This window comes from Acetobacter lambici (genome assembly GCF_011516885.1).
GTDB classification, from domain to species: domain Bacteria; phylum Pseudomonadota; class Alphaproteobacteria; order Acetobacterales; family Acetobacteraceae; genus Acetobacter; species Acetobacter lambici.
On sequence record NZ_WOTD01000003.1, the window covers coordinates 57,672 to 115,342 of the forward strand.

The following is a 57,671-nucleotide window of genomic DNA, read 5'->3' on the forward strand; positions in this document are numbered from 1 at the left end:
ACGGCTTTTTCCACATCGGCATCGTCCAGAACAATAAAGGCGTCTGCCCCGCCAAGTTCCATGGTCGCTTTTTTAAGCGCCTTACCAGCCGTGCCAGCAATAATAACCCCAGCACCTTCGGACCCCGTCAGGGCCACACCGCATACGCGGGGGTCATTCAAAATCATGGCCGTATGGGGGCGGGCAGCATACAGGTTGCGGAACAGACCTTTGGGCAGGCCAGCTTCTTCCATCAGGGCCTGACAGGCGGCGGCACACTGCGGCAGGTTGGACGCATGCTTGAGTAGCACGGCATTCCCCGCGGAAAGCTGCGGCGCAATAATGCGGACAACCTGATAGAATGGGAAGTTCCAAGGTTCAATTGCCAGCACAATGCCCAGCGGTTCATGCACCAGAATTGCTTTGCCTTCCGACGGGTCGGCAACGGGCAGGGCTTCAGGCTTGAGCAGTTCTTCGGCGAACTTGGCGTAATATTCAAAAATTTCGGCTGAAAGAATGACTTCCTTTTTGGATTCTTCGAACAGCTTACCCATTTCCAGCGTGCCAAGCAGGGCGTATTTATCCACATCCCGGCGCAAAATGGCAGCAGCCGCGTTCATGATCCGCGCACGTTCGGCAAAGGATGTTTCGCGCCAGCTTTCATAAGCTGCGTGGGCCTGCGTCAGGGCAAGCTGAACTTCCGCATCGGTTGCATCGGGGAACGTGGCTAGAACTTCGCCCGTATAGGGGTTTGTTGTCGCGTAGGCCATTTTTTCCTCACAAGTATTAAAGGTATCCAAGGCAGACATATAGACAGCCTGCCCTGCATCCCGTTGCCAGACCAAACTGACATACGGGAGGACTGTAAAGTAGACCGGTCGACTTATATGCTCGCAAATAAGAAGGAGACATCCCGCCGCCGCTTCCATTTGCCTGCAACTCGCAACAAGAGTGCACGACCATAACTCTGCACAACAAACATGCCCGCCAAAACCGGACCCTGTTGGTCTGTGCTGTTCATGTTGTCTATATATGTATGGATATAGATGCGGTCAACGTAGAAAATAGACCGATCGTCTCATACCCGCCCTGCATGTCGCGCACAGGGCTGTAAATAAAGACTTTAAAAAAAGACCTCTGCGGTGCCGTTTACCACGCCACGCCGCCCGATCAGGGAAGAAGTAGCCGCTGGGATGCCTGCCACGTTTTTTCAAATGGCTGGGACCGATGAGTAATCTTGACCATCAGGGTGGCTCCCAGCCAGAGCTGGTACAAAGCGCCTGCCAGAGCCTGCGCCTCCATGCCACGCTGCACAGACCCCTCCTGCTGCCCTTCCGCAATAGTGCGGGCAATGCGGTCAATGGCTTTGGCCGTTCCGGAATCCAATATCCTGCGCATACGTTCGGACAGGTCCGAAACCTCGGCTGCAAGTTTAACAATCAGGCATTTATCGCCCGTTTTTCCGTCCACATGCGTTTCCTGCCAGAAACGGAAATACGCAAACAACTGATCTGCTGCGTTGCCCACGTCAGACGAGAACAGAGTGTCCATTTTTTGCAGATAATCATCCATGTAGATCCGCAAAAGTTCTTCACCAAAAGCTTCCTTGGAATCAAAATAATGGTAGAATGATCCTTTAGGAATACTCGCCACGTCCAGTATCTGGGAAATACCTACAGCAGAAAACCCACGCTCGCCAACAATAGACCGTGCGGCTTCTACAATACGCCTTTTGGCTGCATTATGCTTTTCTACAACACTCATGCATATTTGATAGAGTATCCATAAACAACAGTCAATACAACTAGACCGATCAGTCTATAAATTCTTTTTTTACACAGCTCAATTCTTTGCGACGCCCAACAGTCCTTCATACCACGTGCAGCAAACCCCCAATGCGGGCCTGCACCGGCCTCCCCACATTGCAGTCAACACGCTTACTTGCTGTGCAAACCTCCTAAAATCTGTTCCAATCGGGTCATGGTCATTGCACAGACATCAGACTCATCCCCGATCAGGAAGGTTCTTTCCGTCGTTCTGTTCAACCTGCTTGTCTATATTGTTATCGGCATGCCCAATGCGGTTCTGACCATTTTTGTGCACACTACACTTGGCTACAGCACAACACTGGCAGGTCTGACCTTTGCCTTACAATACGTAGCCACATTTGCCGCCCGCTCTTCCGCCGGGCGACTGGTGGACAAAATAGGCCCAAAACCCGTGGTGATCGGGGGACTACTGAGCTGCGTCTGCTCTGGCCTGCTTATGGGGTGGGCGGGAGCGTTACAGAACGTACCATCCGCATCGCTCGGCATTCTGCTGCTCAGCCGCCTTTTTTTAGGCTGGGCGGAAAGCTGGACAGCAACGGGCGTTATTATATGGAACATCCACCGCGCGGGAGCTGAAAACACCGCACTCGCCATATCGTGGAACGGCATCTGTTCTTACGGGGGCATTGCTCTTGGCGCACCGATTGGCGCGGTTCTGGCACTCCTGCCCGCACCTTATGGCGGTCTTGTCTCGGTTGGCGGCCTCTCTGCCGCTCTACCTCTGCTCGGGCTTGCTCTGATTGGTTTTTACCAAGGAGCCCAGCCACATCCATCGACGGAAACACCCGTTTCCTTCCGCAAGGCGCTGCGGCTGGTGCTCTGGCATGGATCGGCTCTTGCGGCTGGCTCCATCGGGTTTGCCGCCATTTCGTCTTTTCTGGCCCTGTATTATGCAGCACACCATTGGAGTGGCGCGGCAACCGCGCTGGCGGTCTTTGGTGGGGTGTTTGTCTGTATCCGATTTTTCTTTGCGGCACAGATCAAACGCCGTGGAGGCGTGTTTGTTGCCATCGTGTCCCTTCTGGTCGAAACCGTGGGGCTGGTCATTATTGGCATTTTTCCATCACACACCAGTGCGCTCCTTGGAGCCGCATTAACAGGTGCCGGTTTTTCGCTCCTGTTCCCCGCATTGGGGGTGCTGGCGGTTAACAAGGCAGGCCCCCATAACCGAGGTGCTGCATTAAGCGCCTATTCCATCTTTCTGGACCTGGCGATAGCCTGTTCGGGCTTTACACTTGGCCCGATTATTGAATTCTCGGGCTACCCCGCCATGTTCCTGACAAGTGCCGCCTGCTGCCTGAGCGGTGCGGTCATCAGCTACATGTTAAAGCGAGCGCCGGAGCATTCCTGAATTTTAAGCCAAAAACTGGACATAAAAAAAGCCGCCCCGAGAGGCGGCTTCAGACAGCATTTCTGCTAGTCTGGTCTTAAACTGCCTTGAGATTGACAGCAGACTTTTTGCCGTTACGGCCAGCTTCGATTTCGTAAGAAATCTGCTGCCCTTCGCTGAGCGAAGCCATGCCTGCACGTTCGAGAGCAGTAATGTGAACGAACACGTCCTGCGAACCATCCTCAGGCTGGATAAAACCGAAACCCTTGGTCGAATTAAACCATTTTACGGTGCCTGTTGTCATAACTAGGCTCCTTTTTAACGTAGTGGTCGCGCACAGAACACGTGCGCAATCGTAACTTCTAACAGGACAATACTGACACAACGCGCACCAGTTAGCCTCATAAGAGCATCCACTTTTTGTTTTTCACATAATGCCAACAAAAATGCAAGTTGTAATTTTTATAATGATCGGAATTTTATTTTATAAGACGCCTAAAATTATCCATAATATTGAAATTATAGGGTTATATTAATTTATAAACTCTTCCGATTTATTTTCTCATATTCCCATTTTTATAACTTTTTAACCTCATGATCGCGGCTTATAACTCGCCCCCTCACACCCCCAGACTGGCTGGAACCTGCTGTTCGGGTTATGGAACGGGCCACTTCATACACAATACCAAGGCCTGTTTGCATGCCCCACTCCCCCACCCCACAAAACCAGACAGCAGGCGCGGATGGTGTTGTCTGGAAAGATTTTCCTCAGGCGGCTATCCTCAATCTTGTTACAGCCGAGATCGTGCGCAACTTTCCGCGCCCTTTGCAAGATGACAACAGGCGTGTCCATGCGCCCACACTGTTTGCAGCACTGGGGAGTGTCTGCGGGTTTGCAACCCAGACCAGCCTGCTTGCATTAATCCAGTCAGGATTGCGGCCAGAGCAGGATATGATGGCCCACACACTTGCCGGGGGTCGCACATTCCTGTTTGGCGAACAGCTCAACCAACTCCTGATGCAGGGCGACACAGCTCTGCATAACCCCGGCCTCTGGCCCTGCCTGAGCAGCCCAGCCTTGCAAAAGGGCTATTCCCCTCAGGATTTTCCAGACCTGAATGCCCAGTTCGCATGTGTTGCCAGTCGGCTGGGCACAGCGGAGGAGGGCATACCCGATGTAGCCACCGCTTATCGTCCCCTGATCGCCACAGAAGACCTCCGTGAGGCCATGTGGGTCTATATGGAACCCATTTTTCTGCAAAATTATCCCGACAAACCGGGACCACATGGCCCACTGCCCAAAGAATTCTGGGGTGCCGCCATGAATGTTGCCGCAGGCATGCTGTTCAGCACCATGTTCAACGTCATGGATGCCCGCATCGCCATGACGATCATCTTACAATCTGCCATTTTTGGTTCAAAAATTATCGAAACCTGAGCCAGCAGACTGCAAAGCACCCCACAACTGAACAAATTAGCTGGCGAGTTGCCCCGCCTTGCCAGCCTTGTCTGCCTTACGGGCTTTACGGCGCGCCATGCGTTCCTTCATGGCCATCCGTTCATAACGGATTCTCTGCCTGACCCAATTCAGGATGCCAGAAGACATCAGCACAATAATGCCGACAAATGTCCAGCTATCCAGCGGTTGGCGGAACACAAGGTAACTCAGGGCTACCCCCCACACCATCTGGCTGTATTGCGGCAAAGCCACACGATTGGCCGGCGCCCGGGCTGTTGCCATCATCATCATCAACTGGCCTAACGCTGCCAGAAAACCATAACCGAACAGGTATATCCAAGCCGTTATGGTTGCTGGCCACTGCGCATGCCACCCCATAAGAATCCCGTTACCAAGCAGGGGACCAATCAGGCTTGACCCGAACAGGGACAGACGTGTGCGCTCCTTGTCCGCCAGACGGTAGGCGATCACACTCCCAGCATTGGCAATAGCGGCAATAAGCGCACATAAATGCCCCCAGTGCAGAGCCCTAAACCCGGGCCGAAGGACAATAAGAACCCCGACAAACCCCAGCACAACCGCCAGCCATGCCCAGAATGTCACCTTTTCCTTGAGCAGAACAACGGACAGGATCGTTACAAACAGCGGCATCAAAAACATAAGAGAAAAGGCTTCAGGCATGGGGAGCAGCATAAAGGCTTCCACGCTTGCGGCTGTCGCTGCAAAAACGCAGCCCGCCCGCAGAAGCCACATGCCCCATTCCTGCGGTCTGACGATATCCAGATAGGATTCACCGGGCCTGCGGATAAATGGCAGAATAAGAAAACCGAAAATCCCGCCTGAAAATGCAACTTCAAATGGGTCAAGCTGGCCAGCCAGCAATTTGGAAAATGCGTCACTAACAGAAAAAGACGCATAAGCGCCAAAAGCCAACGCCATGCCGGAAAAGAGAGTCTTGGTGTCCATTGAAGCCGCTATATCTGTGAGAAAAATCCTGCATTCAGGATAGTATTTGGTAGCAATAAGGGCAGACCAGCACAAAGTAAAACGCAATTTTTTGCACTGCATTTCTGGTATCAGTTTTTTTAATAAACCCTGACCGGATCAGGCATACGATCTGACAGAGCAGAATACAGAAAGATCCCCCATCCATGCCCCCAAACCGCAGAGCACTTCAGGACACGTGGGAGTCTGATGTTCCATCCGCAAGGTCATTCGCCAGAAACCACCATTTTTCACGCGTTTTTTTATTCTGTTTCGCATGATACATGGCCATGTCGGCACGCTTGAGCAGGTGTTCGATATCTCCACCATCCTGCGGATAAAGAGCCAGGCCCAAGGTCATACCCACCGTGGCCGATGCCTCTGGTGTAACCGCAAAAGGTTTTTCAACAGCGGTGTGCAAGGTGTTCAGAACAATTTCCACCTGCTCGGTTGCCTGAGTCGTTGTCAGCCCTTCAAAAACCACAACAAACTCATCCCCCCCAAGTCTGGCAACGTAATCCGTCTGGCGTAACAGGGCTTGCAGGCTTTGCCCAAGCTGTTGCAAAAGCCTGTCCCCGGCTTCATGCCCATACGTATCATTCACGTGTTTAAAACCGTCCAGATCAATCAGACCAACGGCCACACTGGTGCCGTGGCGCTGGGCGCGGGCAAGAGCCTGGGGAAGATATTCCGTAAGTGCTAGACGGTTGGGCAGGCCCGTCAGCACATCATGTCGAGCACGCTGGGCCTCCTGCTCCTGCAAACATTCAATCCGCTGCTTCACATCAAGCTTATCCAGAGCATGCCCCAGAAGGCTGGCCACACGCTTGCACAGGGCAATACTGTGTTCGTCAAACACCTGCGCCTGAGGGGAGACAAAGGTCATGATTGCCCATATCTGGCCATCCCGCCAAATGGGAGTACACAACACGGCACGTCAATTATTGGTCTGGATAAAAGCAAAGCATGGGCTACTGGCCTGTTCGGTCAGTTCATCATTGCTATAAGCAAGCTTTTTCTCCCGCCATGCACGCATGATGACTAATGGCTGGGACAAGGAGCAATACCCGTCCAGACAGTTGTTTATCTGTTCTATGCCCGCTGTACCTTCGCCCGCACGGGATAGAACTTCCAGTTGCCCGGTATCGCTCACACGACCAATCCAGACCGCATGGAACAACGTATCCCGCACCAGATCATGGCAGGCGCGGCTACACATCTCATTTTCATCCGTAGCCAGCAGCACGGCATCGGCAGCGTTGACCAGCGCGTGGTACAAACGCCGTGCCACATCGCGACTGGTAACATCCTCCAGCGTCCAGACAGAAATATCGTTTTGTAAATCAGACAACTGCACGCCAGAACAATCCGCGATCAGAATCTGACCATCGGCGCGGGCAAGACGCACCCCCGCAATCCGTACCGCGCGTTTTTGTGCAAGCTGCCCATAACATTCCGCTACACGGTTAAATTCATTTTGATCTGCGTAGATAATCTCGGTTGATTTTCCAACGAGTGCGTCAGATTCCATTCCCAGCATATGCGTGGCGTAGGAATTGGTCATCTGAACAATTCTATCTTTTACAAGAAGAATACCAACCACGGAATTATCTAGCAAGGCTGCCCTTAACTGCTGGCTATAAATTCTATCCAGCCCCATGGAAATGTTAATGCACACTTCCTTAAGCAGAATCTGGAGCTGATCATCAAAAATATCTGCTTTTTCGTGATAAACACTTAAAACAGCCTAGACTTTACCGTCCCTGTATATAGGCAATGCGGTGTTGGAGCGCAGGCCCAGTTTTAGTGCCCGTTCTTTCCACGGCGCTAATGTATCATTATTCAAAAACGATGCATTGAAAATAGGAAGTCCAGTCCGCCAGACCTGCCCAATGGTGCCTCGGCCTTCGGGGACATCCCCGCGAGCCGAAATAAAAACATTGTTCATATATGCCCGAGCACCACTTATTGCGAGCATCTGGAACTGCTGCGTCTCATCCGGTCGGGTTATCAGCGCAATTTTAAAATGGGCATAGCGTATGGCCATATCGCAGATTTCCTGCAAAAGACCTGCTTCACTGTCAGCCTGACTGGCACACTGGCTGGCCTGAGCCATAAACATGTTAAAGTCGGTCAACCTGCGCAAATGTACCATCTGCTCCCGGTCGCGCCGCCGAATTAAAAATTCCCCGGCAATAACAAGCAAAGCAAGGATCAGGGCTTCCGCACTCCAGCGCGCGGGGGCCTGCTGGCTATAATTACGCCATACGCGCGAAGACGAAACCAGCGTCTGCACAACAAATGGATAACCCGGAACCGGTGCCTGTGCGACCATTTCCGGCTTTATGGATAACAGGGGATGAACCTGCACCTGCATGTGCAGCAGATGGGTCAGGGATTGCCCATTACGGGTATCAATAACCGTAAAATCCCACTTCCGATAATCTGGTGACAGTTCCTGCTCATCCAGAAATCTGTTGAGACGGTAAGGAGACCCCAAAAAATACCCGGTGCTGCTATTATCCTTCTCACGCACACGCATGGGCAAGACGACCGTACCCAGATTTTCAGAATAATGCACAGGCCCCAGAAAATGATTAGGCATTTTGGGAACGGATGAAAAATCCCGCAAAGGTTCAGCCAACAGTCTTTTCTGGTCCGACGTGGACCATTGTATACTCTCCCCATCCGCCCCCAGCACACTGAACGTCGAGTATGATGGACGGGAAAGCAGATAATGGCGCAAAGACAGTTCGACCTGGGGGGATAAAGCCGGGGCAGGCCTGTCATCTGGGCCGCGCAGTGCCGCCAATGCCATATCCAGCTCTGTAAACCGCGTATCCAGCCGTTCCATAATCAGATTGGCATAGGCCTGACTATCCCGCCGCGCGGACTCATTCACCTCGGCAATGGCATGTCGGTATTCATTAAATTCAATCGCCGTGCCGCAGATAGCCACCACCAGAACTGGAAGGGCGTAGTTCATTACCACTCTTGTCTGTTTTTTTATATTTCTGAAAGACAGGCAAAAAGCAGCAAAGAAGGACGAAGATGTGCTCACGCGCATGACCATGTGTTGGATTTTACAACAGATTCATAGGCAATACATACTACAACCCACCGCGCCACTCCATGATTTTTAAATAATAAATACAAAATATTTTAGTATTTTTTTAATCATCCCGACCCAGAAATCAGGATTCCACTAAAGTCAAAACAAACAATAATTAAATTTTACGCGCAGCGGTCACTTGCTGTTTTCAGCACGCAATGCCGGCAAAAACCAGATATGTTCATATCCCGGTTCTTTCCCCTTAATGCCTCTGGCCACGGGTTGCCGATCAATACTCGTGATCGTATAAAACTGAGCATAATACCGCTCCAGGTCTTGCGCCATAATCGCAAACGGGGGACCAGACAGACGAGCCTGATCATATTCGACACAAATTAAAAACTGATTTGCATAACATGTCATTTCTGAAATATGCTGCGCATAGATTATACGGCTGCCTTCAGGCAGAGCCACCAGTGCGGCCCGGTCATAAATCATATCGACCGGACCAAGCATGGATGCTGTCAGTGCAAAAATATTTGCTACAAATATTTTAATATTATGCCCCTCGAACACAGTAACCTCTGCGGACAGGGTACAAATATCAGGCGCAATTCCCAACTCCATAAATAACTGCTCAACTGCCAGGCGGCTTAACTCCACACCAACAACCGTATAGCCTTTTTTTATGAGCCAATGAATATCAAGCGTTTTGCCACATAATGGCACAAAAATCCGACTTCCCTTAGGCAGACCAAGGGCAGGAAAATATTGCACAAACCCGCTATGAGGATGCGGGGTATGAAAACCAATTTCGTTTTGGCGCCATTTTGTAAGCCAGAACTCTTCATGCATTGGCAGGCATGCCTCCATTGTAACCAACCATCGTTACTGCGGATGCCGCGCAAGCAGGATAACGGCTGTGCCCAGCAAACATAAACCCACTCCAAGCAGATCCCACCGGTCTGGCTGCGTGCCCTCCGCAAACCACATCCACAACACAGCAACCATAATGTAAATACCCCCGTAGGCAGCGTAAGCCCGCCCCGCCACGGATGTATCGATCAGAGTCAACAGATAGGCAAACAGCAACAGTGACCCACACCCCGGCAAAAGCCAGAAAGGCGTTTTTCCCAGACGCAACCAGCTCCAGAATGCAAAACAGCCACCAATTTCGGCTATTGCGGCGGCCAAAAAAATTAATCCTGTTTTCATGCTCTCTTATCGCAAACAATCAGCCGATTGCTCACTGACCCCACAACCAGACCTGATAGACAATTATTCTGCATAGCATGCTTTCAGGCCTAAAACCGGTATTAAAATTCAGCCATTCAGACCGGATCAGACATTCAGCGGGACAAAGCCTGCCCCTATAAACGATCAAAAACCAAGGCACAAAATCAATACGAAAAATAAACATATGTGCCGGGAGTTCATCTGTCGATCTATGTGAGAACGTACCAACTTTTGCCTGATGCTGAAAAATAAGAGGGCTACCCCTCATTGTCACGTCAATGTGATAATGGTAGCGAGAAAATCACGATAAGCTTCATCATAGGGTCTTGCTACAAAAGCGTTTTCTGCAAATCTTATAAATATTTTTGACGCCTTGCGATAACAATAAAAAATATGTGTGTCATCACAAGGGAATATATGTGACATGGACTTGTCTATTTTTGACAATTACTTTGAATATAATGGTTTTAACCCATTCTTTTATTCTATTTTTTACGTTTTATTTTACATAACATGCTATTTTTTAAAAAATAATGATCAGATTTGTCTTTTTCCTACCAAATTTTATTTGACTTCACCTGCACCCATACAGTCAGAATTCAAAGGGCGTTGCATAACAGACCAGACCATAGCCTATGCATTCCCTTCATATGGCATGGCCGTCGTAAAGCCGACGCTCCTCTGGTCCAGCTTTATATTTAAAGATTGAGTCCATGCCAGCATTCACGCACCCGCTCCCAACCTCATATAATGCCGACACATTTTATGCGGCCATACTTAAGCAGGCGACTGACGGCGTCATTATCATTGATGACCAGAACAGAATTGTATTTTTCAACCCTGCCGCGGAACATCTGTGGGGTTGCTCGGCATCCACTGTTTTGGGCACCAATGTTGACCAACTGGTTCCATTGGAGCACCGCAAGCACCACGGGAGTTACATTGCGCACCATCGTAAAACGGGCATTCACCGACTGGTCAACACCTCGCGCGAAGTAACCTTTGTCCGGAGTAATGGAGATTATGTTGCTGCCGAACTTTCGTTATCCACCGCGCTGATCGGTCCGGATAACAAGCGCTATTACATGGCTTTCGTTAAAGGCGTAACGGAAGAAGTACACCGCCGTAAGCTACTGGAACTCCAGAGTCAGGTTTTTACCTCACTGGCCGAATACACAACCATACAGGATGTGGCGGATATGCTCTGCAACAAAGTGGAGCAGCTTGTCCCCAACAGTATAGCTGCACTCCTGCAGATTACCGCACAGGGTGGACTTTCCATCCTTTCGGGCAAAAGCCTGCCCGGCAGCAAGACCAACAAGCTGGTCAATCTGGTCCTTACACCCTCGGACATCAAAGACCTGTGCAAAAACCCCCAACATGCCTGCGCCCTGATCTGGACCCAAAAGCAGAGCCACGACCAACCCACGGATTTACATGACTGCTGGGCATCGGCCATCTGCAACGGAGCGGGAGAACTGATCGGTATTTTCGCGCTCTTTTCGCGTAACAAGGAAAAAATAACCGACTGCCCGCAAAAAATTGTCACAGGCTGCATTCCCTCCTGCGCATCTATTATAGAGCATGAAAAAACACTCTATAAAATAAGCCAGTTTAATAACATAGATTCTCTGACAGGACTTCTGAACCGGGCCGCTCTGGCAACCCGGCTCCGGCAGATGCTCGCACAGGCCGGACAGGCTCCCTTTGCCATTCTGATGCTTGATGTTGACCTGTTGCAGGATGTGAACAATGTGATGGGCTACCAGAGCGGCGATATCCTGCTACAGACCATTGCCCGCCGCATTGCATCCCTTTGCCGTGGGCACTATCTGGTCGCCCGATTGGGCGGGGATGATTTTGTGGTCGTCATGCCTGATGCGGATCGCACAAAAGCTTGCAAGCTGGCCCATGATCTGAACTGCATCTCTCGCGAGCCGATCGAGGTTAAAGGGCGTGACCTGGTTGCTTCCCTGAGCATAGGAATCAGCCTTTACCCCGATGATGGCACGGCAATAGAGGAAATACTTGGCGCATCGGAAATTGCCATGCGGCAGGCCAAAAAACAGGCACGAGGGGGATTCCGGTTTTTTGGCAAAGGCGGCAACAGTAACGTGCGTGAACGCCTTATTATTGGGTCCGCACTCCGCGAAGCTTTGCAAAAAAAACAGCTCCATCTGGTATACCAGCCTCAGATATGCGCATTGACCGGCACATTATGCGGGGTTGAGGCCCTCAGCCGGTGGCAGCATCCAACGCTTGGCCTTATTCCCCCCTCCACCTTTATTCCAATTGCCGAGGAAACCGGGCAGATTGAAGCCATAGGCCTGTGGTCGCTGGAAAAATCCTGCCAGCAGGTCATAGAATGGGAGCGGAGCAATGTTTATGTTCCCATTGTCAGCGTGAATATGTCTGCTGTTCATTTTTGCAGCATAGACCTGCCGGAACAGATTCTGGCCATGTTGGAAAAGTACAATCTGGCCCCACAACGCCTGACCATAGAAATTACCGAAAGCGTGGCCATGCGGCAGGATCCCGAGACAGCCGCCAACCTGACCGCCATCCGCAATCTTGGCGTTGGCCTGTCCATGGATGATTTTGGCACTGGTTTTTCCTCTCTGTCACGGCTGGCGCAGCTCCCACTAACCGAAATCAAGATCGACCGAAGTTTTATTGAGAATTTTGAAAACAACATCAGCTCGCTTATTGTAGCGGAGGCCGCAATCAACATTGGCAAACGGCTTGGCATTAAAGTTGTCACCGAAGGTGTTGAACACGCGGCGCAGGAAACAAAATTACAGGAACTGGGTTGCGATATTCTACAAGGTTATTTTTACAGTAAGCCACTTCCCGCACAGGAAATGTCTCTTTGGCTGGAGACCTTTCCCGCCAGACGGGCCACCTGTCCCCATGCCTGACCCTGTTGCGTTTGTCTGCCTGTAATTTTATAGCGTCTTTGCCCCACTGGACCAGAAGCACACCATACTGGCCAAGCCCATCATCCCGCGCGCATGATCCCCGCCCCATGTGAACGGATGAGGAGACACTTGCCAGACAAAGAGCGTTCATACACCTTGCCAGACATGATCAGTCATTTGGAAACCCCCATACCCATACATGCGCAACCGGTACTCTGTGAAACAGAACTGGTGGCTGTTCTGGTCAGCATAAGCAACAATACACCGCACATTCTTACGCTTGATCAGGGGAGCGCCTTTCCATCCGGTCCGCTTATGGTTGAACATCGTTCCTTGCAGAAAGGCATGCGCAACTGGGTTGAACAGCAGACGGGCCTCAAACTGGGTCATACGGAGCAGCTTTATACATTTGCGGACCCGCTGCATGGACGGGGCCACCAGATGGTACGCATTTCCTACATGGCGTTCATCCGCCAGAACTCCGAACACACTCTGGCCGAACGCTCCATTTATGACTACTTCCCGTGGGAGGACAGGCGCGATCGTGCCTCTGATCCACTCCTGCACATTATTGCCGAGCGACTAAGGCACTGGGCCGACAACAACTCAAACCGCTGGCAAAGATGCGCCACCGTTTTTGGCCTTGATAACCACGCATGGAACGACGAACTCAGTCTGCAACGTTATGAACTGCTGTGGGAGGCCGGGCTTGTACCAGAATCCACGTGGCAGAATGCGCCCGTTCTGCCGGGCCTGAGCATGCACCGCGACTACAGGCGTATTCTGGCCACGGCCCTATCGCGCATGCGGGCTAAAATTCGCTACACCCCTGCGGTGTTTGACCTTCTGCCCCGGCAGTTCACCCTGTTGCAACTCCAGCAGGCCATGGAAGCGCTGGCAGGTCGGGCCATGCACAAACAGAATTTCAGACGTCTTGTGCAGCAGCAAAAACTGGTCAGCCGCACAGCCGAATACGACTCTCCAACGCAAGGGCGACCAGCACAACTTTATCAATTCGCGCCCGAAACAGCTGAACACTGCTATCTGGCTGGTGCCAAACTGCCTTTACCTGCTATCTCCTGAAAAAGTGTTTGGTTCTACCCTTGCAATTCTTGGATCTCATATATACTCATTAAGAGCATATATAGCACGGGAAATGGAACACAACCATGTCTGCATCACTCATGGCCAACAGGGATGAACTCTACCGCCCTGTTGCCCACATTATGCTGCGGGAACAATGGGAAGCCAGTTATGCGGCGGACATTGAAGCCATTGTGCGTCTGAAGCAGGAAAAAAACGCCGTCATTCTGGCTCATAATTATCAAACACCGGAAATTTTCCATTGCGTTGCCGATATCCGGGGGGACAGTCTGGCTCTGGCCCGTGCCGCGCAAACCGTGGATGCTTCGGTCATGGTTATGGCTGGCGTACATTTTATGGCCGAAACCGCAAAGCTGCTTAACCCGGATAAAACTGTTCTGATCCCCGACGCCACGGCAGGCTGCTCACTGGCCGAAGGCATTACAGCAGACAACGTGAGAACACTCAAAAAACGTTACCCCGGTGTGCCGGTTGTCACCTACGTCAACAGCACGGCGGATGTTAAAGCGGAAAGTGATATCTGCTGCACATCGGGCAATGCCCGCCGGGTTGTGGAAAGTCTGGGTGTATCCCGTGTTATTATGATCCCTGACGAATTTCTGGCGCAGAATATACAGGCTGAAACCGGCATTGAAATGCTGACCTGGCCCGCCCACTGCGAAGTGCATGAACGCTTTACCCCGCAGGAAATCCGGCAGTACCGCCGCCTGCACCCCGGCGTAACCGTTATTGCCCACCCCGAATGCCCGCCAGATGTGCTGGCCGAAGCGGATTGCGCAGGCTCGACCGCACAGATGATCGAATTTATTGATCACAAAAAACCGCAAAAAGTGCTGCTGGTAACTGAATGTTCCATGAGCGATAATCTGGCGGCACTTTACCCGCAAACCCAGTTTGTACGCCCGTGCAACCTGTGCCCACACATGAAGCGGATTACACTGTCCAACATCCGTCAGGCACTGGAAACCATGCAGACGGAAGTCACCATACCCGAATCCCTCCAACACCCCGCCCGCTTGGCAGTCGAGCGGATGCTGGCGATCTGAGCCCCCCATACCGGAGCACACCATGACCACAGGCCTGCACCTCCCCCCCCTGTTATGGGAACCCATTGTCCGCATGGCTCTTATGGAGGACCTGGGCATTGGGGGAGATGTGACCACGCAGGCTCTGGCCCAACCGGGGCAACAGTTGCACGCGGTCTTCCGTAGCCGTCAGGATGGTGTTCTGTGCGGACTGGAAGGGGCACGGCAGGCATTTGCCATGCTGGATCCAACCGTGCGCTTCAGCTTAGTCAAGCACGATGGCAGCCAGATCGCACAGGGCGATGTTCTGGCCACTGTGGAGGGCAACGCCACAGCCCTGCTCGCAGGGGAGCGTACGGCACTCAACCTGCTGTCCCACCTGAGCGGCATTGCCACGCACACACACCAGATCGTGCAGGCCGTGGCAGGCACCAAAACCCGTATTGCCTGCACGCGCAAAACCCTGCCGGGGTTAAGAAGCTTGCAGAAATACGCCGTACGGGCGGGTGGCGGCAGCAGCCACCGGCTCCGGCTGGATGATGCCATTCTGATCAAGGACAACCACATTGCCCTGTGCGGCGGCAACATTCGCCAGACCCTGCAATCCGCCCGCCAGTATGCTGGTCACCTGATGAAGGTGGAACTGGAAGTAGATACACTCGAACAGTTGGATGAGGCCCTGTCCTGCACAGGGGCGGATGTTTACCTGCTGGACAATATGTCCCTGCCACAACTTGAACAGGCCGTTCGGATGATCGACGGACGTGCACTAGCCGAGGCCTCTGGCGGCATTACGCTCAAAACCGCCCGCCCTATTGCCCAGACCGGAGTGGACGTGCTCTCGCTCGGCTGGCTGACCCATAGCGTTCACGCACTCGATATTGGTCTGGATATTGTGCATAGCTAACCACAGACGGTCGCCCCTTATTGCCCCCCACACCGTGTAATCGGCGCTGCCAGTGCCTACCCCACCCGCTCAACGCAGACATGAACAGACCACAGAGCACCCAGACCTTGGGCTTTCTGCTTGAGATACGAGGGCCATCCTCCTAATATGCAGAATGTAGAAGCACTGGTATTTTGCCAGCCCGCCATGCAATGCTCAAAGGTGCCTGTTAATGGAGTGGTCCGAAGAAATAATCGCCCAGCTTAAGGACCTCTGGGCGGAAGGTCTTTCAACGGCTGAAATCGGCAGGCGTCTTTCCATTACCAAGAACGCAGTGGTCGGCAAGGCACACAGGCTGGGCCTGCCACCCCGTCCATCCCCTATCCGTCGTAACGGGAGCAAGCCCAAGGCGGCGGCTGACAAAACAGACACGCCCACGGCAACACCCACTGCGCCAGAAGCGTCCGTTGCTCGCTCAGCCACACCCACGCCACCTGCGGCACAGCCCGCACAGCCAGCGGTCACTGCAACGCCAGCCCCGGTTGTGGCACAGCCTGCGGCCCCCACGGCCACACCGGCGCTCAGCGTGGTTGACGACAAGACTGCCCGGAAGGAAAAAGCCGCACCCGTTGCGCGCACCGGCACCAAGCCCAAAACGCTCCTACGCAGCATCTCGGACCCCGAACCACAAAAGCGCCGTGGCCCAGCCTGCTGCTGGCCAATAGGCGACCCCGGCACACCGGGCTTTCATTTTTGTGGGGCAACACCCATTCCGGGCAAACCTTACTGCGAAGAGCATGCGCAAATCGCGTATGTACGCCTGCGCGACCGGCGCGATAGTGTAGCCTGAAAAGGCCCACTTAAGCCCTGTCACCTGATGGCGGCTAACACGCCACCATCAGGCTAACAGGCAGATAATCAGCCTTCAATTGCCTTAACTGGCTCAGCAGCACTATCCGCCGTTTTGGCAGAACCGCTGCCTTCGGCCAGCATTTCAAGCTGCCCGGTAATCTGACCGCCATCTTCCACCTTCAGGCGGTGGCAGGCAGCCTTGCCCAGCAGGCGGCCGCTGCCGCGCACGGTCAGGCCACCACGCGCGGTAAGCGCACCATCCACCGTGCCAGCAATTTCCGCATTTTCCACTTCCACACCACCACGGAACAGGCCACCGGGCATAACAACCAGTTCCTTGGCCGTGATCATGCTGGACTCGACCGTACCTTCGACCACCAGACGTTCTGCATCCTGCACCGTGCCCTGCACGCTAATGCCGCGCCCGACCACCAGAGTACGCTGCTCCGGCCCATCTTTTTTTGGCTGCATCTGTGAGGGCAGGCCACGGGCTGCGGCACCGGGCATGGGCGGAATACCAGCACCTGCGGGAAGAGAAGAACCGGACGGAAAAGGTGCACGACCCATGGGTGAAGTTTCCTTTGAATTATCAGAATGCGATACGGGAGTTCCAGCCGCAGAACTACCCTGAGCCGCCGCATTGGACGAAAGAACAGTGCCAGATGCCCCTGCCGGACGCGCAGAACCCTGCTGAACGGTAGAGGGTGCCTGAGTTTTTGGCTGACTATCTTCAGGCTTACGTCTTTTGAACAAGAAAATCCCCCGCCTTTCTGGCTACCTGTATTCAGGCAGCAGCCACATTAACAAACCGCCACAAGCACCAGTCCGGCTCCCCCAAAACATTCTCATGCAGGCGACCGTCTGGTAAGCAGCGCAAGTTGCTTACGCCTCACTGTTGCCCTTTTTGTGGCAGCGCGCTAGCCAAACAACCGCACAGATCATTTTTTCAGGAAAAAATTTTATCGCCATGACCGGTCAGGACACACAATACGACATTCTCGGTATTGGTAATGCCATCACCGATATTCTCGCCCGTACGGACGCCGCCTTCCTGCAGGGGCAGGGGCTTACACCCGGCAGCATGACGCTGATTGACGTGGACCGGGCCAACGCGCTTGAAGCGGCTCTGGCACCCGAACAGGTTATGGGTGGTGGTTCCGCAGCCAATACCTGCGTTGTCGCGGCCCAGTTTGGCGCACGCGTGGCGTACCTCGGTAAGGTCTCACGCGATGATGCGGGGCTTAAATTCACGCAGGACCTGCGCGATAACGGGGTACAGTTCCCGTCGGCTCCGCTGAACACGCAGGTGTTTGACAACCTGCCCACAGCACGTTGCGTGGTTATGGTCACACCCGACGGCCAGCGCACCATGGCGACCTATCTGGGAGCCTGCACCTGCTTTACCCCAGATGACGTACTGCCCGACATGATCGCCGCCTCCAGCATTATCTATCTGGAAGGCTATCTGTTCGATCCCCCCCATGCGCAGGAAGCCTTCCGCCGGGCCGCAGCCCTTGCCCACAAAAACGGACGTCAGGTTGCGCTCTCGCTGTCAGACCCGTTCTGCGTTGGCCGCCACCGCGATGCGTTCCTTGATCTGGTCAAAAACCATGTCGATATCCTGTTCGCCAACGAAGACGAAATCTGCGCGCTGTACGAAACAGAAAACTTTGACACAGCCGCCCGTCGCACAGTGCAGGATACAACCTTTGCTGCCCTGACCCGCTCCGGCCTTGGCAGTGTGGTTGTGCATGATGGACAGCTGACAACGGTCGCCCCGGTCCCCACGCAGGTGGTAGATACAACGGGTGCGGGCGATGCCTACGCCGCCGGTTTTCTGGCAGGCCTGACCTCTGGCCGTAGCCTGCCAGAATGTGGCCGTCTGGCATCTGTTGCCGCGTCTGAAATCATCTCGCACTACGGTGCCCGCCCGCTTTCCAACCTGTGGGAAGAAATGGGCTTTTAAGTCAGGCTCACCGTTTGGCGTGGGTGTGTGCTCCGTTAGGACGCCACACTCCCGCCGGGCACGGTGATCACCCGACCACCCTTGACCTGAAGAGCCACACGGCCTTCGCACAAAGCCTGCGCCACGTCTCCAAATACTTTACCGCGCCAGCCCGACAGCAATGTGGGGGTCTGTGCCGGGTCCAGTGCCAACGCTTCCAGTTCATCCATGGACGCGACCAGACGCGGTGCCACATCGTGTTCTTCACAACAGGCGGTCAGCAGCACTTTGAGCAATGCAACCAGAGATGCTGGCGGACGCGCGTTATCCTTACCCTTACCCCGTGCGGGTCGCGGCAACTCCGACTCCGGCAGGGCCTGCGCCTGTTTGACCGCCTCCAGTAACGCCATGCCTGTACGGCCTTCAGCCAACCCGCGAGACACGCCACGCACACGCGCAAGCGCATCAACCGTTGCCGGGGTGGTGGCAGCTATTTCCAACAGGCTTTCATCTTTTAGCAATCGCTGACGGGGCACATTTACGCGCTGGGCCTCACGCTCACGCAGGGCGGCAACCGCGCGCAACACGCCCAGCATACGCCGGTTGCCCGTGCGCGCCTTCAGCCGCTCCCACTGTTTTTCAGGATCAGGGCGGAAGGTCGCCGGGTCTTCCAGCTCTGCCATCTCAGCGCCAACCCAACTGATCCGCTTGTCCTGTTCAAGCTTGAGCACCAGTTTTTCATAAACCAGCCGCAGCCACGTCACATCGCCTGCGGCATAGTTCAACTGAGCATCGGACAATGGACGTGCGGACCAGTCCGTAAACCTGTGGCTTTTATCAATCATGTGGCCAGTCAGGGAGCCAACCAGACTGTCATAGCCGACCTGATCCCCAAACCCCGCCACCATGGCGGCTACCTGTGTATCAAACACGGGCGTGGGCAGGGCGTCAAACTCATGGAGGAAAATTTCCAGATCCTGCCGCGCGGCATGGAAAACCTTCAGCACGGAGGTATTGGCCATCAATTCTGCCAGCGGTGCCAGATCAATGCCTTCGGCCAGCGCATCAATCAGCACAACATGCTCCGCGCTGCCTACCTGCACCAGACACAATTCCGGCCAGTACGTGCGTTCACGCATGAACTCCGTATCAACCGTAACAAAACGCTCGGCATGAAACGGCTTGAGAGCTTCCGCCAGTTCCTCAGTAGAGGTCACAAGCTGTGGCTGGGGAAAGACTGGAGTAGGTAATTTGGCCATGTTTCCTCCATACACCAGCCGGCCAGAAAGAGACAGACAGAACCCATCCGCTCACACACGAAACTTGACGAACGCGCCAACAAACCGGACACCGGAGAAAACCATACCCACATGGAGAAAACGATGAACAAAGCGGATGATGGTCGCCACGCGCTCACCCAGCTTGGCCGCCAGATTACCCCCCCTAACAGCCCCGAAGAGGCTGTTCTGGAGCGCGTACCCGCCCCCTACCCGGACAAGCGTTATATGGTCCGCTTTACCGCACCGGAATTTACATCCCTATGCCCCATTACTGGTCAGCCGGACTTTGCGCATATTGTGCTGGATTATGTGCCTGACCAATGGATTGTAGAGAGCAAGTCCCTCAAACTGTTCCTGACCAGCTTTCGCAACCACGGTGCCTTCCACGAAGCCTGCTCCGTACAGATTGCAAGCACGTTGGTCGATCTGCTCAATCCAGTATGGTTACGCATTGGTGCATACTGGTACCCTCGCGGCGGTATTCCCATTGATGTGTTCTGGCAGACTGGGGACGCACCCGCAGGCGTGTGGATTCCCGCTCAGGACGTGCCGTCCTACAAAGGACGTGGCTGAGGCTACGGGCACAAAAAAAAGCCACCCAATGGGTGGCTTTTTTAACATTGTGGAGCAGAAAACTTAACTGGCGCTACCAGCTTCGATTTCCGCCCGAACGGCCTGAATCTGATCCTGCAACACGACGAGGCGGGACGTATCCGTCTTGTCCGCCTTGTCCCATGCTTCAGACAACGCCTCAAGCTGGGCAGTTGCCGTATCGATGGAAATATCGCTTACCGGCACGGCCTTGTCCGCCAGAACGGTGCATCGTGCGGGGGTAATGTCAGCAAAGCCACCCCCCACAAAATAGCGATCGGTAACCTTGTCCCCTTCGTAAAGGGCAACAACGCCACCACGCAGAAGAAGCATCATGGGCGAGTGTTCCGGCATGGCGGCAATATCGCCTTCCATGCCCGGAAGAACGGCCATATCGACCTCACGCGACACCAGAACCTTTTCAGGGCTGATTATCTCAATCTGGATTGGCATGAATGGTGCTCCCTCCAGAAGCCGGCTATTAGGCCGACTCCCTCAGTTTTTCTGCCTTGGCAACCGCTTCTTCAATGCTACCAACCATGTAGAAGGCAGCTTCCGGCAGATCGTCATATTCACCTGCACAGATCGCCTTGAAGGAGCGAACCGTATCGGTCACGGACACCAGCTTACCGGGGGCACCGGTAAACACTTCCGCCACGTGGAACGGCTGGGACAGGAAGCGCTGAATACGACGGGCACGCGCCACAATCTGCTTATCGTCTTCGGACAGTTCGTCCATACCCAGAATGGCAATAATATCCTGCAAGGACTTGTAGGTCTGCAGAATACGCTGCACTTCACCAGCCACCGCATAATGCTCTTCACCCACAATCTGGGGGTCCAGCGCGCGGGAGGTGGAGTCCAGTGGATCCACAGCCGGGTAAATGCCCATTTCAGCAATGGAGCGGTTCAGCACGGTTGTGGCGTCCAAGTGGGCAAAGGTTGCCGCAGGAGCCGGATCGGTCAAGTCATCGGCAGGCACATACACGGCCTGAACGGACGTGATGGAGCCTTTTTTGGTGGAAGTAATACGCTCTTGCAGGGCACCCATTTCCGTTGCCAGCGTAGGCTGGTAGCCCACGGCGGAAGGAATACGACCCAGCAGAGCGGACACTTCGGAACCAGCCTGCGTAAAGCGGAAGATGTTATCGACGAAGAACAGCACGTCTTGGTTTTCTTCATCACGGAAATATTCCGCCATGGTCAGACCAGTCAGCGCCACGCGAGCACGCGCACCCGGCGGTTCGTTCATCTGGCCGAATACCAGTGCGACCTTGGAACCTTCGGTAGAACCGTTTTCGCCCAGCTTGATCACGCCGGCATCCTGCATTTCGTAATACAGGTCGTTCCCTTCACGGGTACGTTCACCAACACCGGCAAATACGGACACACCACCGTGCGCCTTGGCGATGTTGTTGATCAGTTCCTGAATAATAACGGTCTTGCCAACGCCTGCGCCACCGAACAGGCCAATCTTGCCACCCTTAAGGTAAGGGCAAAGCAGATCGACAACCTTGATCCCGGTCATCAGGATTTCGGACGCTGCGGCCTGCTCGTCAAACGCAGGAGCCTCGCGATGGATGGGGGCGCGACGCGCGGTCTGGACAGGACCCTGTTCGTCAATCGGTTCACCGATCACGTTCAGAATACGGCCAAGCGTTTCGGGGCCGACCGGCACAGAAATCTGTGCGCCAGTATCAACCACTTCCGTGCCGCGGACCAGACCATCGGTCGTGTCCATGGCAATGCAACGCACTTCGTGTTCGCCGATTTCCTGTGCCACTTCGAGCACAAGAACCTGATCGCCCAGCTTGACATGCAGCGCGTTCAGAATTTTGGGCAGTTCACCTTCGAACTGCACGTCAACAACCGGCCCTTTAATGGTGGTAATGCGGCCAACAGCATTGGTCTTCGTGGCCGCAGGGGCCTGGGTCTGGGTTGTGGTATCCGACATGGGTCAGCTCCTGCGGGGCATACGATCGGGCTCAGACAGCCTGTGCGCCCGAAATGATTTCGATCAGTTCGTTAGTAATATTGGTCTGGCGGGTCCGGTTATAGACCTGTGTCAGACTATCGATAGTGCGGCCTGCATTGCGCGTTGCGTTATCCATGGCCGTCATGCGAGCACCATTTTCGCCCGCTACCGTTTCCAGCAGCGAAGCATAAATCTGAACCTGCAGGTTGCGCGGCAGCAGCATGGCCAGCAGCGTTGCTTCATCAGGCTCAAATTCATACTGGGCCACGTCGTTGGAAGCTTCAAGCTGTGGGCTTGCATCTTCCACGACCATGGGCACCAGTTGCTGGCACGTCGGTTCCTGCGTCATCGCGTTGCGAAACTTGTTGAACACAAGCGTGCACACATCAATCTCGCCTGCTTCGAGCAGAGCATTGATTTTGTCACCCAGACCACTGGCAACGGAAAAAGGAATTTCCTTTGCACTGGTACCGATCACATGATCAACGATCAGATCCGCATGCTCACGCATGAAAAAGTTCAGGGCGCGACGACCAACCGGAAGCAGACGAACCGTTTTACCCTCTGACTGAAGGCGACGGATGCTCTGCAACGTAAGACGATGAACGTTGGCGTTAAAACCACCGCACAGGCCACGGTCACTGGTCATGGGGACAAGGAGATGCACCTTGTCCTGCCCGGTACCAGCCAGAAGAAGAGGCGCTCCGTCCTCTCCCTTGGTTGCACCGGCCAGTTCACCCAGCATACGGCGCATGGCTGCCGCATAAGGACGAGCAGCCTCTGCGCTGGCCTGCGCCCGCCGCAGTTTGGCGGCCGCCACCATTTTCATGGCGCTCGTGATCTTCCGTGTCGATTTGATACTTCCGATCCGGGCGCGTAGTTCCTTAAGGGAAGCCATGAGTGCTTCTGCTCCCTCAGCCGGCGAAGTTGCGGTTGAAGGCGGTCAGGTATTCGGTCAGCCGCGCTTCAAGGTCCTTGGAGATGGCCTTTTCCTTGCTCAGCGTATCCAGAATATCCTTACCAGCACTCCGCACATCGCTCAGCATCGCACGTTCCCACGCCACAACCTTGCTGGCGGCAATGCCATCAAGGAAGCCACGGGTGCCAGCGAACAGCAGAACAACCTGCTCTTCCACCGACAGGGGCGAAGCCTGCGGCTGCTTCAGCAGTTCCACCAGACGGGCACCACGGGCAAGCATCTTCTGCGTTGCCGGGTCCAGATCGGATGCAAACTGGGAGAAGGCGGCCATTTCACGGTACTGGGCCAGTTCAAGCTTGATCTTGCCTGCAACCTGCTTCATCGCCTTGATCTGCGCTGCCGAGCCAACGCGGGAGACAGAACCACCCACGTTTACGGCCGGGCGGATGCCCTTATAGAACAGATCGGTCTCGAGGAAGATCTGGCCATCCGTGATGGAGATCACGTTGGTCGGAATGTATGCGGCCACGTCCCCTGCCTGCGTTTCAATAACGGGCAGAGCCGTCAGAGAACCCGCGCCGTTGGCATCGGACATTTTAGCCGCACGTTCCAGCAGGCGGGAATGCAGGTAGAACACGTCACCCGGGTAAGCTTCGCGGCCCGGCGGACGACGCAGCAGCAGGGACATCTGGCGGTAAGCCACGGCCTGCTTGGTCAGATCATCATAGCAGATCAGGGCGTGCATACCGTTATCGCGGAAGTATTCGCCCATTGCGCAGGCGGCATACGGCGCGAGGTACTGCAGCGGAGCCGGATCGGATGCGGTTGCGGCCACGACGATGGAATACTTCATCGCGCCTTTTTCTTCCAGCAGACGCACAAGCTGTGCAACCGTGGAGCGCTTCTGACCAATAGCAACGTAAATGCAGTAGAGGGACTTTTTGTCGTCGCCCTGCTCGTTTACGCCCTTCTGAGCCAGAATGGTATCGGTCAGGATGGTGGTCTTGCCGGTCTGACGATCACCAATCACCAGTTCGCGCTGGCCACGACCAATCGGCACCAGAGCGTCAATCGCCTTGATCCCGGTCTGCATGGGTTCGCTCACGGACTGACGGGGCATAATGCCCGGCGCCTTGACTTCCGCACGACGCAGTTCAACGTCGGTCAGAGGGCCTTTGTCGTCGATCGGGTTACCCAGACCGTCCACAACACGGCCCAGCAGGCCTTTACCAACGGGCACACTGACAACCATGCCCGAACGGGTGACGCTGTCACCTTCACGGATATTGGTGTCATCACCAAAAATAACGATACCGACGTTGTCGCTTTCCAGGTTCAGGGCCATGCCCTTCTGGCCAGCAGACGGAAAGTCCACCAACTCACCCGACATGACATTCTGCAGGCCAAATACGCGGGCAATACCATCCCCTACGGACAGGACTGTGCCGGTTTCGACCACATCAGATTCCTTGTCGAACGAGGCGATCTGCTGCTTGAGGATATCCGAAATCTCTGCGGGACGGATTTCCATCACGCGGCTCCCTTCATGGCGTAATGCAAACGAAACAGGCGGGTTTTGAGGCTTGCGTCATACAGCTTGGCCCCTACGCGGACGACAAGACCGCCCAGCAGGGAGCTGTCAACTTGCTCACGAATATTGATGCGGGAATAACCGGCCTCGGCCAAACGGGCCTGAAGCTGGGTCCGCTGCTCGGCCGTCAGCGCCACGGCGCTGCTGACTTCTGCCACAACTTCACCTCGGCGGGCCACAGCCAGCGCATCCAGCGCTGCGAGTATCCGGCGCAGGACTGGCAGGCGGCGGTTATCAGCCACGACACCCACAAAATTACGAAGAATCTGACCGAATCCCTGAGCCTCCAGCACGGCCAGAACGGCCTTGCGAGACACCAGAAGATCCAGGCGCCTGTCTTCCAGAACAGTGCGCAGGGGCGCACTCTCATCAATCAGGCGCGCAAGTGCGTCGCCTTCATCAAGCACGGTGTCCAGCTGCTGCTGTTCGGCAGCCAGATCATATAGCGCAATCGCGTAACGGCCTTCTAGACCGTTGGCCGCAAAAGCAACTGGTTGTGCTGTCGTTACGCCCGAGGCCACCACTCTTTGGTTCTTTCCTTCTGTGCGCGCCGGCATTCCACACTGACAATGATGCAACCCAGACCACCAGACGATGAATCCAGATTTTGATGCACCTGTTGGCGCGGCCTCTAGCATGACCACAACGGCCACGCAACTAGCTGAACAATCCTATTTTAATCATCCAGCCCAATACGGCAGATTATAGCCGGACAAAACGCCTCGTCCGCACCCCCACACACCTGAGTGGCGCGGGGTTCCAGCAGAGCAAACAACTCCCACAACCGCCCTATGCAGCCGCACAAAATCCGCTACGTTCACGAAACGGTGATGCGGAAGATATTTGGTTTTTTGCCGGGAACTCTGGAGCGGACAGAGGGAATCGAACCCTCCTCGGTAGCTTGGAAGGCTACTGCATTACCACTATGCTATGCCCGCACTCCGAAGTGAGAGGATTTATAATCCATCACCCATAGCCGCCGCAAGCCCCCGGCCGTTTTTTTACCACCTACTCCGCCCTGAATTACAATAATCCACAACAGGCACTTGACTTTAGGGCCGCAACATATTTTGTTCCGCCTCCTGTGATGCCCGCAAGATTGTGGCTGGTCAGACGAACGGGTTTCCGTTATAGGTCTTTTCCAGCCGTGGCGGACACGCTGCAGGGGTGTAGCTCAATTGGCTAGAGTGCCGGTCTCCAAAACCGGAGGTTGTGGGTTCGAGACCCTCCACCCCTGCCAGATTTTCTCGTGGTGTACGGAAGGTTCCGCTTTTCACCTGTAAAATGCGGCTTTATCGTACAATCTGAGTAGTGTTTTTAAAGCCTGCCCCTTCATCTGCAAAAGCAGCGGGGCGGAACAAGGAGAGTGTGCTTCGTGTCGTTCAGTCCCGGTAAGTTCCTGCATGATGTGCGTACCGAGGCGGAACGGGTCACATGGCCCACCCGCCGCGCAACGTTTGTCACCACCGGCGCCGTTTTGGCCATGGCAGGTCTGGCATCCATCTTCTTCTTCGTCGTTGACCAGTTGATCGGTCTCGGCGTGCGTCAACTTTTCGGGCTGGGAGGCTGAGAAAACGGCATGGCCAAGCGTTGGTATGTGGTCCACGTCTATTCGGGCTTCGAAAAGAAAATTGCACAGCACATCCGCGAAGACGCGGCACAGAAGGGGCTGAGCGACCATATTGACGAGATTCTCGTCCCGTCCGAGGAAGTGATTGAAGTGCGCCGTGGCCAGAAGGTCAACGCCGAGCGTAAGTTCTTCCCCGGTTACGTGCTGATCAAGATGGAAATGACTGACGAGTCATGGCATCTGGTCAAGGATACGCCAAAGGTTACGGGTTTTCTGGGCACCAAAAACCGCCCTACCCCCATTTCCGCGGCAGAAGCTGAACGGATCATTCGCCAGACAGAGGAAGGCGTGCAGCATCCCCGCTCCGCTGTTACCTTTGAAGTTGGTGAGCAGATTCGTGTGGCCGATGGCCCCTTCACCTCCTTCAATGGTGTTATTGAGGAAGTGGACGAGGAAAAAGGCCGCCTGAAGGTCAGCGTTTCGATCTTTGGCCGCTCTACTCCGGTGGATCTGGAGTTCAATCAGGTCGAAAAGCTGTAATTTTTCAGCCCACCGAACAATATCCCTCTAAAGGCGGCCTCCGGGCCGCCTTTTTTGTTGCTCCAGCGCACCGTCCATCTGCCTTGCAAACACTACAAACCCATTCCGGCGTTTGGAACACTCGGCCTTGTTCCGGGTTGTACCCTTGTCTGTTAGCCTGAGGTGGTTTTTGTTTTGCCAAGGAGTTACCATGCCTTCTGCCCCGACTCTTAGAGGAACAGCCCTTCTCAACAACGCCCTGTTGAACAAAGGTACCGCATTCACAGAGGCAGAGCGGCGGGAATACGGGCTGGAAGGACTTTTGCCCACACAGGTGGAAACACTGGACCGGCAGGTCGAGCGAATCCACAGGCATCTGGAAGCCAAGCCAAGCAATCTGGAACGCTACATCTACCTGAGCGGTCTGCGCGACCAGAACCAGACCCTGTTTTACAGGGTCCTTATGTCCAACCCCGCACAATTTGTACCCATTGTTTATGCGCCAACTCTGGCCGCGGTCTGCCAGCAGTTCAGCCACATCTACCGTCGCCCGCGCGGTATGTACATCAGCCTGGACATGCGTGGCCGAATCCGGGACGTACTGCGCAACTGGCCCATAGATAACGTGCGATTCCTTTGTGTGACCACGGGTGGGCGTATTCTGGGTCTGGGCGACATTGGCGTGAATGGCATGGGCATTCCCATTGGCAAGCTTGATCTTTACACAGCCTGCGGGGCCGTGCCGCCAGAGGTACTGCTGCCTGTGCAACTGGATATTGGCACCACAAACAGCGCCCTGCGTGCGGACCCCCTCTACCTCGGCCTGCGCCGCGAACCTCCGCCACTGGAGGAACTTGACGGGTTTGTGGAAGAGTTTGTTGATGCGGTAAAAGATGTCTTCCCCAACTGCTGCCTGCATTTTGAGGACTGGAAGGGCACGGACGCCCTGCATTATCTGGAAAAATATCGCAACAAGGCTCTGTGCTATAATGACGACATTCAGGGCACTGCGGCCGTCACACTGGCCGGGTTGATTACAGCGCTCAAAATCAAGAACGAAACACTGGCTCAGCAACGCTTTCTGTTCCTTGGCGCTGGCTCCTCCGGGCTAGGCACGGCGGATATGCTGGTTTCCGCCTTAAAGCAGGAAGGCATGAGCGAGCAGGACGCAATTGACCGCATCACTCTAATGGATGTGGACGGGCTGCTGGAAACATCCCGCACCAACCTGACCCCGCAGCAAAAACGCTACGCCAAGTCCATGCCACCCTCGCACGATCTGCTGGCCGTGATCAGGTTGGTCAAACCCACCGTGCTGATCGGTGTTTCCACCTCCGGTGGGGCTTTTACACAGGACATCGTGGAAGCCATGAGCACGCTCAATGAGCGGCCCATTATCTTCCCGCTCTCCCTGCCCTTGAAAAATGCGGAATGCACGGCCGAACAGGCCTATGAATGGTCCAATGGTCAGGCACTGTTTGCCGCAGGCCTACAGTTCCCCGAGGCAGACTTGCATGGCCGGACCTTCTACCCCGGTCAGGCCAACAATTTTTATGTCTTCCCCGCGCTGGGGTTGGCCGTCTACGCCACCTGCCCGAAGCACATTACCGATGCCATGGTCATTGAGGCCGCCCACGCTCTGGCAGATCAGGTAGACCCGGCATCGCGCGACCGGGGCCGCCTGTTCCCGCCCCAGAGTGATATTCTGGACGTATCGGTTACATCGGCCGCCCGCATTGCCGAATTTATTTTTGATCAGGGTGCCGCCACGGTGGAACGCCCCAAGGATATCCGCGCGTGGATTGAAAGCCTGACCTACAGCCCCCATTACGCGGACTGAGTGCGTTTACAGACCATAAAAAAGAGCCGGAGCTGAAAAGTGCCCCGGCTCTTTTTTTCGATTCGGCTATGGCCTTCACTCAGGCATCGGCAGGGGGTGCTGGCTCAAACCCGAAGACCTTGCCATAAAAAGCCAGCTCCATTTCCCACGCCTGACGGATGGTGGCTTCCTTGCGGAAGCCATGCCCCTCACCGGGGAATTCATGCAACGTGCAGGGAGCCCCTGCCGCCCGCAGAGCCTGCGCCATGGCATGTGCCTGTGCCGGGGGCACGACCTTGTCTTCCGTCCCCTGCAACAGCAGCACCGGCGCCTTGATATGACTGGCGACGGAAAGAGGCGAGCGTGCCACATACACATCTTCCGCCGCAGGCCATGGCCCCACAAGACCATCCAGATACCGGGCCTCGAACTTATGTGTTTCCTGCGCCAATGCGCGCAGGTCGGTCACGCCATACAGGCTGACACCCGCGGCAAACAGGTCAGATACCGCCAGCGCCAGCAACACGGTCATACCACCAGCACTAGACCCACGAATGGCGATTCGCTTTGGGTCCACACGCCCTGTGGCAATCATATGCTGGCAGGCCGCAACGCAGTCCGCCACGTCCACAACACCCCACTGGCCTTGCAACCGGTTCCGCCATGACCGCCCAAAACCCGTGGACCCGCCATAATTCACATCCAGCACGGCAAACCCGCGCGATGTCCACCATTGTACTTTAAAGGAAAAACCATCCTGCGCCCGAGCGGTTGGCCCGCCATGCACCAGAACGATCATCGGTGGTTTTTCGCCCTCCGGCACGCAGGCGTGGCGACTGGCTGGCGGATAGAAAAAAGCATGTCCGGGCTGGCCGTCCATCCCATCTACGGCAAAACGTACCGACTCGGGGCATGATATATCCGCTTTGGGCAGGTCCAGAACAGCCGCGCGGCACAGCACCTGCTGCACACCCTGCACCGCAGTGCCGACCACCACAGCAGGCAGGGCATCAGCCGGTGCCTGAACCCATGCAAACCGACCATCCGCCAGCGCAACGGGGCACTGGTCTGGGTGCCCGGCAAAGGACTGCACCTGACCCGAAGCCGCACGCACAAAACACTGCCCCTCCCCATCACGCACACTCAGCACCACACACCCGCCATCAGCCAGTGGCTGGTAACTGCTTTGCCCGAACACCCATACAGGCTGACCTATTTCGCCTTCGGGCAAGGCATACGCCACCAGATGGGGTGCGGGCTGGCGCACCACCTCCCACACCCTCCACAGTTCTGAACGGTCGGAAATAATCAGCAGGCGACCGTCCGCCGTCCAGCGTGGCTCCACCAGCGATTCGCCACCGGCTGCCCCAGCCAGAACCTGCACATCGTCCAGCCCAAGGATGGCCCCATCCGCCCCACGCACAATGCGCCCCATGCACAGACGGGTGGAGTCCCACGGCATGTTCGGGTGGTCCCACTCAATCCATGCCAGCAACGCACCATCGGGCGAGCAGGTGGGGGACATGTAAAAATCCGCACCACTTTGCAGCACCAATCCATCTGGCGGCATCGCCCCGCCAAGGGCAACCAGAGCGCCGTGTGGCTCACCAACTGGTCTATGGTCCTCCCGCACGGCCAGAACCGTATTGCCCGCTCCATCAAACCGTAGATCGGCAAACCGTACACCGTCCGCTCCGGCCAGCAGGCGGGGAGCTGTCCCGCCCGACGCCAGTAGCCAGACCTGCGCCGTACGCCTGTCCGCGTAGACAACACCTTGGGGAGCCACCGCGTAAGCCCCTCCGCCATATTCATGCGCACGGGTGCCGACATCCGCCTGTGCGGGCAGGACCTCGCTCACGCCCTCTGGCTCCGTCCAGCGCATAAGGGCCGTGCGCCCCCCCTCCGCCGGACGGCGCTCCAGCCAGAACACACTCTGGCCTGTAGCGCGCACCTCCGAGAGGGTCAGACTTTTACCCGCCACCAGATTGGCAGTAACAGGGGAGGGCCAGCTACCACACCGCATAGGCTGGAGCACTTGAGCATGAGCACTGTTTTGTTCCATCATGCTCCCAGTTTATCATGCAAAACACGTTGAACGGAAAGGCATGTGCCGCCCTGCATTCCATGCTAGGCAAAGTAAATTGCTCGCCTTGTTTTTTGCTGTGGGCTTGACATGACAGGAGCGACTCTGCTCCTCCACACTCCTGCTGATGTTGTCTCTGAATTGGATTGTCTGTTCTGTTACACGCTCTGGAATCCATTTTTTCGCTTGATTACCTGACAACCCTGTTCACCCGTTATGGTTACGGGGTGGTTGGCGTTGTTGTTATGCTGGAAAGCATGGGCCTGCCCCTGCCTGCGGAAAGTCTGCTTATTACCGGGGCGATCTTTTGCGCGACCACCCACAAGCTCCAGATCGAGGGCATTATTGTGGCCGGGGTTACGGGCGCGATCATGGGGGACAATCTGGGCTATCTGATTGGCCACCGTCTGGGCTTGGGTATTCTGCGCAAGCATGGCCCGCGTTTTGGCCTGACCCCGGAGCGACTGCTGCTGGGGCGGTATGTTTTTCTCAAACATGGTGGGCCGGTTATTTTCTTTGGCCGCTTTGTGGCCATCCTGCGGATGTTTGTTGCCATTCTGGCCGGAGCGAACCGTATGCCCTGGCATACGTTCTTGTTCTATAACGCGCTTGGTGGCCTGTTCTGGGCAGGTGGATACACAACATGCGCCTATCTGCTAGGCAGCGAGATTGCCAAACTCTCCGGCTGGCTGGCCGTGGGTTTTGGGGCTGCAACTTTGGTGGTTATTGGCGTTCTGTTCATGTTCATCAAGCACAATGAAAAACGTCTGACGGAGGAAGCCATGTTGGCAGCAGAACAGGACGAGCGGCTCAAAGACCCAATGCCATGATGGGCCGCACCCCTTGGCGGGTTAACAATACACAGCCGCACCTGCACGGGCGTGTTGCACTGGTAACCGGCGCCAATAGTGGGCTGGGGTTTGAGGCGGCACTGGGCCTTGCCCATCGGGGCGCAAAACTGATCCTGCCCATCCGCAACCCTGAAAAAGGGCAGAACGCCCTTACCCGCCTTCTGGCGGCGTGCCCCACGGCTGATGTAACCCTGCTCCCGCTCAATCTGGCATCCCTCCGCTCGGTTGCTGAATGCGCTCGGGCCATTGCCGCCATAACGGACCGGATTGATATCCAGATCAACAACGCCGGGGTCATGGCTCCCACACGGCGCATGGAAACGCAGGATGGATTCGAACTCCAGTTCGGTGTGAATCATCTGGGCCATTTTGCCCTGAGCGCTCACCTGCGCCCCCTGCTCGAAGCAGCCGCTGGTGGGGGTATTCTTGTAACCGTAGCCAGTCTGGCGGCGGGCAAAAACACCATCTGTTTCAATGACCTTCAGTCCCGCCACCGCTACAGCCCGTTTGGGGCTTACCAGCAGAGCAAGCTTGCCAACCTTTTATTCGCGCAGGAACTGGCCCGCAGGGCGGGGGAACAGGGCTGGAACATCCACTCCCGCGCTGCACACCCCGGATGGGCCGCCACATCCATTGTGGCCAATGGGCAGGCGTCCACCCTTCCCAGACCTCTGGGCCTGATCGAGCAGACGCTCGGTTCAGCCGTGTTGCGCGTTATGGGCCAGTCCGCCGCCAAAGGTGCGGAACCTCTGCTTTACGCGGCTCTGTCCCCCCATGCGCGGGATGGAGATTATTACGGCCCGCAAGGCGTGGGCGAGCGCCGTGGCCCACCCGGCCCGGCCATTGTGCCGCCCACCGCGCGCAAGGCCAGCCTTGCCGCCCGCCTTTGGGATATTTCGGAACGGTTGACCAACACGGCCTGGTAAAGGCCGCCCGACCTACCCGTGCGAGGAGCGGCGTGCACGGCTCTGCTGGCGCAGAACGCGTTCAATCCAGTCATTCAACTTACGGGTTGTGTCTTCTGCCTCTTCCCGGTCGGGGTAGATGGTGGGGAAGCGGAGCGCCAGCCAGCGCCATGCCACCAGCCGCTTGTGCCGTTTTTCGGCCCGTTCAAGCTCTTCACGCCCAGCCCGCTCGGCTGCGGGGAGCGGGCCTGTGCCCGGTGGCAGCACCCGGCGGCCCGCAGCATGGTCCGCAGCCCAGCCTACCAGACGCCTGATCCCGTTATCGCGGTCATCCACCGGGCACATGGCGTAAGACCAGCGGGTTGTCAGGTCCAGCCCCTCCACCCCTTCAAGGGCAGAGGCAATGGCAAAGGCCTGCTCCATATCCGACAGGCGATAATTAGGGTCATCCTTGCGCAGAACAGCCCTGTGAATGCGTGAGAGCACGCCATACAGGCTTTGCGAGCCTATTTCGGATGCAACAGCCTTCACAATATCCGCATCGGGCTGCACGTAGGGGCGCAGGTCTTCTGGCATTTCAGCGTCCGCATCCAACTGACGGCGCACAAAGCTTGGGCTGCCAGCCCCTGCCAGCACGGCCACAACGCCTGTCTCATGCTTGCCAAAGCGGCCAGCACGTCCGCCAATCTGCTTGACCTCCTGCACGGTCAGGTCTCGGGTCTGGCGGCCATCGTATTTTTTGAGCGCCGCGAATACCACCCGTTTGATGGACAGGTTAAGCCCCATGCCAATAGCGTCGGTCGCAACCAGAATATCGGCCTGACCGTTGTTGAAGCGCTGTGCCTCGGCCCGGCGCACTTCCGGGCTGAGAGCCCCGTACACCACGGCCACACGTTTGCCGTGCTGCATAAGGGCTGCGCGCAGGTCCAGCACCTCCCTGCGGGAAAACGCAATAAGCGCATCGCCCGAGCCAAGGTCGGCCAGCCTTACGGGCTGGCTGGCGGCCTTGAGGGGGCTTTTACGCTCAAGCGAGATTTCGTCCAGCGGATCACCACACAATTCGGCAATCCGGCGCACCATGGGAATACAGTCTGGCGCCCCCAGCACATACAGGTGCCGCGCTGGCGCGCCCATAATGGCTGCGGTCCATGCGGCACCCCGGTCCGTATCGAACAGCATCTGGGCTTCGTCGATCACGGCCACATCCACGGGGCTGTAGAAGGGGCACATTTCCACCGTTGCAGCCAGATGCCTGCTCCCCGGCACCTCAATCCGTTCCTCTCCGGTGGAGAGAGATGCCTCGACTCCGCGTGCGGCCAGTGCCTCACGGAATTCATGCGCCAGCAGGCGCAGGGGGGCGAGTGCAAGCCCGCTTTCGGCCTGCGCCAGTGCGTTGAGCGCTGTGTAGGACTTGCCGCTGTTGGTTGGCCCAGTCACCAGTGTGATCTGGCGGTTGAGCGCGCGCGCGGTGCGAAAATGGGCCGCATACTTGTCCAGTGCCGCCACGCGGGCAATTACGGCATTGGCGACCTTGCGCCCCATGTCCGGTGCGTGCTTGGCCTTGCCCGGCCCGGTTGCAGGGCCATGCTCTTCCCTGCGCCATTCGGACAGGTTGCCGCGCAGGGCCACAAGGGCGGCGGGGTCAAACTCCCACCGTTCCCGCCCACCGGGTTCTTGCACCTTACGGGCAACAGGCAGCCGATTCTCGGCAATCCAGCGCAGGGCCTCACGGTGCGAGCAATGGAGGAGTCGGGGCACCTCGTTAAACGGAACAAGGCTTCTCTCCCACGCCTTAAGCTGTTCTTCTTCCTGCTCGCGCCTGCTCTGGGCGGTTTTTTCAATCCGGCTGACGGTGCTCTGGCGCCGGGCCTCCTCCTTGCGCGCCGTCTCCAGGAACGGGTCGCCTTCGGGCAGGTCAAAGGCAATGGCCACGGCCATAAGCAGCAGGTCGGTCTGCGCGGGGGAGGGCACACGCCCGATATCCACCAGATCGGCCTGAATGGCAGCAAACGCGGCGGGGGGCGATGCCCCATACCCACGCAGGCGCGCCAGACTGACCGGAGCCAGAGCATGCTCCAGCGCGTGATCATCCGCACTCGGGTCGGTAATCCCTCCGACCGCCTCTTCTATTTCCTCCCGCGTGATCCAGATTCGGCCACTACGGCGCGTACGGTCCAGCAGGCGGGAAATCCATTTTTTACGCCGTATCTGGCACAGTGCGGCCCGGTAGACCTCGGCCGGAACCTCACGCGCACCGGGTTCAAGTGCGCGGGCAATGCGGCGCAGGACCTCGGTTTCTTCCTTGGGTTCGGGCTGTAGGCCCGTATGGGCCACGGCACGGGCAAGCGCTTCACGCGCGGGGGAGGCGGGGCTATCTGACGTCATGCCCTACTCTTGCGTCATCCCGCGCGGCGGAACAATGGGCCTTGCCCAATACTTCATGGAAAAATCAAACATTGCCCCCCAACATCGGGGGGGCTGGTGCGCAATATACGCTTGATATGGCCGCCACCTTGTGCCCATTGTGCCCGCCACTGGCGGTTTGTGGCTTCCAAGCGAGGCTGTTCCTGCCCTGCTGTGTGAAGCGGGAACACGTCTTGTGACGAATTTGCACTGGCGTCCCACGCGCCTGCCCCTTAAAACGCCGCCAAAGCACCAGGGTTGCCTTTTGCCTGTTGAAGCACTGTCCCCTTTGGGCAAAAGCGCGCCATCTATCTGATCTGCTATAAGCGGAGTACAAAGCGGTCCATGTCTGAAACCATTCTTGATAACGACGTTCTCCCCCGGATGTCTGCCTCTGAAGTGCCGAGCAGCCTGCTGCCGGTAGAAGGGCAGGACGGTGTGTGGCACCTTGCTCCCCCTACCAAGGAGTATGGGCACCTCTACCCGGCCAAGGTGCTGACTGTGCACCACTGGACCGACCGCCTGTTCACCTTCACCACCACGCGTGATCCCGGCCTGCGGTTTGAAAACGGCCAGTTCGCCATGATCGGGATTGAAGTGGACGGCAAGCCGCTGCTGCGTGCCTACTCCATTGCCTCCCCCAATTATGCGGACGAGATGGAGTTCCTCTCCATTGCCGTGCCCGATGGTCCGCTGACCTCGCGCCTGCGCCACGTTAAAGTGGGGGACACGGTTCTGATCGGGCGCAAGCCCACCGGCACACTGCTGCTGGACAACCTGCGCCCCGGCCGCAACCTGTACTTCCTGTCCACCGGCACGGGTCTGGCGCCATTCATGAGCCTGATCAAGGACCCGGAATGCTATGAGCGCTACGACCATGTGATCCTGAGCCACACCGTGCGCATTTCGGGCGAACTGGCTTATGCCAACCACATCCGCCACGAACTGCCCAAGCACGAGTTCCTTGGCGAGGACATTACCGGCAAGCTGCTCTACTACCCGGCCGTCACGCGTGAAGACTTTGCCGTGACCGACCGCATTACCAAGCTGATCGAGAGTGGTAAGATCTTTACGGATCTGAACATTCCCGCCCTCGACCCCGAGCATGACCGCGTAATGATCTGCGGCTCGCCCGAAATGCTGGCCGATACGGAAGCTCTGCTACAGGCCCGCGGGTTTGATGAAGGCAACATGTCCACCCCCGGCGCGTACGTGGTGGAAAAAGCCTTTGCCGAACGGTAAGGGTAGTCCCACCTTACTGTAAAAGACCCTCAGCACAGCACAAAGGAGCCCTGCCCCATGACGTATGACTTTGATCTTCTGGTCATTGGAGCAGGCTCCGGCGGTGTGCGCTGCGCCCGCATTGCCGCCAGCCATGGCGCGCGGGTTGGCGTGGTGGAAAGCCGCCACTGGGGCGGCACATGTGTCAATCTTGGCTGTGTGCCCAAAAAGCTTATGGTCATGGCCAGCGATTATGCCGACATGGTGGAGGACAGCCACGGTTTTGGCTGGTCCACAGCCCCCGGCACCCATAGCTGGCCAGACCTGATAGCTGCCAAGGACCGCGAAATTGCGCGCCTGAACGGCATCTATGTTTCCATGCTGGAAAAAGCGGGGATTTCCCTCTTTACCGGCCATGCCGAATTTGTGGATGGGCACACGCTGCGTATTACCCCATCCCCGCTTGCCCCCACGGAACAGCCACGGACGGTCACGGCCGAACGGATTGTTATTGCCACAGGCTCCACCCCCACCAAACTGAACATTCCCGGTGCCGATCTGGCCATTACCTCGGATCAGGCCTTTGCCCTGCCACAGCGCCCGCAACGCGTGGTCATGATCGGGAGCGGGTATATCGGTATCGAATTCGCCGGTATTTTTGCGGGTCTTGGTTCCAAGGTAGACCTTGTTTACCGCCGGGACCTGCCCCTGCGCGGTTTTGACCCGGACATGCGTACAGCACTGGCCGACGCCATAGACGCGCGCGGCATTACCCAGCACCGCCACACCAACCCCACCGGCATTACCCGCAATGGCCCCGAACTGGTGCTAACGCTGGATAACGAGCAGAGCCTGAGCGCTGACTGTATTTTCATGGCCACGGGCCGCCGCCCCAAAATTGATGCGCTAGGGCTTGGCAACACATCCATTGTGACCGCCGATAATGGCCGTATTCAGGTTGACACCAGCAGCGAGACCACACACCCCGGCATTTACGCCATTGGGGATGTAACCGACCGCATTAACCTGACCCCCGTAGCCATTGCGGAAGGCCATAATCTGGCAGACCGCCTGTTTGGCACGGCTGCACCACGCCAGTGGTGTTACGCCACCACCCCCAAGGCCGTCTTTTTCTCCCCTCCCCTCGCCACGGTCGGGCTGACGGAGGAGGAAGCCACGCAAAATGGTGCGGTGGATATTTATCTCACCCGCTTTAACCCCATGCGCTACACACTGGCAGGCCGCGTGCGCAGAACCGTGATGAAGCTGGTCGTGGACCAACAGAGCCAGAAGGTCGTGGGGGTGCATATTCTGGGTGATGAAGCCCCCGAGATGTTGCAGGCCGTCGCCATTGCCGTAACAGCAGGGCTGACCAAGACCGACTTTGACCGCACCATTGGCATTCACCCCACCTCGGCCGAGGAACTGGTGACCATGCGCACCCGCACACGCACCACCCCAAAAGCTGATAAGTAAGGACCAAAGCTCATGGCCGCACCCGCACAGAACGCCCCGCAAAAGACCCATGATCTCGCACTCAGGAACGGCTCCGTTGTTCTGCCTGACGGTACGGTGGAAACAACAGTCTATGTGCGCAATGGCCAGATCAGCGCCATTGGCGGCACAGCCGATGCGGCGCGGGTGATTGATTGCACCCGCCTGACCATCCTGCCCGGTGTGATCGACACGCAGGTCCATTTTCGTGAACCCGGCGCGGTCGAATACGAAGACCTTGAAACAGGCAGCCGCTCTGCCGTTCTGGGCGGGATAACCGGCGTTTTTGAAATGCCGAACACCAAGCCCACGACCTCCACGCCAGAAGCCGTGGCCGACAAACTGGCCCGGGCCAAGGGCCGCATGTGGTGCGACCACGCGTTTTATGTCGGGGCCACGTCCGATAACGCCGACCAGTGCGGGGAACTGGAAAAACTGCCCGGCACTGCGGGTATTAAAGTGTTCATGGGGTCTTCCACCGGCAATCTTCTGGTCTCGGACGATGCCATGCTTGAGCGCGTTCTGCGCTCGGGCCAGCGCCGGGTGGCCATTCATGCCGAGGACGAAGCCCGACTGATCGAACGCATGGGTGAACGCGTGGAAGGCGATCCCGCCTCCCACCCCGTCTGGCGGGATGATGAGACCGCATTGCGCGCCACCAAACGCGTTCTGCATCTGGCGCGCAAAACCGGGCGGCGTGTACATGTCCTGCACATTACAACCCCAGCGGAGTTGGAACTGATCGCCCAACACCGCGATATCGCCACCTGTGAACTAACCCCCCAGCACCTGACCCTTGCCGCCGAGGAAGCCTACCCACGTCTGGGGACCTTTGCCCAGATGAACCCGCCCATCCGCTCCGCCGCGCACCGCGATGGGCTGTGGCACTGGGTTACACAGGGCATGCCCGATGTGATCGGCTCCGACCATGCCCCCCATAGTCTGGCGAACAAGAGCAAACCTTACCCTGCATCCCCGTCCGGCATGCCGGGGGTGCAGACCCTGCTCCCCCTTATGCTCAACCATGTAGCCCACCACCGCCTGACCCTGCGCCGCCTTGTGGATCTGACATCCGCTGGCCCCCAGCGCCTGTTTGGTCTGGTCAGCAAGGGCCGTATTGCGGTCGGATATGATGCAGACTTGACCATTGTGGACCTGAAGGCCCGCTGGACCATCGAGCAGGACTGGCTGGCATCACGCTGCGGATGGTCCCCCTTTACGGGCGAAACATTGACCGGCAGGCCTATTGGCACCATTATTCGTGGACAACAGGTTATGTGGGAAGGAACACTGGCGGACAAAGCGATTGGCAAGCCTTTCCGCTTTGATGCAACCGACAAGTAAAGTGCAAAGCCGTCAGGTGCAACGACGGCTGGCCATACCAGTTATATCAAGGAAGCACAGCAGATAAGCGGCTCAAACGCCGCTTATCTGCCCCAATATTTCCCCTGCAAAAAACAAAACCTTACCCACACACTTACTGAGATAAGCGCAAAGCGGAGATCTGACCAGCAATGTTGGAAAAGGCCGTTTGCATATCTGAAGCATTGGGGGATTCGAAGTAATGGTTACTATCGGTTGCACACGCCTTCATGGTGTTGATTGCTGCCGTATCCACCGATGACCCCTGATGAGTATAGAGAATAACAAACAGGTCTATGCCCATCGCTTTCATGTTAGAGCAGACCTGCACCACAAGGTTATCCAGTATGGGTCGCACAGTATCCCGAAACCCATAATAATACCCGTTCACCGTGGCTAGTTTATTGTCCAGCAAACGCCCGAATGCCGTTTCGTCACTGTTCCACCATCCTCCCATGTTACTATAACTGTTCCACCATCCTCCCATGTTACTATAATAGTCAGGATAGCCACGGTAACAGGGGCACATCTGGTTCGTGCCATCGGTCATCAGCACCAGAATCTTCTTTGTGCTGGATTGTCCGTAATCATAAGGCATGTCCGGCAATGAGCTGGACCACAGGCCCTTCCACTTGGGGCTGATTGTAAACCAGCCCATCTGCAACGCATTCTGAATCAGTGTTCCACCACGCTGCAACATAGGCATAAGGCTGATTTCTTTTTCAACGGTCGCCTTTGTCGCAGTCTCAGGCAACAGTGCAAGCGGCGGACATCCTAGGTTGGGGCCGACCTCATTACTGGAAACCCCTGGTGGGCTAGACGCGGATAACGTAATTGGCGCTGTTTCCGTAATGCCTGGGCGGCCGGAAATACTCCAGTCATTATCCCCCTGAAGATAGCTACAACTGTTAAACCACGAACAAGAATAAGGTGTGTTCTGGTAAGTTGTGGGCCAGAAAAACGGCTTGAACAGGTAGTTAGATACGGGTGGATTCTCACTCATATCTGCCGTTCCATCATTCGCATAACGTGCGAACACACATCCACCCCAGCCATTTTTGCCATATCTTAGGGTGGAAATATTAGATGAGCTATCCAGCCAATCTGTATGCGAGTTACCAATATTCACCTCGCCACCAAACGGCACAACAGAAACCCATGTGGTTGTCGTTGTTGTACTATCCCCATACACTGTTTCAACCAGATTGGTTGCGCCCGTTCTAAGGGCTAAAATACCGTCCGAACCCAGTGAATTTGTATTATCCAGCACAAGAGCGACCTCAAGCCCGCCCCCTGCGGCAACAACCTGAGCCTGAGCCGTTACCGGGATCTGATTCCAGCCAAAAATTTTGGCAAATATCATAGGTACATTTGCTGTAGCTGAAATATTCAACGTAGACGCATTAACGACTGTAATATTGGGCCCGGGTGTTTGCGACCCAACAGGACCAACACCATTTACAACATGGCTGATTGCAAAATTCTGCCAGAAAACGAGCGTGGCATCTGCATCACGGGTGGAAGAGCGCACTTCCCGCCCAGCGGTGAGTGCTGCCGCGTCAATTGCTGTCTGCAACCTCACACGCGTAAGATAGGTGCGGGAAAAGTCGATACCCATGGCAACAGATGCAACCATGGCAAACATAGCTATACCAACGACCAGCCCCACAGCTCCCTTTCGATCCATCATGTGCATTCTTTCGATGTTGCCGTCGTATCAAGTTTACCAACACCAATACTGGTACCGTAAAAACGAGCAGGCAAAACAGACTGGCTACTAATTACTGGAGTATCCCGATTGGCTATAAGCCCCGCAGCAAACTGCCATAACGCAGGCCGGGCAAATGCTTCCACAACGATAAATGTTTGAGTCGCACTCATGGAGACACCAGATATCGCATATTGCGAAAGGGTTGCCGCCGTAACCCCACTATTAAAGACAGTAGAACCAACCCGTTTTTGCCAATAGATAGAAAGCTTATTACTGCTGTTCGGGCCTATCGCGGTAATGACAACAGCACCATTTGTCGGGCCAGTAATATCCAGAGGAGCGGCGATCTGCTGGGCATCGGCAAAAAAAACATTCAGGTCATAAGGATCAGAAATATGCTGACACTGGGCAATAATCTGGCCCACCTGAGTCGTCACCGAGTGGAGACGCATCCAGTTCCTGTATTCAAGAATCATATCTGCTGCGCCCAACAGCAGCAAAAGAACAACTGGAGCAACGAGCGCGAGTTCCAGCGCAACGGAACCCCTGTGATTAGCAGCTAATCGTGCCAGAAAACGGTTCATTTTTGACCAACGATGAAACAGTATGAATCATACTCCCAGAGTTCATAATCCACCTCCCAAAAAAGGTAAGGTATGGCTGAGTGTAAACAAATGTATAAATCATTGTATCTCCTCCAGCACCACCAAATCCAGTTCCGCCAGAAGAAACAGCCGTTGCATTATTTGCGGCCGATGTGATTTTCAGGTTTTCAGCCTTCAAAATCATCGGGGCTCTTAACCGGGTAAGAAAAACAATCGCTTGAGCCCGGCATGTTGGAGAGGCCTTCACATTGGGCACGATCGACTGCCCGGTTGAAGCAAAACGTATTGCCTCATCCACACCATTGCGCAGTGCGGCTTCCGTTTCCAGCTGCCAGCCAGCCTCTACTGTGCCAACCACTACCATAATCAAAAACAGAGACGTTAATGCAAATTCGATTGCAGCTGCGCCTCTACGGTCATTGCGCAACATAGGGACGCATCCTGAATTTGGAAAAGGATGCCATGACGATATTTGCTTGCGCTCTTGGCATATCCTGCATCAGCGTATTCCGAGCGTTATTTCTGTATCCAGCCAGATATTGCGCTAATGCAAAATTAGCCCGTACTCTGCTGGAAGTTGTATCCGGCGCAGCGGCAATGGGTTCTAGAATTTCCAGCGCCTGAACATACTGCCCACTTAAGACATAAGACAAACCCAAGTTGCTCTGGGCAGAAACTTTCATGGGATCTAGCCCCATGGCTTTCCGGTAAGCTACCTGCGCAGGGATATATTGGCCCTGCAGATCATAAGAAACGCCTAAATCAATCCATGCCTGCACATCACGCGGGTAACGCTTGACCATATCCAATAACAGAACCGTTGCCTGTGGTGGGTCGATCTTCAATTGAATTTTGGCCAGACCTTTGGTCGCCTCCAGATCATGCGGTTTATGCTTAAGAGCTTTCTCAAAGAAAATAGCCGCGGCTTGGTTTCGGCCCATACTGGCATTGACCTTACCCAATTCGGTCAAGGCTTTTGGGTCGTCCGGGTGCTCATTCAGATAATGCTTCAGCACCTCCAAGGCCGCCTGAGGAGCCCCATCTCGTAGTTCCGCATCTGCTTTGACAACTTCATCAGTCATCGCAGACTCCGTCCCGCAGCTGACAAGCAGCGGAAACACCAGAAGCAGCAAAACATTCATGTATCTGATACGGTACATATTTATTGTACTCTTTTCTTCCCGTGCATTAGTTATAAAACGTTTTAAGAACTTGTAGGAAGGCTGGTCCACCAGCGATAATAAACACAATTGGCAGAAAAAATATGATCATGGGTAATGTCAGCAATACCGGGAGTTGAGCTGCACGTGCTTCATATTCAATCATACGATTTTTACGAATTTCGACAGAAAGAGACCGCAAAGCAAGGGTAACTGACGACCCGACCTGAATTGTTTGGCTCAAGGAGTTGGCAATGCGGCGCATATCCGGCAAACCCGTGCGGCTAGCCATCAAATGAAAAACTTCTCGCCGATCAGTGATCATATTCATCTCCTGCGCCGTCAATTGAAATTCAAAAGCCGTGCTGGGATTCACCCCCTTCATTTCAAACGCAACGCGATTAATGGCCGCTTCAATAGCCAATCCCGCATCTGCACAAATTACCAGCATGTCCAGAGCATCGGGTAGCCCTTTCTCTACCTCCTTAAGGTAACTCTTTCTCCACTGCTTAATCAGGATATCCGGCAATAATAGTCCCAAAATTGCACCGACAACAGGTGCAATAATGTGCAACATAGGTTTAGAAAAAAAATCATAGGAAAAAAACCAAGCGACAAAACCGCCAATTGGTAGAAAAATAAGCTTACATCCAATAAAAATTTCCAGATAATGACTTCCTATATAGGAGTTGGCACGCAGACTTTCCGTAAATGCCAGAATACTTTTTTGATCGATAATCCCACTTTTTAAAACAATTTTACCTATATTTTGGAATATTCCCGAGAATCTTCCCCTTGCCTGTTCTTCAACAAAATTAGGGTCGAGTTCACCCACACTCGCTAGCATAGTTCGGAGACGCTTGGCGCGCAGATCTTCATGCCGTGTTTTAGTTACAAGAATGACTACAGAGGCTACGAAAACCCCCAGCAAGCCGAAAAATATTATTATTCTGTAATAATACCCCATCACAGATCAAGAACTCTGCTAATGATAATCCTCATAACTGCCATACCCAACACAAACAAAAGTATAGCGACTGCCAGTAGATAGTGACCAGACTGTGTTAAAAATAGCTGATTAATATAATCCGGATTAACAACTTCCAACAAAACAGCAATAAAAAAGGGCAATGCAGCCAGCACATAAGAACTCATTTTAGCTTCGCTGGAAAGAGCCAGGCCACGCTTATAAATGGCAATCTGCTGCTTAATTGTATCTGCCAGGGATGACAGCACATCTGCCAGTGCGCCCCCGGTAGAAGACTGAATACTGATTACCGTTGCCAAAAAACGATACTCTTGAAGGTCAACCCGATCCGCCACAGCCTGCAGAACATCGCCTAGACTGCGCCCCACAGCGACTTCGTCCGCAATGACCTTAAACTCCCGGCATGTCGGTTCGTCACTTTCTTCACTGACCACAATCATGCAGCGCGAAAGCGGCACACCAACCCGTAATGAGCGGACCATCATACCGATTGCATCAGGAAATTGTGAATATAATTTTTTTTTGTATCTATTGCGCAAAAAATTACAAATAAATCGTATGGTAGCAACCCATATGAAAAAGTTGATAATAACACACCATATTCCGATAACATTATATAGATAATAAAGTGTTATCGTAGGAAGTATGGAAGACAGCAAATATATTTTGAGGAGACCAACGTCACTGTGCGCACAATGCTGCGGATTATACTTTGATGCCCAAATCAAGAACTTTCTGATAAAACCGGATTCAACTATATATACGGCCCATTCCAACGGCGTACGCTGACGCGGTTGAACGTTATGCAAAAGATAAAAATTTATTTCTTTATAGATACGCTTATTGCGATGATCTTTAGCTAAACTGGATTGATAAAGAACATATGCGAGGACGTTAATCCCCCCAAAAAATAAAACAGCAATAACCAGAAGCAGACTGGTCATAAAGATACACTTTCAAAAGCCGTGTTCCAAACACCATCCATCTGGTTATAAATAAGTTTTTCATAAAAGCTCGGCCGAATGCGAGAGACCTCATAGCTTGTCAGCAGCTTACCTTCGGTATCTTCACCATCAAACTGCATCCGGAAAATGTCGTTCAAAACAACAACATCACCTTCAACACCGGATACATCTGTGACCTGAGTAATGCGGCGACCACCATCCCTGTGGCGTCCAACCTGAATAATCATATCCACCGCACCAACAATCTGGTTACGAATAGCAGAAATAGGCAAACCGAAATTGCCCATCTGCACCATACTTTCAATACGAGTCACGCCATCGCGCGTTGTATTCGCATGAACCGTGGACATACTGCCATCATGGCCAGTATTCATGGCCTGAAGCATATCAAACGCTTCCGGACCACGGACCTCCCCGATAATGATACGGTCAGGACGCATACGCAGAGCATTCCGCACAAGATCACGCTGCGTAACTTCACCCTTGCCTTCCAACGAGACCGGGCGCGTTTCCATACGCACAACATGCGGCTGCTGGAGTTGAAGCTCTGCTGCATCTTCAACAGTAATTACACGCTCGCCAAAATCGATAAAATGCGAGAGTGCATTCAGCAGCGTGGTCTTACCAGAACCTGTGCCTCCAGAAATCACAATATTCAAACGAATACGGGCTGCAATTTCCAAAATTTTGGCAACAGCAGGCGTGCAGCTTCCATTATTGACTAATTGCTGAAAACTGATTTTATGACGAGAGAATTTACGAATGGACAGGTAAGGTCCATCCAGTGCCAGAGGTGGAAAAACAATATTGACACGCGACCCGTCTTTAAGGCGCGCATCGACCATCGGGCTTGATTCATCCACACGTCGCCCAACATCTGAAGCAATACGCTGACAAACAGAGGCCAGATGCCGGGCATCTCGAAAGCGAATATTAGATGGGAGTGTTTTACCGCTCCGTTCAACAAAAATACTATTTGGCCCGTTGACCATAATATCAGCAATACTATCATCATCAAGCAGTGGCTGAATAGGACCCAAGCCCTTCATGTCATGGACAAGTTCGGTCGCAATACGGCGCTGCTCACGCAGATTGAGTTGGATTCGCTGCTCTGTAGCTACCTGATCAACTACCTGCTCTACCTGTTCAAGCAGATCTTCAGCCGATAGCGATAAAACTATTGTAGGATCAAGCCGGTTTAAGCAAAGCGGGCGCAAAATAAGTGATTGATCAGACAGAACCGGACTATCTGTCTCTTCGACAGGATCCGTGCTTGGCGGAGCCGCTGTTCCTGCGTCAGTTACACTGAACTCGTCCTGCACACTTTGCATGCGGCGCAGACGATCAACTATTTCATTTTGCTTGCTAGAGCTCATTTTTTAAGCCGTGCTCCCAAAGCTTTTATTTTATCTTTAAGTTGAGCAAAAAATCCTCCCTTGGACAGCGAGGAACTCAACGTAACGGCAAGTGCGCCATGTGCCAGTTGTTCAATGATCTGACGATACGCTTTGTTTTTTGTAATAACCAATTTACCGTCGATTTCAGCATTCCCACAGTCTGCTGGCAGGTAAGGCATGAGTATATCAGGTTCTGTACCAAGACTTTGTGTGATTTCAGTCAACGACAAAGATCCTGGACGCCCTACGTTGTTAACAACAATAAACGGCTTGCTGACTGGAGAAGCGCGAGGAAGACTGGCGATGACTCTCAAGGCATCACGTACGGAGACAATGGTAGGATCCATTATCAATATATACTGTTGCGCTTGCCCCAGAACACGCATGTACACGTCATCATCCGACCACTTCACTTCTGTCAGGACAAAACGAAACCGGGGGCGTACAAGTTCCATCAACCGGGTAACAGCATTACTCCCAATTTTGGGCAGCGTGTTCAAATCCCCCATACTAGACAAAACCTGCAAACGTTCCCCAACCGCCTGCATACTGCGTTCAAGCAACAGTTCATCCATGCGATCTGGCATTTCCAGCGCAGACCGAAAACCGCCATTTGTTGCAATATCGAGCAAGGTTGCCATTTTGCCTGCACGCAGATCAAAATCAATCAGCAACGAATACCTACGCGCTTCTTCTGCCAGAAAATAAGCCAGATTAGTGGTGAGAGTCGTCGCCCCCACACCATCACGTACCCCTATGCAGGCTATTAGGCTGGCCCCTTCCATCAAACGGTGCGTGTCGCGTCCATGGAGAATGATCGGACCAAAAATGCGCAAAATCAGGTTACGGCTGAACGGACGGTACAAGTATTCGGCTGCCCCGAACACATGAGTCACGCTGCGGTAAAAATCCGCATCTGTCCGATCGCCCAACACCATGACGGTCACATCAGGCGGCAATAGCTCCGTAACCGTACGCAAGACACCTAATGCGTCACTTTCCCCACCAAGATCAATGATCAGGTAAGATGGAAATTCATGCTTGCTCAGATAGGAGATTGCAAACACCCCTGACCCGCGCAAAACCTGCACAGTGCCAGACCGGAGTTCTTTCAGACATTCAGTTAACTGCGCTTCTGTATCTGCATCCTGCACAAAAGCAAGGACACTTCCCTGCTTTACATTATCGGCATCAGCAGGCTGCTGTTGGAGCTGTTCTGGGGTAAGAGCCACGTTTTACTGCCCTCCGCCACCGCTGCTACTGCTTGTGGCTGGGCCACCTCCGGAAGACCCTTGGTCCTCCCCGTTCATACTCAACTCAGCCAAACCACTTCGACCGAGGCTTTTGACACGATCCTCCCGCCAGCGTTCAACTGCGGTCACGGCTGTCTGTCCATCAGATGGAGGAAGCGGACGACCACTTTGCAGGTCTCTTTTATTTTCCACCTGGGCAGCCATGTTGGCGTCATAAACTCCCAGATTCCGCCAGTGATAAGACTGGTCCAACGGCTCCATAACCGAACAATCCGTTAAACCCATCAAACTGATGAACATAATGCCCGATACAATTCTGTATGACATAAGGAGTTACTCCACCATAAACCCAGCGTCGCCGGTCTCCAGACGCTGCCAAGGACGTCTACGAGATACGTCAGTACCGCTCTGACGCATCATAAAAACACGCTCTAAATCATTAGGCGGAGTCCACCCTTCATCTGGTGTATGCAATTGTTTTTCACTACTAACGGGCTTGACAAGATACGGCGTGGCAATAATGACCAATTCACTCTCATCTTTCTGGAAGCTAGATGATTTGAACAATGCTCCCAGAACTGGAATATCACCCAGCCAAGGCAGACCCTGGCCTGTAATTTTTGTGCTGTCAGACATAAGGCCGGCCAGAACAAAACTCTGCCCGCTTGCCATTTCCACAGTTGTATCGGCACGTCTCACAGTAATGGCCGGAATTTGAACAGAGGAATTCCCGGCTGACTACGTAACGGCCCCATTGGAAGATAGCGCGCTTACCTCTGGTCTTACATGCAGACTGATACGGCCATCCCCCAAAACTGTAGGAACAAACGCCAAAGAAATACCGTACTGCTTAAAGCTAACATTGGTCGTGTTGTTGTAGCTGGAGACAGGAACAGGATATTCCCCCCCGACCACAAAATTAGCGGGCTGACCACTAATCGTGGTCAGGTTTGGTTCGGCCAGACTATGGACCAGACCATCCCTTGCCAGCATATCCACCACAGTTTCCAATGTTACCGATTGGCTACCGGCTTTAAACCGCGAGAGAAACCCGATACTGCTCTGGGTTGTTGCCAATGTTTCCAATGGGCTTGACGTCGCGAGCCCGATGACCGCCGATGTACCCAATGCATTGACGTTTTGCCACTCCACCCCAAGCTCACGCACCAATGAGCGATCCATCTCGACAATACGGATCTTGAGGTTAACCTGAATGGAACCATGTATTTTAGAGTAATCGGACACAAAACCGTCTTTACCAACCAACCCTCGCGCGCGGTCGGTAAAACGCCAAGCTTTTTCGGGATTATCAGAATCCCCATCAATATTCATCCCGTCAGGCGTGGCGGTTGCCCGTAGCATCGGCACAATTCCACCAGAAGAGTGATCCAACGTATTAACAGGATACGTGGATGGCTCAACACGCACTGTATAGCGGTCAATGGCCTTCCCGTTCGCGTCCGTGGCCACAATATTTGTGCGCCCGGCTGCCAAGCCGAACACAAATACGCTGTGTGGACTGGCCGGACGAATTTCTGCAACTTTAGGGTCAGCCGAGAACACATTTTCCGCTGCTCCAGAGAGTTCAATAAGCTTACCATTCCCGACTTCAACCGTCAGAGCAGAAGGAGAGCGTGATTGAGCCGCGCGGTGCTTTGCTGCAACCGGTATATGATGTCTTTTTGGATATATCTTGGATTTTCGCGCTGATGCATCCATTGGAGGACACGCACCAAACAACACAATACCACTTAGCATAACCCGTAGGACTTTTTTAAAAGTGGACATCTTGAGCGCCTGAAATTCCATTATAGACATGCATAACTGCTACGCCGCCCTTCGATTGCTGACTATCAAACGCCGAGACAGAGTATTCCCAGACCGGAGGCGTGGCAAGATCATCATGCGGGCCGCCAAGCGATTGAACTGCCAGCACTATTTGGCCCAGCTGCTGGGCTGTACCCAGAACAGCTGATTGCTCCGGGGTGACTTCCAGCGTCACTGTTCGCACATCTACACCGACCTGTTCGGTGACATTTTTACCCCCCCGAGGAGATAAAGAACCACCCACAGCGACAACGCGGATACCTGAAAGCACAATTTTGGATACAAGATGCGAAACATTACCGCCCGCACCTTCGCCTACCCGTTCAGTCATCACCACATCGACTCTGTCGCCAGGCTCGACAAGGCCAGACACACCAGAAGCCAGATTCACACCAATGCTCAGCGCACGCATTCCAGGCTTAAGAACGGCTGATAGGAAACCATGATCGCCAACTCGGAGGAGTGATTGCTCAACTATTCCACCGCCTGCAGGCACGTCCATACGGAGCAACGCTCCTTCAAGAGCCTGCCGGTTCGCAGGGGTATCCTCCAGACTACCCGGAGGCACATAATCATCAGGGATAGAAGAGGTAACTAAGTCTGACTCACGAAGAAAATCACCAGCATGCATAGCACTCCGGACCGTGAGCAATTTTTTTGTATGAACAACAACTTCCTGATGCACGGCCTTTTGCGGCACTGGCGCGGGAGACATAATAACTTTCCCGAGCACAAAAAGACCAATCAACCCGATCACACCAATGAATAACATCGCAATACGCGTGACCATTCTTACCGCCTACCACTCACCCCGCAGGGTCGTCATAATGAAGCCAATCGCAATAGCCACAGCATATGGCAGGGGCATACCCCGCCTAATCCGCCAAGCTTCCACGCGCAGAACGCGATTTTTTGTGGTCCTCTTTGATATAATTGGCAATCGGTTCCGACCAAAGAGATACAGCATGGCCAGAACACCACCGGCCAAACCAATATTCAAAAGAAAAACAAGCTGCTCATACGGCATAAAAAACAATGAGGTTGCGGCAATCAGTTTAACATCTCCGCCGCCAATACCCCCGACACTCCACAGACCAAAAAGCAGAAGATAAATCAGAGCACTAAAGGCCAGGGAAAAGCAATGGATTGCCGCACCATTCAAAAATGCAAGCGCAAGAAGACCCAGACTGACCCAGTCTGGTATCTCCCGCACTCGCACATCAACCCACATTGCATAACAAAGGAGGGCATAGGCCGCCATGATAACAAACCATGCACCCATTATAAGCCCCGCACCTCGCCAACCACGGAGCTGCTCGTGCCCCCAAACCTAAACGGCGTTAATAAGCACAGAAGCACGAGCAATCTTTACGAGCCGGAAGAAATCTGGCCGGCGACCGAATTAAACACGGCACTCAAGTTTGTCCCAACCAGACGGACACCTGCAATAATCGCCACAGCGATAAGGGAAGCAATCAGACCATATTCGATTGCCGTTACACCGCGCCTGTCTTTGATGGCAAAGAAACGAGCAACGATGGCTGCATATTCATTTACGCGCAACATACATACTCTCCTTAACTAATAAACCTTATAGGGAATCCGCCTCATGGTCGGATAACACGCCTGAGCGCCCTATAAAGCATTTCTTTGTTCATATTAATTGCTTTAAATCAAAAAATCAAAAAAACTTTTACAAGGAATACACTCCATGTTGTAATCTTTTCTGAATTCTCTTAATTTGCTAGCATGCCGCGCCATATTAGAAAAGACAACATATAAATGTCAAAAAAAATAATATTTTTCATATGTAATGAAATAAAATTTATGAATTTTTTTAATAAAGATCGATGCGATGCTTATTTGAGAATTTATATTTTTGTTTTTTTTGCTGTTTTTTCTATTGCATGCCTAACAGATAGTGCAAAATTTCTTGCAGATTTTAAACTTGGAGGAGATTTTATTCTATTTTGGGCCGCATCTTCTCAAATACTTCATGGTCATTTTTCTGATATTTACAATACAGCCGCTCATGAGGCGGCCATGCAAAGCGGACAATTTTTAAACCATCCATATAAATTACCCTTTCTTTATCCCCCACCTATGCTGTTGTTTATTTGGCCAATTGCCTTTTTTACATATTCATTATCTTATGCACTCTGGGCGTTAAGTGCGCCGATTATAACCGCTAAAACCTTGAATCTTTTATGCAAAAACTGGTCCATTGCAACTTTTGCTTTTTTCTCACCTCAATTTGCCGTCTCCCTTTCAACTGGGCAAAATGGTCTTCTAATTGCTCTTATTCTCACGCTAGGTATATTCTATCTTAAAGAAAAACCTTTTCTCTCGGGTCTTATACTTGGGTTACTCGTGATTAAACCGCATGTCGTCTTTCTGGTACCTCTTAGTTTAATTTTTTCGCGGCAATGGCGAATTGTCGCTGGCATTGCTACATCCGCTTCGTTCATGATCATTCTTTCCTACTGCATATTCGGCCTTGAAACATGGAAGCGTTTTTTCGAATATTCTCACACTATGCAGAGCAACATTTTGCACGATGTATTTTTGTGCCAGATTTTCATCACAATATTTGGTTTTCTAAGCGTTCATGGCCTTCCCTTTATTGCAGCTTTCTGGATACAGATCACATTTTCCCTCGTCGTCATTGCTTGCGTTCTGTACAACACAGTAAAAAGCAAAAATATTTATAATAATGTTATTCTGTGTCTGGCGGCTTCTCCTTTATGCACGCCATATCTCTTACATTATGACCTGACATATATGCTGATACCCGCAATATGGGTTATTAATACAGCTTTTCGGACAGGCTTTTTCTCTTGGGAAAAACCCTTCCTGATTGTTTTGTATTTTTCACCCCTTTATACACTTGCCCTGACTTGGCGTTTTCATTTTCCTGCCGAACCTCTTGTTGCAACCATTTTCCTCGCTCTGATTTTGCGTCGCTACCATTACCTTGAAAACCACACAAAAAATGCATAAAAAATGATAAATTCTGCAATATTAGAGTATATAGAAAAAACAATAATCACACTTCCATATGTGTATTTTATACACAATAACTACTCATCAATATTTATCAGCCTTAACCCGATATCAATATTGTATTTACTGGAGATGGTCATGGATCTTTTTTTTACGTTGTTAAGGTCTCCGGGAAACATGAGCCATAATACAACGGACTGGATACTAGCTATTTTAGGAACATATGCAGCCCAGATTGTTTCCACTCATGGCAGTGATACACATTTTGCCTCTGTTACTTTTTGCTTTATTCTGTCTTTTATCGGCATTTTTGTCAGCCTCTCCGCCAAAATCTGCCTAGGAAGAAGTTTTGCGATTGTTGCCGCCATACGGATTGTAAAAACTTATGGCCCGTACCGTATCATCCGACATCCGATGTATGCTGGCTATATGTTAACCAGCATCGGTTTTCTGCTGTATAATTTTAGCCTTTGGAATATTTGTGCCATTTCCTGCGCATGGTCGGTTCAGATATTACGTATTCGGGCTGAAGAAAAAATTCTTTCCACAGATCCTCAATGGCTGCTTTGGTCAAAACAGGTACGCTGGAAGTTGCTTCCTTTTTTGTACTGATACCAAAATCCGTTGCACACCTTAATCCAATCTAGAAAAAATTGTTAAAAACCCACATATTTTAAACGTTCTTCGCTTTTATTTTCAATAAATTATATATATTTATGGATTTTATAATTTATAAAAAATATTATGACGCAATGAATATATCCTAACATATTATAATAATTGAGAAATATACCGATTTGACCTTTTGTATCCTTCATATACCCTGTATTTACTACCAATCTTTCCGATCAGAAGTAAGAAGCTAGGTAAATATAGGGAACATCATGGCACAAGATGAAAAAATTGTTGTAATTGGTGCTGGGCCAGCAGGATTGACACTTGCCTATGAACTCCTGAAAGCCGGTCGGAACAATGTGACTGTTTATGAGTGCGACAAACAGGTTGGTGGTATATCAAAAACCATCAAACATCATGGTAACCGTATAGATATTGGTGGGCATCGCTTTTTCTCCAAATCTGACTGGGTCATGTCTTGGTGGAAGAGCTTTCTGCCAATTGCGGCTACGAACGAACAAAACGTTACCTTACAATATCAGGGTAAAGAGCGAGAACTCCTTGTCGGGCCTCAGTCTCCTTCAACTGATGACGTCATGCTGGTTCGCTCACGCCTGTCACGTATCTATTATAATAAAACGTTTTTTGACTATCCGCTCAAACTCACACCAAAAAATCTGACCAAACTTGGGTTACGTAAAACCATTATTTTTGGCCTGAGTTATCTCTGGGGCCGTTTAGATAAAATTACACCTGAGCTGACATTGGAAGATTTTTTCATAAACCGGTTCGGTCGTAAATTATATCAACAGTTTTTTAAAGATTATACTGAAAAAGTTTGGGGAGTTCCCTGCTCCAGCATTAGTGCAGATTGGGGGGCACAGCGTGTTAAAAGCCTTTCTATTTCCAGCGTTCTTCTGCATGCCTGCAAACGCGCACTCGGCCTGCAAAAAAAGTCTAGTACCCAGACATCTCTTATAGAGCAGTTCATCTATCCCAAATATGGTCCAGGCCAGATGTGGGAAACTGTAGCCCGCCATATTACGGATATGGGAGGGACAATCCTTCTCAATCATCAGGTCAATGGCATTGCGTTCGATAATAATCGCGTTTCATCGATAATGGTTAAAAATCCGGACGGCAGTCAGGAAAACCAGAAGTGCGATGTTCTGGTCTCTACCATGCCAATTAAGGATCTTGTTGTAGCCAGCGGGAATCATTTTTCTCCAGCTGTGCAGCTAATTGCAAAAAACCTGCAATACAGAGATTTTATTACGGTTGGTCTGCTCTACAATTCTTCAGAAATAACACGCCGGTTGAATGACAACTGGATTTATATTCAGGAACCAGGTGTACATGTTGGGCGTGTACAGATTTTTAATAACTGGAGCCCCTATATGGTCGCCAACCCGGAGACCACTTGGCTAGGGCTTGAGTTTTTCTGTTCTGAGGGCAACGATCTCTGGATGCTAAGCGAACAGGAAATGATCAAACTTGCCTGTTTTGAGATGAAAAAAATCGGGCTTGTCTCAACACTTGATGCACTCGATAGTGTTGTGGTACGTGTACCCAAAGCCTATCCTGGATACTTTGGAGAATCCTATAAGAGTTTTGGCATAGTCCGTGATGCACTAAACACCGTGGAGAATCTTTTCCTCATCGGCCGCAATGGTATGCACTGTTACAATAATCAGGACCATTCCATGCTAACTGCCAAAGAGGCTGCTGACCAAATCATCTCCGGTCAGCAGGACAAAGATAAACTCTGGAAAATCAATATTGATGATGATTATCATGAAGAAAAATCAAACTGAGGCTCTGTTGACTGCACACCATAGCCTCAAACCCGCGACTTCATAATCCTTGTTATGGAAAGCTGGAATGCTTGAACGGATAACGGTCAACCATCATGCGCAGGGGAGCGAATTCCTTATTGGGGAATGTTTCCGAGCGCACCCATGATCCGTCAGGCGACTCCACAAAAACCGTTGCGTTCCAGTCGGCAGCACTAATCCCTGTCCATAGGGTAAGGGTCAGCACGTCCTTGCCCTGCGCGTCCTTGAGCAGCAGATGCGAGTCCCCCGAGGAGGGCGGTGTGCGGCTCAGTGGCCCCCAGCCAGACTTGTGGGTGGAAAGCCATTTGTTCACATCCACTACTTCATCCGCCTCCAGCGGACGCTGGTGGTGCATTGGCCCGACGTCAATCACGCCGCTGGCAATCTGCGGAAACGAAACAGGTTTGAAGTTGGGCAAAGCAAAGGTCCAGATCACAACCGTGGTGCTGATGGTTAAAACCAGAAAACCAATGATAAACGCCGTTTCTTTCCGCATCATACTACTCTTTCTTACCCTACTACTGCGGCAATCACGCGCGCTACGTCTTGGTTTGTCAGTTCCGGGTGAATGGGCAGTGCCAGAATGCGCTGCGCCAGATCTTCGGAAACAGGCAGCACCGTCCCATCATGATGGTCCCGGTAGGCGGGCTGCTTATGCAATGGCAAAGGATAGTAAATGGCCGAGGGCACGCCCTGCTCCTTCAACCGTGCCTGAAGAGCATCACGCGCGGCCGTATCGGCCAGCAATACGGCATAAATGGCCCAAGCACTCTGGCTGTCGGGCACACGTGCTGGCACCTGCACATGTCCGGCAAGGCCTGCATCATACTGCGTGGCTATGGCGTTCCGCCGGGCCAGTTCATCCTTAAAGCTGTCCAGCTTGGCCAGCAACACTGCGGCCTGCAGGGTATCCAGCCGACCATTCATGCCTGTGCGCAGCACCTCGTACCGCGTGGTGCCCTCACCATGTGTGCGCAAGGAGCGGTACAGCGCCGCCCGCTCGGGGTCATCCGTCAGAATGGCGCCACCATCCCCGTACCCCCCCAGCGGTTTGGAGGGGAAAAAGGACAGGGTCGTAGCCGTAGCCTCACACCCCAGTGGTTTACCCGCCAGATCCGCCCCAAAAGACTGGGCACAATCGGCCATGAGGAATAACTCCTCCTCTGCCGCGATCGCCCGCAGTTCCGGCCATGGCGCAGGCTGGCCAAACAGGTCCACACCCACAATGGCACGAGGCCGTAATTTACCCGCAGAACGCACCGCCTGAATACGGCTGCGCAGATGCGCAGGATCGATCTGGAACGTATTAGGGTCCACATCCACAAAAACCGGAGTTGCCCCGAGCAGCAAAGGCACTTCCGCCGTGGCTGTATAGGTGAAAGCGGGTAGAAACACCGCATCACCACGACCTATGCCTTCAGCCATCATAACGATCTGGAGCGCATCCGTGCCGGAGGACACACCCACGCACTCACGCGCGCCACACCATGCCGCCAGACGCTCTTCAAGCTCTCCGACCTCTGGCCCCATCACAAAACGGCAATGGGCCAGAACAGCATCCAGACGCTGCCGCAGGACAGGCTCCATCCGCTTTTGTTGGGCTGCAAGATCAAGAAACGCAATGGGCCTGGTATCTGAACTGCTCATGGTGCCATCTGCTCCGTGCCGTCGGCCTTTATCTGTCCGTTCTTTACAGCACCGGAGGATTTTGCACCAGCCGGAGCCAGCGCCCGTACATCTCCGTTGGGGTTATGATCGAACTCGGGCACCAGTTGGCACAGGGTTTGCAAAACAGCGTGCACGTCGCCCTGGCGGGCATGGGCCGTAATCTGGTCCACTGCGGCGCGCACCTCCGCCAACTCCACCACGCGCGGCGTTGCCATGAACAATCCCGGCGAGTCGGTTGGGACGGAGCACTCCCGCCCGTGGAACAGTTCCTCATACAGTTTTTCCCCCGCCCGCAGGCCGGTAAAGTGGATGGCCACGTCCTCATCCGGTTTTAGGCCCGCAAGGCGCACCATCTGCCGGGCCAGATCAACAATTTTAACCGGCTCTCCCATATCCAGCACAAAAATACCGCCGTGCCGGAGCAGGGTATCCATCTCTGTGCCCACCGCACAGGAGGTACCACGCACACAGGCCTGTAGAACAAGCCCCACGGCTTCGGGCACGGTCATAAAATAACGGCGCATTTCCGGGTGCGTTACGGTCAGTGGTCCGCCGCGCGCCAGTTGCCGCTGGAACAGAGGCACAACAGATCCTGTTGAACCCAGTACATTGCCGAACCTGACCGTAATACAGCGCATGCCGCCCGACTGCCCCGAGGAACGGGCCTGAATATCCAGCGCCTGACAGTACATTTCCGCCGCGCGTTTGGTCGCCCCCATCAGATTGAACGGATTGACCGCCTTGTCGGTGGAAATAACAACCATAGCCGCGGCCCCATGCCGGGCAGCGGCATCGGCCACCACACGCGTGCCGTGCACATTGGTTAGCACCCCCTCCGCCGGATTGGCCTCCACGATCGGCACGTGTTTAAGGGCTGCCGCATGGAACACCAGCTCTGGCCTGTACTGCGCCATAATGGCGTTAACCCGCGCCTCGTCCCGCACATCAGCCACAACCACCCTGCGTGGAATAGCGGGGGCGCACTCGGCCAATTCCAAATCTATCTGCCAGAGTGCAAATTCACCGTGGTCGAGCAAAATAAGGCAGGCAGGCGCATGGCGGGCAATCTGACGCACAAGTTCGGAGCCAATTGTGCCCCCTACCCCCGTAACCAGCACGGTTCTCTGGTTGATCAGGTGGTGCATGCCAGCATGGTCAAGTTGCACCTGCGGGCGGTTCAGCAGGTCTTCTGGCTGGATGGGCCGCAAATGCACCTGATCCGCCGGAGACATATCCGTCATGGTTGGGGTTCTGAGCACCGCCACACCGTACTCGGCCGCCACGTCCAGCACCCGGCTTAACGTACCACCCCTGAATGTGGTGTTCGTAACGACCAGTGCCTCGGGCAGTTGCGCCATATTACGCAGCCGCTCCAGAACAGGAACAATCTCTTCAATCTGCCCCAGAATTGGCACGTTACGAATCCGCTGGCCTGTTTGCTGCTCGCCCAGCCCCACCAAGC

General features: G+C 53.8%; 53 protein-coding genes, 2 tRNA genes and 1 pseudogene (2 of these 56 cut by a window edge). 21 read left to right on the plus strand and 35 right to left on the minus strand.

All coding sequences use genetic code 11. From position 1 onward, the window contains the following. A protein-coding gene (locus tag GOB86_RS03070) for an NAD-dependent succinate-semialdehyde dehydrogenase (protein ID WP_165990912.1) crosses the window boundary here: on the minus strand, positions 1-749 show its 5' portion. Its footprint begins 643 nt before the window's first position; the window shows 749 of its 1,392 coding nt (coding positions 1-749); its start codon is at positions 747-749; its stop codon lies off the left edge, out of view. 400 nt (positions 750-1,149) lie between these two features. Beyond that, a complete protein-coding gene (locus GOB86_RS03075) occupies positions 1,150-1,743 on the minus strand; it encodes a TetR/AcrR family transcriptional regulator (protein WP_165990913.1) in 594 nt (197 codons plus the stop codon). A 216-nt stretch (positions 1,744-1,959) separates the two neighbouring features. Between GOB86_RS03075 and GOB86_RS03080 the strand changes: the two genes are divergently transcribed. Continuing rightward, positions 1,960-3,159 carry an MFS transporter gene (locus GOB86_RS03080; RefSeq protein ID WP_165990914.1) on the plus strand — a complete coding sequence of 400 codons (1,200 nt, stop codon included), beginning with the start codon at positions 1,960-1,962 and terminating at the stop codon, positions 3,157-3,159. A 76-nt stretch (positions 3,160-3,235) separates the two neighbouring features. On the opposite strand, the gene GOB86_RS03085 is transcribed toward GOB86_RS03080, so the two are convergent. Further along, a complete protein-coding gene (locus GOB86_RS03085; protein ID WP_165990915.1) occupies positions 3,236-3,442 on the minus strand; it encodes a cold-shock protein in 207 nt (68 codons plus the stop codon). 396 nt (positions 3,443-3,838) lie between these two features. On the opposite strand from GOB86_RS03085, the gene GOB86_RS03090 reads away from it, so the two are divergent. Further along, entirely contained in the window at positions 3,839-4,576 is a 738-nt protein-coding gene (locus GOB86_RS03090; protein WP_165990916.1) for a hypothetical protein, read from the plus strand. A 36-nt stretch (positions 4,577-4,612) separates the two neighbouring features. Here GOB86_RS03090 and GOB86_RS03095 read toward each other — a convergent pair whose 3' ends face one another. The 6 genes from GOB86_RS03095 to GOB86_RS03120 all read right to left on the minus strand — a co-directional run bounded on the left by GOB86_RS03095 (position 4,613) and on the right by GOB86_RS03120 (position 9,848). Further along, positions 4,613-5,563: a DMT family transporter gene (locus GOB86_RS03095; RefSeq protein WP_242012474.1), complete on the minus strand. Its 951-nt coding sequence runs from the start codon at positions 5,561-5,563 to the stop codon at positions 4,613-4,615. 208 nt (positions 5,564-5,771) lie between these two features. Further along, positions 5,772-6,512, minus strand: a complete 741-nt coding sequence (locus GOB86_RS03100) for a sensor domain-containing diguanylate cyclase (RefSeq protein ID WP_338421506.1) — start codon at positions 6,510-6,512, stop codon at positions 5,772-5,774. 6 nt (positions 6,513-6,518) lie between these two features. Beyond that, complete coding sequence (locus tag GOB86_RS03105; RefSeq protein WP_242012479.1) at positions 6,519-7,241, minus strand: PAS domain S-box protein; 723 nt, start codon at positions 7,239-7,241, stop codon at positions 6,519-6,521. An 87-nt stretch (positions 7,242-7,328) separates the two neighbouring features. After that, the gene (locus tag GOB86_RS03110; RefSeq protein ID WP_165990919.1) at positions 7,329-8,567 is read right to left on the minus strand and encodes a GAF domain-containing protein; all 1,239 of its coding nucleotides are present in this window, start codon (positions 8,565-8,567) and stop codon (positions 7,329-7,331) included. Between the two features lie 261 nt (positions 8,568-8,828). Next, entirely contained in the window at positions 8,829-9,488 is a 660-nt protein-coding gene (tmpT, locus tag GOB86_RS03115) for a thiopurine S-methyltransferase (protein WP_165990920.1), read from the minus strand. Between the two features lie 33 nt (positions 9,489-9,521). Continuing rightward, positions 9,522-9,848: a YnfA family protein gene (locus tag GOB86_RS03120; RefSeq protein ID WP_165990921.1), complete on the minus strand. Its 327-nt coding sequence runs from the start codon at positions 9,846-9,848 to the stop codon at positions 9,522-9,524. A gap of 734 nt (positions 9,849-10,582) precedes the next feature. Here GOB86_RS03120 and GOB86_RS03125 point away from each other — a divergent pair. From GOB86_RS03125 to GOB86_RS03145, 5 genes are all read left to right on the plus strand, one after another. Next, positions 10,583-12,787 carry a sensor domain-containing protein gene (locus GOB86_RS03125; protein WP_165990922.1) on the plus strand — a complete coding sequence of 735 codons (2,205 nt, stop codon included), beginning with the start codon at positions 10,583-10,585 and terminating at the stop codon, positions 12,785-12,787. Between the two features lie 165 nt (positions 12,788-12,952). Continuing rightward, on the plus strand, positions 12,953-13,870 hold the full coding sequence (locus GOB86_RS03130; protein WP_165990923.1) for an NUDIX hydrolase: 918 nt from the start codon (positions 12,953-12,955) through the stop codon (positions 13,868-13,870). An 86-nt stretch (positions 13,871-13,956) separates the two neighbouring features. Further along, positions 13,957-14,937 carry a quinolinate synthase NadA gene (gene nadA / locus GOB86_RS03135; protein ID WP_165990924.1) on the plus strand — a complete coding sequence of 327 codons (981 nt, stop codon included), beginning with the start codon at positions 13,957-13,959 and terminating at the stop codon, positions 14,935-14,937. A gap of 22 nt (positions 14,938-14,959) precedes the next feature. After that, positions 14,960-15,823, plus strand: a complete 864-nt coding sequence (gene nadC, locus GOB86_RS03140; RefSeq protein ID WP_165990925.1) for a carboxylating nicotinate-nucleotide diphosphorylase — start codon at positions 14,960-14,962, stop codon at positions 15,821-15,823. Between the two features lie 211 nt (positions 15,824-16,034). Next, the gene (locus GOB86_RS03145) at positions 16,035-16,652 is read left to right on the plus strand and encodes a GcrA family cell cycle regulator (RefSeq protein WP_165990926.1); all 618 of its coding nucleotides are present in this window, start codon (positions 16,035-16,037) and stop codon (positions 16,650-16,652) included. Positions 16,653-16,720: 68 nt separating this feature from the next. On the opposite strand, the gene GOB86_RS03150 is transcribed toward GOB86_RS03145, so the two are convergent. Then, complete coding sequence (locus tag GOB86_RS03150) at positions 16,721-17,407, minus strand: bactofilin family protein (RefSeq protein WP_194301052.1); 687 nt, start codon at positions 17,405-17,407, stop codon at positions 16,721-16,723. A gap of 214 nt (positions 17,408-17,621) precedes the next feature. Between GOB86_RS03150 and GOB86_RS03155 the strand changes: the two genes are divergently transcribed. Further along, positions 17,622-18,620 carry an adenosine kinase gene (locus GOB86_RS03155; RefSeq protein WP_165990928.1) on the plus strand — a complete coding sequence of 333 codons (999 nt, stop codon included), beginning with the start codon at positions 17,622-17,624 and terminating at the stop codon, positions 18,618-18,620. 35 nt (positions 18,621-18,655) lie between these two features. Here GOB86_RS03155 and rnd read toward each other — a convergent pair whose 3' ends face one another. Further along, positions 18,656-19,858, minus strand: coding sequence for a ribonuclease D (gene rnd, locus GOB86_RS03160; RefSeq protein WP_165990929.1), 1,203 nt, complete (start codon positions 19,856-19,858; stop codon positions 18,656-18,658). A gap of 123 nt (positions 19,859-19,981) precedes the next feature. Between rnd and queF the strand changes: the two genes are divergently transcribed. Then, a complete protein-coding gene (queF, locus tag GOB86_RS03165; protein WP_165990930.1) occupies positions 19,982-20,452 on the plus strand; it encodes a preQ(1) synthase in 471 nt (156 codons plus the stop codon). 63 nt (positions 20,453-20,515) lie between these two features. Here the strand turns inward: queF and atpC are convergent, their stop codons facing one another. The 6 genes from atpC to GOB86_RS03195 form a co-directional block, all read right to left on the minus strand. Beyond that, positions 20,516-20,923 (minus strand): ATP synthase F1 subunit epsilon, encoded by a 408-nt coding sequence (atpC, locus tag GOB86_RS03170; protein WP_165990931.1) that lies wholly within the window; start codon positions 20,921-20,923, stop codon positions 20,516-20,518. A gap of 28 nt (positions 20,924-20,951) precedes the next feature. Further along, entirely contained in the window at positions 20,952-22,424 is a 1,473-nt protein-coding gene (gene atpD, locus GOB86_RS03175) for a F0F1 ATP synthase subunit beta (protein WP_165990932.1), read from the minus strand. A 31-nt stretch (positions 22,425-22,455) separates the two neighbouring features. After that, a complete protein-coding gene (locus GOB86_RS03180) occupies positions 22,456-23,343 on the minus strand; it encodes a F0F1 ATP synthase subunit gamma (protein WP_165990933.1) in 888 nt (295 codons plus the stop codon). 16 nt (positions 23,344-23,359) lie between these two features. Further along, positions 23,360-24,895, minus strand: a complete 1,536-nt coding sequence (gene atpA / locus GOB86_RS03185) for a F0F1 ATP synthase subunit alpha (RefSeq protein ID WP_165990934.1) — start codon at positions 24,893-24,895, stop codon at positions 23,360-23,362. Continuing rightward, positions 24,895-25,512: an ATP synthase F1 subunit delta gene (atpH, locus tag GOB86_RS03190; protein WP_194301053.1), complete on the minus strand. Its 618-nt coding sequence runs from the start codon at positions 25,510-25,512 to the stop codon at positions 24,895-24,897. Before atpH ends, atpA begins: the two co-directional genes overlap by 1 nt. 307 nt (positions 25,513-25,819) lie before the next feature. After that, positions 25,820-25,893: transfer RNA gene (locus tag GOB86_RS03195), tRNA-Gly, on the minus strand. 225 nt (positions 25,894-26,118) lie between these two features. On the opposite strand from GOB86_RS03195, the gene GOB86_RS03200 reads away from it, so the two are divergent. The 4 genes from GOB86_RS03200 (at position 26,119) to GOB86_RS03215 (ending at position 28,884) form a co-directional block, all read left to right on the plus strand. Then, positions 26,119-26,195, plus strand: a tRNA-Trp gene (locus GOB86_RS03200). 135 nt (positions 26,196-26,330) lie between these two features. Next, positions 26,331-26,525 (plus strand): preprotein translocase subunit SecE, encoded by a 195-nt coding sequence (gene secE, locus GOB86_RS03205; RefSeq protein ID WP_048854726.1) that lies wholly within the window; start codon positions 26,331-26,333, stop codon positions 26,523-26,525. A 9-nt stretch (positions 26,526-26,534) separates the two neighbouring features. Further along, positions 26,535-27,065, plus strand: a complete 531-nt coding sequence (gene nusG, locus GOB86_RS03210; RefSeq protein ID WP_086645100.1) for a transcription termination/antitermination protein NusG — start codon at positions 26,535-26,537, stop codon at positions 27,063-27,065. Positions 27,066-27,255: 190 nt separating this feature from the next. After that, on the plus strand, positions 27,256-28,884 hold the full coding sequence (locus GOB86_RS03215) for an NAD-dependent malic enzyme (RefSeq protein ID WP_165990936.1): 1,629 nt from the start codon (positions 27,256-27,258) through the stop codon (positions 28,882-28,884). Between the two features lie 79 nt (positions 28,885-28,963). On the opposite strand, the gene GOB86_RS03220 is transcribed toward GOB86_RS03215, so the two are convergent. Then, positions 28,964-30,925, minus strand: coding sequence for an alpha/beta hydrolase family protein (locus GOB86_RS03220; RefSeq protein WP_408737298.1), 1,962 nt, complete (start codon positions 30,923-30,925; stop codon positions 28,964-28,966). A gap of 266 nt (positions 30,926-31,191) precedes the next feature. On the opposite strand from GOB86_RS03220, the gene GOB86_RS03225 reads away from it, so the two are divergent. After that, positions 31,192-31,776, plus strand: a complete 585-nt coding sequence (locus GOB86_RS03225; RefSeq protein WP_165990990.1) for a DedA family protein — start codon at positions 31,192-31,194, stop codon at positions 31,774-31,776. Further along, positions 31,773-32,723 carry an SDR family oxidoreductase gene (locus tag GOB86_RS03230; RefSeq protein WP_165990938.1) on the plus strand — a complete coding sequence of 317 codons (951 nt, stop codon included), beginning with the start codon at positions 31,773-31,775 and terminating at the stop codon, positions 32,721-32,723. The genes GOB86_RS03225 and GOB86_RS03230 overlap by 4 nt, the downstream gene beginning before the upstream one ends. 12 nt (positions 32,724-32,735) lie before the next feature. Here the strand turns inward: GOB86_RS03230 and GOB86_RS03235 are convergent, their stop codons facing one another. Then, complete coding sequence (locus GOB86_RS03235; RefSeq protein WP_165990939.1) at positions 32,736-35,087, minus strand: helicase-related protein; 2,352 nt, start codon at positions 35,085-35,087, stop codon at positions 32,736-32,738. A gap of 363 nt (positions 35,088-35,450) precedes the next feature. Between GOB86_RS03235 and GOB86_RS03240 the strand changes: the two genes are divergently transcribed. Genes GOB86_RS03240 through GOB86_RS03250 form a run of 3 tightly spaced genes read left to right on the plus strand, consistent with a single transcriptional unit; the run spans position 35,451 to position 39,164 of the window. Then, positions 35,451-36,347: a ferredoxin--NADP reductase gene (locus GOB86_RS03240; protein ID WP_165990940.1), complete on the plus strand. Its 897-nt coding sequence runs from the start codon at positions 35,451-35,453 to the stop codon at positions 36,345-36,347. A 57-nt stretch (positions 36,348-36,404) separates the two neighbouring features. Then, entirely contained in the window at positions 36,405-37,802 is a 1,398-nt protein-coding gene (gene gorA / locus GOB86_RS03245) for a glutathione-disulfide reductase (protein ID WP_165990941.1), read from the plus strand. A gap of 12 nt (positions 37,803-37,814) precedes the next feature. After that, complete coding sequence (locus tag GOB86_RS03250) at positions 37,815-39,164, plus strand: dihydroorotase (RefSeq protein ID WP_165990942.1); 1,350 nt, start codon at positions 37,815-37,817, stop codon at positions 39,162-39,164. Positions 39,165-39,297: 133 nt separating this feature from the next. On the opposite strand, the gene GOB86_RS03255 is transcribed toward GOB86_RS03250, so the two are convergent. The 13 genes and pseudogenes from GOB86_RS03255 to GOB86_RS03315 all read right to left on the minus strand — a co-directional run bounded on the left by GOB86_RS03255 (position 39,298) and on the right by GOB86_RS03315 (position 50,654). Beyond that, positions 39,298-40,872: a TadE/TadG family type IV pilus assembly protein gene (locus GOB86_RS03255; protein WP_165990943.1), complete on the minus strand. Its 1,575-nt coding sequence runs from the start codon at positions 40,870-40,872 to the stop codon at positions 39,298-39,300. Further along, positions 40,869-41,477 carry a TadE/TadG family type IV pilus assembly protein gene (locus GOB86_RS03260; protein ID WP_165990944.1) on the minus strand — a complete coding sequence of 203 codons (609 nt, stop codon included), beginning with the start codon at positions 41,475-41,477 and terminating at the stop codon, positions 40,869-40,871. Before GOB86_RS03260 ends, GOB86_RS03255 begins: the two co-directional genes overlap by 4 nt. Next, the gene (locus tag GOB86_RS03265) at positions 41,446-41,928 is read right to left on the minus strand and encodes a TadE/TadG family type IV pilus assembly protein (protein WP_165990945.1); all 483 of its coding nucleotides are present in this window, start codon (positions 41,926-41,928) and stop codon (positions 41,446-41,448) included. Before GOB86_RS03265 ends, GOB86_RS03260 begins: the two co-directional genes overlap by 32 nt. Next, positions 41,915-42,580, minus strand: coding sequence for a tetratricopeptide repeat protein (locus tag GOB86_RS03270; RefSeq protein WP_165990946.1), 666 nt, complete (start codon positions 42,578-42,580; stop codon positions 41,915-41,917). The genes GOB86_RS03265 and GOB86_RS03270 overlap by 14 nt, the downstream gene beginning before the upstream one ends. Positions 42,581-42,686: 106 nt before the next feature. Then, positions 42,687-43,493 (minus strand): type II secretion system F family protein, encoded by an 807-nt coding sequence (locus GOB86_RS16500; protein WP_165990947.1) that lies wholly within the window; start codon positions 43,491-43,493, stop codon positions 42,687-42,689. Between the two features lie 131 nt (positions 43,494-43,624). Continuing rightward, positions 43,625-44,590 carry a type II secretion system F family protein gene (locus tag GOB86_RS03280; protein ID WP_165990948.1) on the minus strand — a complete coding sequence of 322 codons (966 nt, stop codon included), beginning with the start codon at positions 44,588-44,590 and terminating at the stop codon, positions 43,625-43,627. Beyond that, on the minus strand, positions 44,587-45,987 hold the full coding sequence (locus GOB86_RS03285) for a CpaF family protein (protein WP_165990949.1): 1,401 nt from the start codon (positions 45,985-45,987) through the stop codon (positions 44,587-44,589). Before GOB86_RS03285 ends, GOB86_RS03280 begins: the two co-directional genes overlap by 4 nt. Continuing rightward, on the minus strand, positions 45,984-47,240 hold the full coding sequence (locus GOB86_RS03290) for an AAA family ATPase (protein ID WP_165990950.1): 1,257 nt from the start codon (positions 47,238-47,240) through the stop codon (positions 45,984-45,986). Before GOB86_RS03290 ends, GOB86_RS03285 begins: the two co-directional genes overlap by 4 nt. 3 nt (positions 47,241-47,243) lie before the next feature. Then, complete coding sequence (locus GOB86_RS03295) at positions 47,244-47,588, minus strand: hypothetical protein (RefSeq protein WP_165990951.1); 345 nt, start codon at positions 47,586-47,588, stop codon at positions 47,244-47,246. Positions 47,589-47,594: 6 nt separating this feature from the next. Next, positions 47,595-49,079 (minus strand): annotated as a pseudogene (locus GOB86_RS03300) (type II and III secretion system protein family protein). Beyond that, on the minus strand, positions 49,036-49,878 hold the full coding sequence (cpaB, locus tag GOB86_RS03305; RefSeq protein WP_165990952.1) for a Flp pilus assembly protein CpaB: 843 nt from the start codon (positions 49,876-49,878) through the stop codon (positions 49,036-49,038). Before cpaB ends, GOB86_RS03300 begins: the two are co-directional and overlap by 44 nt. Before the next feature lie 9 nt (positions 49,879-49,887). Continuing rightward, positions 49,888-50,370, minus strand: coding sequence for an A24 family peptidase (locus GOB86_RS03310; RefSeq protein WP_165990953.1), 483 nt, complete (start codon positions 50,368-50,370; stop codon positions 49,888-49,890). Between the two features lie 86 nt (positions 50,371-50,456). Further along, complete coding sequence (locus GOB86_RS03315) at positions 50,457-50,654, minus strand: Flp family type IVb pilin (RefSeq protein ID WP_165990954.1); 198 nt, start codon at positions 50,652-50,654, stop codon at positions 50,457-50,459. Positions 50,655-50,915: 261 nt separating this feature from the next. Here GOB86_RS03315 and GOB86_RS03320 point away from each other — a divergent pair, with 261 nt between their 5' ends. The 3 genes from GOB86_RS03320 (at position 50,916) to GOB86_RS03330 (ending at position 54,520) form a co-directional block, all read left to right on the plus strand. Next, positions 50,916-52,088 carry a glycosyltransferase family 87 protein gene (locus GOB86_RS03320; protein WP_165990955.1) on the plus strand — a complete coding sequence of 391 codons (1,173 nt, stop codon included), beginning with the start codon at positions 50,916-50,918 and terminating at the stop codon, positions 52,086-52,088. A 141-nt stretch (positions 52,089-52,229) separates the two neighbouring features. Then, on the plus strand, positions 52,230-52,703 hold the full coding sequence (locus GOB86_RS03325) for a methyltransferase family protein (protein ID WP_165990956.1): 474 nt from the start codon (positions 52,230-52,232) through the stop codon (positions 52,701-52,703). A 272-nt stretch (positions 52,704-52,975) separates the two neighbouring features. Then, positions 52,976-54,520, plus strand: a complete 1,545-nt coding sequence (locus GOB86_RS03330) for an NAD(P)/FAD-dependent oxidoreductase (RefSeq protein WP_165990957.1) — start codon at positions 52,976-52,978, stop codon at positions 54,518-54,520. Between the two features lie 52 nt (positions 54,521-54,572). Here GOB86_RS03330 and GOB86_RS03335 read toward each other — a convergent pair whose 3' ends face one another. The 3 genes in view from GOB86_RS03335 to GOB86_RS03345 are tightly spaced (at most 14 nt apart) and all read right to left on the minus strand, a layout consistent with a single transcriptional unit that may run on beyond the window. Further along, positions 54,573-55,037 carry a hypothetical protein gene (locus GOB86_RS03335; RefSeq protein WP_165990991.1) on the minus strand — a complete coding sequence of 155 codons (465 nt, stop codon included), beginning with the start codon at positions 55,035-55,037 and terminating at the stop codon, positions 54,573-54,575. 14 nt (positions 55,038-55,051) lie between these two features. Next, a complete protein-coding gene (locus tag GOB86_RS03340; RefSeq protein WP_165990958.1) occupies positions 55,052-56,188 on the minus strand; it encodes a DegT/DnrJ/EryC1/StrS family aminotransferase in 1,137 nt (378 codons plus the stop codon). Continuing rightward, positions 56,185-57,671: the 3' portion of a polysaccharide biosynthesis protein gene (locus tag GOB86_RS03345; RefSeq protein WP_165990959.1), read on the minus strand. It continues 532 nt past the right edge of the window; only the last 1,487 of its 2,019 coding nucleotides appear in the window; its start codon lies off the right edge, out of view — the gene reads right to left on this strand; the stop codon is at positions 56,185-56,187. Before GOB86_RS03345 ends, GOB86_RS03340 begins: the two co-directional genes overlap by 4 nt.

Bases quoted from the DNA above. Each gene is read 5' to 3' on its own strand.
- GOB86_RS03075 (WP_165990913.1), bottom strand. From the start codon at position 1,743: ATGAGTGTTGTAGAAAAGCATAATGCAGCCAAAAGGCGTATTGTAGAA.
- GOB86_RS03080 (WP_165990914.1), top strand. From the start codon at position 1,960: ATGGTCATTGCACAGACATCAGACTCATCCCCGATCAGGAAGGTTCTT.
- GOB86_RS03085 (WP_165990915.1), bottom strand. From the start codon at position 3,442: ATGACAACAGGCACCGTAAAATGGTTTAATTCGACCAAGGGTTTCGGT.
- GOB86_RS03090 (WP_165990916.1), top strand. From the start codon at position 3,839: ATGCCCCACTCCCCCACCCCACAAAACCAGACAGCAGGCGCGGATGGT.
- GOB86_RS03095 (WP_242012474.1), bottom strand. From the start codon at position 5,563: ATGGACACCAAGACTCTCTTTTCCGGCATGGCGTTGGCTTTTGGCGCT.
- GOB86_RS03105 (WP_242012479.1), bottom strand. From the start codon at position 7,241: ATGGGGCTGGATAGAATTTATAGCCAGCAGTTAAGGGCAGCCTTGCTA.
- GOB86_RS03110 (WP_165990919.1), bottom strand. From the start codon at position 8,567: ATGAACTACGCCCTTCCAGTTCTGGTGGTGGCTATCTGCGGCACGGCG.
- tmpT (WP_165990920.1), bottom strand. From the start codon at position 9,488: ATGCATGAAGAGTTCTGGCTTACAAAATGGCGCCAAAACGAAATTGGT.
- GOB86_RS03120 (WP_165990921.1), bottom strand. From the start codon at position 9,848: ATGAAAACAGGATTAATTTTTTTGGCCGCCGCAATAGCCGAAATTGGT.
- GOB86_RS03125 (WP_165990922.1), top strand. From the start codon at position 10,583: ATGCCAGCATTCACGCACCCGCTCCCAACCTCATATAATGCCGACACA.
- GOB86_RS03130 (WP_165990923.1), top strand. From the start codon at position 12,953: ATGATCAGTCATTTGGAAACCCCCATACCCATACATGCGCAACCGGTA.
- nadA (WP_165990924.1), top strand. From the start codon at position 13,957: ATGTCTGCATCACTCATGGCCAACAGGGATGAACTCTACCGCCCTGTT.
- nadC (WP_165990925.1), top strand. From the start codon at position 14,960: ATGACCACAGGCCTGCACCTCCCCCCCCTGTTATGGGAACCCATTGTC.
- GOB86_RS03145 (WP_165990926.1), top strand. From the start codon at position 16,035: ATGGAGTGGTCCGAAGAAATAATCGCCCAGCTTAAGGACCTCTGGGCG.
- GOB86_RS03155 (WP_165990928.1), top strand. From the start codon at position 17,622: ATGACCGGTCAGGACACACAATACGACATTCTCGGTATTGGTAATGCC.
- rnd (WP_165990929.1), bottom strand. From the start codon at position 19,858: ATGGCCAAATTACCTACTCCAGTCTTTCCCCAGCCACAGCTTGTGACC.
- queF (WP_165990930.1), top strand. From the start codon at position 19,982: ATGAACAAAGCGGATGATGGTCGCCACGCGCTCACCCAGCTTGGCCGC.
- atpC (WP_165990931.1), bottom strand. From the start codon at position 20,923: ATGCCAATCCAGATTGAGATAATCAGCCCTGAAAAGGTTCTGGTGTCG.
- atpD (WP_165990932.1), bottom strand. From the start codon at position 22,424: ATGTCGGATACCACAACCCAGACCCAGGCCCCTGCGGCCACGAAGACC.
- GOB86_RS03180 (WP_165990933.1), bottom strand. From the start codon at position 23,343: ATGGCTTCCCTTAAGGAACTACGCGCCCGGATCGGAAGTATCAAATCG.
- atpA (WP_165990934.1), bottom strand. From the start codon at position 24,895: ATGGAAATCCGTCCCGCAGAGATTTCGGATATCCTCAAGCAGCAGATC.
- atpH (WP_194301053.1), bottom strand. From the start codon at position 25,512: ATGCCGGCGCGCACAGAAGGAAAGAACCAAAGAGTGGTGGCCTCGGGC.
- nusG (WP_086645100.1), top strand. From the start codon at position 26,535: ATGGCCAAGCGTTGGTATGTGGTCCACGTCTATTCGGGCTTCGAAAAG.
- GOB86_RS03215 (WP_165990936.1), top strand. From the start codon at position 27,256: ATGCCTTCTGCCCCGACTCTTAGAGGAACAGCCCTTCTCAACAACGCC.
- GOB86_RS03220 (WP_408737298.1), bottom strand. From the start codon at position 30,925: ATGGAACAAAACAGTGCTCATGCTCAAGTGCTCCAGCCTATGCGGTGT.
- GOB86_RS03225 (WP_165990990.1), top strand. From the start codon at position 31,192: ATGCTGGAAAGCATGGGCCTGCCCCTGCCTGCGGAAAGTCTGCTTATT.
- GOB86_RS03230 (WP_165990938.1), top strand. From the start codon at position 31,773: ATGATGGGCCGCACCCCTTGGCGGGTTAACAATACACAGCCGCACCTG.
- GOB86_RS03235 (WP_165990939.1), bottom strand. From the start codon at position 35,087: ATGACGTCAGATAGCCCCGCCTCCCCCGCGCGTGAAGCGCTTGCCCGT.
- GOB86_RS03240 (WP_165990940.1), top strand. From the start codon at position 35,451: ATGTCTGAAACCATTCTTGATAACGACGTTCTCCCCCGGATGTCTGCC.
- gorA (WP_165990941.1), top strand. From the start codon at position 36,405: ATGACGTATGACTTTGATCTTCTGGTCATTGGAGCAGGCTCCGGCGGT.
- GOB86_RS03250 (WP_165990942.1), top strand. From the start codon at position 37,815: ATGGCCGCACCCGCACAGAACGCCCCGCAAAAGACCCATGATCTCGCA.
- GOB86_RS03255 (WP_165990943.1), bottom strand. From the start codon at position 40,872: ATGATGGATCGAAAGGGAGCTGTGGGGCTGGTCGTTGGTATAGCTATG.
- GOB86_RS03260 (WP_165990944.1), bottom strand. From the start codon at position 41,477: ATGAACCGTTTTCTGGCACGATTAGCTGCTAATCACAGGGGTTCCGTT.
- GOB86_RS03265 (WP_165990945.1), bottom strand. From the start codon at position 41,928: ATGTTGCGCAATGACCGTAGAGGCGCAGCTGCAATCGAATTTGCATTA.
- GOB86_RS03270 (WP_165990946.1), bottom strand. From the start codon at position 42,580: ATGACTGATGAAGTTGTCAAAGCAGATGCGGAACTACGAGATGGGGCT.
- GOB86_RS03280 (WP_165990948.1), bottom strand. From the start codon at position 44,590: ATGACCAGTCTGCTTCTGGTTATTGCTGTTTTATTTTTTGGGGGGATT.
- GOB86_RS03285 (WP_165990949.1), bottom strand. From the start codon at position 45,987: ATGAGCTCTAGCAAGCAAAATGAAATAGTTGATCGTCTGCGCCGCATG.
- GOB86_RS03295 (WP_165990951.1), bottom strand. From the start codon at position 47,588: ATGTCATACAGAATTGTATCGGGCATTATGTTCATCAGTTTGATGGGT.
- cpaB (WP_165990952.1), bottom strand. From the start codon at position 49,878: ATGGTCACGCGTATTGCGATGTTATTCATTGGTGTGATCGGGTTGATT.
- GOB86_RS03310 (WP_165990953.1), bottom strand. From the start codon at position 50,370: ATGGGTGCATGGTTTGTTATCATGGCGGCCTATGCCCTCCTTTGTTAT.
- GOB86_RS03315 (WP_165990954.1), bottom strand. From the start codon at position 50,654: ATGTTGCGCGTAAATGAATATGCAGCCATCGTTGCTCGTTTCTTTGCC.
- GOB86_RS03320 (WP_165990955.1), top strand. From the start codon at position 50,916: ATGAATTTTTTTAATAAAGATCGATGCGATGCTTATTTGAGAATTTAT.
- GOB86_RS03325 (WP_165990956.1), top strand. From the start codon at position 52,230: ATGGATCTTTTTTTTACGTTGTTAAGGTCTCCGGGAAACATGAGCCAT.
- GOB86_RS03330 (WP_165990957.1), top strand. From the start codon at position 52,976: ATGGCACAAGATGAAAAAATTGTTGTAATTGGTGCTGGGCCAGCAGGA.
- GOB86_RS03335 (WP_165990991.1), bottom strand. From the start codon at position 55,037: ATGCGGAAAGAAACGGCGTTTATCATTGGTTTTCTGGTTTTAACCATC.
- GOB86_RS03340 (WP_165990958.1), bottom strand. From the start codon at position 56,188: ATGAGCAGTTCAGATACCAGGCCCATTGCGTTTCTTGATCTTGCAGCC.